This is a genomic window from Streptococcus mitis, from assembly GCF_001579045.1.
In the GTDB taxonomy this organism is placed as follows: Bacteria; Bacillota; Bacilli; order Lactobacillales; family Streptococcaceae; genus Streptococcus; species Streptococcus mitis_D.
The window spans coordinates 169,390-227,060 of the sequence record NZ_KQ970263.1 but is presented as its reverse complement, the minus strand read 5'-3'; the positions used below and the strand labels follow the sequence as shown (position 1 = coordinate 227,060).

Annotated in this window: 44 protein-coding genes and 4 pseudogenes (1 of these 48 running past the window's edge); 42 read left to right on the top strand and 6 right to left on the bottom strand. The window is 40.9% G+C overall.

From position 1 onward, the window contains the following. The 3 genes and pseudogenes from bglA to SMIDD28_RS07255 all read left to right on the top strand — a co-directional run. Positions 1 to 936 (top strand): annotated as a pseudogene (bglA, locus tag SMIDD28_RS07265) (6-phospho-beta-glucosidase); it begins 444 nt to the left of the window's first position. 191 nt (positions 937 to 1,127) lie between these two features. Continuing rightward, positions 1,128 to 2,936, top strand: coding sequence for a glutamine--fructose-6-phosphate transaminase (isomerizing) (gene glmS, locus SMIDD28_RS07260; protein ID WP_061425443.1), 1,809 nt, complete (start codon positions 1,128 to 1,130; stop codon positions 2,934 to 2,936). A gap of 116 nt (positions 2,937 to 3,052) precedes the next feature. Then, on the top strand, positions 3,053 to 4,102 hold the full coding sequence (locus tag SMIDD28_RS07255; protein ID WP_061425442.1) for an LLM class flavin-dependent oxidoreductase: 1,050 nt from the start codon (positions 3,053 to 3,055) through the stop codon (positions 4,100 to 4,102). 99 nt (positions 4,103 to 4,201) lie between these two features. On the opposite strand, the gene SMIDD28_RS12560 is transcribed toward SMIDD28_RS07255, so the two are convergent. The 3 genes from SMIDD28_RS12560 to SMIDD28_RS07245 all read right to left on the bottom strand — a co-directional run bounded on the left by SMIDD28_RS12560 (position 4,202) and on the right by SMIDD28_RS07245 (position 10,049). Then, entirely contained in the window at positions 4,202 to 4,300 is a 99-nt protein-coding gene (locus SMIDD28_RS12560; protein ID WP_416069025.1) for an LPXTG cell wall anchor domain-containing protein, read from the bottom strand. A gap of 33 nt (positions 4,301 to 4,333) precedes the next feature. Then, the gene (locus SMIDD28_RS07250; protein ID WP_061425441.1) at positions 4,334 to 8,458 is read right to left on the bottom strand and encodes a pullulanase; all 4,125 of its coding nucleotides are present in this window, start codon (positions 8,456 to 8,458) and stop codon (positions 4,334 to 4,336) included. Between the two features lie 106 nt (positions 8,459 to 8,564). After that, the gene (locus tag SMIDD28_RS07245; protein ID WP_061425440.1) at positions 8,565 to 10,049 is read right to left on the bottom strand and encodes an AcpB/EbpR/MafR family transcriptional regulator; all 1,485 of its coding nucleotides are present in this window, start codon (positions 10,047 to 10,049) and stop codon (positions 8,565 to 8,567) included. 509 nt (positions 10,050 to 10,558) lie between these two features. Here SMIDD28_RS07245 and rpoB point away from each other — a divergent pair. From rpoB to ndk, 3 genes are all read left to right on the top strand, one after another. Further along, the gene (gene rpoB, locus SMIDD28_RS07240; protein ID WP_061425439.1) at positions 10,559 to 14,161 is read left to right on the top strand and encodes a DNA-directed RNA polymerase subunit beta; all 3,603 of its coding nucleotides are present in this window, start codon (positions 10,559 to 10,561) and stop codon (positions 14,159 to 14,161) included. 32 nt (positions 14,162 to 14,193) lie between these two features. Beyond that, positions 14,194 to 17,871, top strand: coding sequence for a DNA-directed RNA polymerase subunit beta' (gene rpoC, locus SMIDD28_RS07235; RefSeq protein ID WP_000228746.1), 3,678 nt, complete (start codon positions 14,194 to 14,196; stop codon positions 17,869 to 17,871). Positions 17,872 to 18,178: 307 nt separating this feature from the next. Next, positions 18,179 to 18,592, top strand: a complete 414-nt coding sequence (gene ndk / locus SMIDD28_RS07225) for a nucleoside-diphosphate kinase (protein WP_061425590.1) — start codon at positions 18,179 to 18,181, stop codon at positions 18,590 to 18,592. A 446-nt stretch (positions 18,593 to 19,038) separates the two neighbouring features. Here the strand turns inward: ndk and SMIDD28_RS07220 are convergent, their stop codons facing one another. The 3 genes from SMIDD28_RS07220 to SMIDD28_RS07210 all read right to left on the bottom strand — a co-directional run bounded on the left by SMIDD28_RS07220 (position 19,039) and on the right by SMIDD28_RS07210 (position 22,303). Continuing rightward, complete coding sequence (locus SMIDD28_RS07220) at positions 19,039 to 19,671, bottom strand: ABC transporter ATP-binding protein (RefSeq protein ID WP_061425438.1); 633 nt, start codon at positions 19,669 to 19,671, stop codon at positions 19,039 to 19,041. 1 nt (position 19,672) lies between these two features. Next, positions 19,673 to 21,688, bottom strand: a complete 2,016-nt coding sequence (locus SMIDD28_RS07215) for a DUF1430 domain-containing protein (RefSeq protein WP_061425437.1) — start codon at positions 21,686 to 21,688, stop codon at positions 19,673 to 19,675. 444 nt (positions 21,689 to 22,132) lie between these two features. Continuing rightward, positions 22,133 to 22,303 (bottom strand): PhrA family quorum-sensing system peptide, encoded by a 171-nt coding sequence (locus tag SMIDD28_RS07210; protein ID WP_061425436.1) that lies wholly within the window; start codon positions 22,301 to 22,303, stop codon positions 22,133 to 22,135. 189 nt (positions 22,304 to 22,492) lie between these two features. Here SMIDD28_RS07210 and SMIDD28_RS07205 point away from each other — a divergent pair, with 189 nt between their 5' ends. From SMIDD28_RS07205 to SMIDD28_RS07030, 36 genes and pseudogenes are all read left to right on the top strand, one after another. Further along, positions 22,493 to 23,356 (top strand): helix-turn-helix domain-containing protein, encoded by an 864-nt coding sequence (locus tag SMIDD28_RS07205; RefSeq protein ID WP_061425435.1) that lies wholly within the window; start codon positions 22,493 to 22,495, stop codon positions 23,354 to 23,356. 305 nt (positions 23,357 to 23,661) lie between these two features. Then, entirely contained in the window at positions 23,662 to 24,282 is a 621-nt protein-coding gene (locus SMIDD28_RS07200; protein ID WP_061425434.1) for a hypothetical protein, read from the top strand. An 84-nt stretch (positions 24,283 to 24,366) separates the two neighbouring features. Next, on the top strand, positions 24,367 to 24,810 hold the full coding sequence (gene tsaE / locus SMIDD28_RS07195; RefSeq protein ID WP_061425433.1) for a tRNA (adenosine(37)-N6)-threonylcarbamoyltransferase complex ATPase subunit type 1 TsaE: 444 nt from the start codon (positions 24,367 to 24,369) through the stop codon (positions 24,808 to 24,810). Then, the gene (locus SMIDD28_RS07190; RefSeq protein WP_061425432.1) at positions 24,800 to 25,318 is read left to right on the top strand and encodes a GNAT family N-acetyltransferase; all 519 of its coding nucleotides are present in this window, start codon (positions 24,800 to 24,802) and stop codon (positions 25,316 to 25,318) included. The genes tsaE and SMIDD28_RS07190 overlap by 11 nt, the downstream gene beginning before the upstream one ends. Positions 25,319 to 25,325: 7 nt before the next feature. Next, a pseudogene (brpA, locus tag SMIDD28_RS07185) lies at positions 25,326 to 26,377 on the top strand (biofilm formation/cell division transcriptional regulator BrpA). A gap of 88 nt (positions 26,378 to 26,465) precedes the next feature. Next, positions 26,466 to 27,722: a competence/damage-inducible protein A gene (locus SMIDD28_RS07180; protein ID WP_061425431.1), complete on the top strand. Its 1,257-nt coding sequence runs from the start codon at positions 26,466 to 26,468 to the stop codon at positions 27,720 to 27,722. Between the two features lie 54 nt (positions 27,723 to 27,776). Beyond that, entirely contained in the window at positions 27,777 to 28,943 is a 1,167-nt protein-coding gene (gene recA / locus SMIDD28_RS07175) for a recombinase RecA (protein WP_061425430.1), read from the top strand. Positions 28,944 to 29,162: 219 nt separating this feature from the next. Next, positions 29,163 to 30,533, top strand: a complete 1,371-nt coding sequence (locus tag SMIDD28_RS07170) for an MATE family efflux transporter (RefSeq protein ID WP_061425429.1) — start codon at positions 29,163 to 29,165, stop codon at positions 30,531 to 30,533. Positions 30,534 to 30,908: 375 nt separating this feature from the next. After that, positions 30,909 to 31,859, top strand: coding sequence for an N-acetylmuramoyl-L-alanine amidase (locus SMIDD28_RS07165; RefSeq protein ID WP_061425428.1), 951 nt, complete (start codon positions 30,909 to 30,911; stop codon positions 31,857 to 31,859). A gap of 20 nt (positions 31,860 to 31,879) precedes the next feature. Beyond that, a pseudogene (locus SMIDD28_RS12505) lies at positions 31,880 to 32,065 on the top strand (hypothetical protein); the annotation flags it as partial. A gap of 400 nt (positions 32,066 to 32,465) precedes the next feature. Next, the gene (locus SMIDD28_RS07155; protein WP_061425427.1) at positions 32,466 to 33,461 is read left to right on the top strand and encodes a hypothetical protein; all 996 of its coding nucleotides are present in this window, start codon (positions 32,466 to 32,468) and stop codon (positions 33,459 to 33,461) included. After that, positions 33,451 to 33,915 (top strand): annotated as a pseudogene (locus SMIDD28_RS07150) (hypothetical protein); the annotation flags it as partial. The gene SMIDD28_RS07155 and the pseudogene SMIDD28_RS07150, both read left to right, overlap by 11 nt. 30 nt (positions 33,916 to 33,945) lie before the next feature. Next, a complete protein-coding gene (locus SMIDD28_RS07145) occupies positions 33,946 to 34,206 on the top strand; it encodes a hypothetical protein (RefSeq protein ID WP_004236774.1) in 261 nt (86 codons plus the stop codon). A gap of 801 nt (positions 34,207 to 35,007) precedes the next feature. Further along, on the top strand, positions 35,008 to 35,334 hold the full coding sequence (locus SMIDD28_RS12225) for a YSIRK-type signal peptide-containing protein (protein WP_155719322.1): 327 nt from the start codon (positions 35,008 to 35,010) through the stop codon (positions 35,332 to 35,334). A 150-nt stretch (positions 35,335 to 35,484) separates the two neighbouring features. Next, positions 35,485 to 37,410 carry a DUF1542 domain-containing protein gene (locus tag SMIDD28_RS07135; RefSeq protein ID WP_231075162.1) on the top strand — a complete coding sequence of 642 codons (1,926 nt, stop codon included), beginning with the start codon at positions 35,485 to 35,487 and terminating at the stop codon, positions 37,408 to 37,410. Positions 37,411 to 37,718: 308 nt separating this feature from the next. Then, positions 37,719 to 38,333, top strand: coding sequence for a hypothetical protein (locus SMIDD28_RS07130; protein WP_061425426.1), 615 nt, complete (start codon positions 37,719 to 37,721; stop codon positions 38,331 to 38,333). A 311-nt stretch (positions 38,334 to 38,644) separates the two neighbouring features. After that, positions 38,645 to 39,103 (top strand): DUF4231 domain-containing protein, encoded by a 459-nt coding sequence (locus SMIDD28_RS07125; protein WP_031233612.1) that lies wholly within the window; start codon positions 38,645 to 38,647, stop codon positions 39,101 to 39,103. A 12-nt stretch (positions 39,104 to 39,115) separates the two neighbouring features. Further along, complete coding sequence (locus tag SMIDD28_RS07120) at positions 39,116 to 39,724, top strand: hypothetical protein (protein ID WP_061425425.1); 609 nt, start codon at positions 39,116 to 39,118, stop codon at positions 39,722 to 39,724. Beyond that, a complete protein-coding gene (locus tag SMIDD28_RS07115; protein ID WP_079118520.1) occupies positions 39,717 to 40,127 on the top strand; it encodes a hypothetical protein in 411 nt (136 codons plus the stop codon). Before SMIDD28_RS07120 ends, SMIDD28_RS07115 begins: the two co-directional genes overlap by 8 nt. Before the next feature lie 10 nt (positions 40,128 to 40,137). Beyond that, positions 40,138 to 41,553 (top strand): cholesterol-dependent cytolysin pneumolysin, encoded by a 1,416-nt coding sequence (ply, locus tag SMIDD28_RS07110; RefSeq protein ID WP_061425424.1) that lies wholly within the window; start codon positions 40,138 to 40,140, stop codon positions 41,551 to 41,553. Between the two features lie 671 nt (positions 41,554 to 42,224). Next, complete coding sequence (locus tag SMIDD28_RS07105) at positions 42,225 to 42,941, top strand: YebC/PmpR family DNA-binding transcriptional regulator (protein ID WP_000532883.1); 717 nt, start codon at positions 42,225 to 42,227, stop codon at positions 42,939 to 42,941. 176 nt (positions 42,942 to 43,117) lie between these two features. Further along, on the top strand, positions 43,118 to 43,579 hold the full coding sequence (locus tag SMIDD28_RS07100) for a MarR family winged helix-turn-helix transcriptional regulator (RefSeq protein WP_061425423.1): 462 nt from the start codon (positions 43,118 to 43,120) through the stop codon (positions 43,577 to 43,579). Beyond that, a complete protein-coding gene (locus tag SMIDD28_RS07095) occupies positions 43,563 to 45,332 on the top strand; it encodes an ABC transporter ATP-binding protein (RefSeq protein ID WP_061425422.1) in 1,770 nt (589 codons plus the stop codon). Before SMIDD28_RS07100 ends, SMIDD28_RS07095 begins: the two co-directional genes overlap by 17 nt. After that, on the top strand, positions 45,322 to 47,082 hold the full coding sequence (locus tag SMIDD28_RS07090; protein ID WP_061425421.1) for an ABC transporter ATP-binding protein: 1,761 nt from the start codon (positions 45,322 to 45,324) through the stop codon (positions 47,080 to 47,082). Before SMIDD28_RS07095 ends, SMIDD28_RS07090 begins: the two co-directional genes overlap by 11 nt. 95 nt (positions 47,083 to 47,177) lie before the next feature. Continuing rightward, positions 47,178 to 47,681 carry a phosphatase PAP2 family protein gene (locus tag SMIDD28_RS07085; RefSeq protein ID WP_061425420.1) on the top strand — a complete coding sequence of 168 codons (504 nt, stop codon included), beginning with the start codon at positions 47,178 to 47,180 and terminating at the stop codon, positions 47,679 to 47,681. 113 nt (positions 47,682 to 47,794) lie between these two features. Then, positions 47,795 to 48,241, top strand: a complete 447-nt coding sequence (locus SMIDD28_RS07080) for a LytTR family DNA-binding domain-containing protein (RefSeq protein WP_061425419.1) — start codon at positions 47,795 to 47,797, stop codon at positions 48,239 to 48,241. A 4-nt stretch (positions 48,242 to 48,245) separates the two neighbouring features. Beyond that, a complete protein-coding gene (locus tag SMIDD28_RS07075; protein ID WP_061425418.1) occupies positions 48,246 to 48,920 on the top strand; it encodes a LiaF transmembrane domain-containing protein in 675 nt (224 codons plus the stop codon). A gap of 105 nt (positions 48,921 to 49,025) precedes the next feature. Then, the gene (gene rpmB / locus SMIDD28_RS07070) at positions 49,026 to 49,214 is read left to right on the top strand and encodes a 50S ribosomal protein L28 (protein WP_001140948.1); all 189 of its coding nucleotides are present in this window, start codon (positions 49,026 to 49,028) and stop codon (positions 49,212 to 49,214) included. Between the two features lie 155 nt (positions 49,215 to 49,369). After that, positions 49,370 to 49,735 carry an Asp23/Gls24 family envelope stress response protein gene (locus tag SMIDD28_RS07065; protein ID WP_000216442.1) on the top strand — a complete coding sequence of 122 codons (366 nt, stop codon included), beginning with the start codon at positions 49,370 to 49,372 and terminating at the stop codon, positions 49,733 to 49,735. A gap of 2 nt (positions 49,736 to 49,737) precedes the next feature. Next, positions 49,738 to 51,405, top strand: coding sequence for a DAK2 domain-containing protein (locus SMIDD28_RS07060; protein ID WP_061425417.1), 1,668 nt, complete (start codon positions 49,738 to 49,740; stop codon positions 51,403 to 51,405). Between the two features lie 200 nt (positions 51,406 to 51,605). Then, positions 51,606 to 53,306, top strand: coding sequence for an acetolactate synthase large subunit (locus SMIDD28_RS07055; RefSeq protein WP_000411736.1), 1,701 nt, complete (start codon positions 51,606 to 51,608; stop codon positions 53,304 to 53,306). Beyond that, a complete protein-coding gene (ilvN, locus tag SMIDD28_RS07050; RefSeq protein WP_001253803.1) occupies positions 53,299 to 53,775 on the top strand; it encodes an acetolactate synthase small subunit in 477 nt (158 codons plus the stop codon). Before SMIDD28_RS07055 ends, ilvN begins: the two co-directional genes overlap by 8 nt. Before the next feature lie 65 nt (positions 53,776 to 53,840). After that, on the top strand, positions 53,841 to 54,863 hold the full coding sequence (gene ilvC, locus SMIDD28_RS07045; RefSeq protein WP_061425416.1) for a ketol-acid reductoisomerase: 1,023 nt from the start codon (positions 53,841 to 53,843) through the stop codon (positions 54,861 to 54,863). A gap of 83 nt (positions 54,864 to 54,946) precedes the next feature. After that, on the top strand, positions 54,947 to 55,303 hold the full coding sequence (locus tag SMIDD28_RS07040; protein WP_001027897.1) for a hypothetical protein: 357 nt from the start codon (positions 54,947 to 54,949) through the stop codon (positions 55,301 to 55,303). Between the two features lie 50 nt (positions 55,304 to 55,353). Further along, the gene (gene ilvA / locus SMIDD28_RS07035) at positions 55,354 to 56,604 is read left to right on the top strand and encodes a threonine ammonia-lyase IlvA (protein ID WP_000952975.1); all 1,251 of its coding nucleotides are present in this window, start codon (positions 55,354 to 55,356) and stop codon (positions 56,602 to 56,604) included. A 757-nt stretch (positions 56,605 to 57,361) separates the two neighbouring features. After that, entirely contained in the window at positions 57,362 to 57,577 is a 216-nt protein-coding gene (locus SMIDD28_RS07030; protein WP_001130036.1) for a capsule biosynthesis transcriptional regulator, read from the top strand. The last annotated feature ends 94 nt before the right edge of the window (positions 57,578 to 57,671 follow it).

Genomic DNA, 57,671 nt, shown 5'->3' with positions numbered 1-57,671 from the left:
TTTTGTTTTGAGACTTATGGAGATTTAGTGGATCAATGGATTACCTTTAACGAGCCTATCGTTCCTGTAGAATTTGGCTATTTTTACGATGCCCATTATCCACATAAGGTTGATGCAGAGGCAGCCGTTAAAGTAGCCTACCACACACAATTAGCTAGCAGCCGGGCGGTCAAGGCCTGCCATGAACTCTTGCCTGATTCCAAGATTGGGATTGTCTTAAACTTGACACTGGCTTATCCACGTAGTCAGCATCCTGCTGATGTCAAAGCAGCTCGCATTGCGGATCTTTTTCAGGCTCAATCTTTCTTAGATCCGTCTGTTTTGGGGACTTATCCACAGGAGTTGGTAGAAATCTTGCATGAACACGGTCTCTTGCCTGATGCCACAGAGGAAGAGTTGGAAGTCATTCGTGATAATACGGTAGACTTCCTTGGTGTCAATTACTATCAACCTTTGCGCGTTATGGCACCTCGATTTGCGAAGCATCCAGAGAATCCACTCTTGCCAGAACATTTTTACGAGCCTTATGTAATGCCTGGACGTAAAATCAATCCTCATCGTGGCTGGGAAATTTATGAGCAAGGGATTTATGACATCGCCCAAAATATCAAGGAAAATTATGGCAATATCGAGTGGATGTTGACAGAGAATGGTATGGGTGTTGAAGGGGAAGAAAAATTCCGTCAAGATGGGATGATTCAAGATGATTACCGTATTGACTTTGTAAAAGGTCATCTGCGTGAACTTCACCGTGCCATTGAAGACGGAGCCAATTGTAAGGGATACTTGATTTGGACCTTTATCGATTGCTGGTCATGGCTCAATAGTTATAAAAATCGCTATGGTTTGGTTGAATTAGACTTGAAAACGCAAGAACGGCGTCTGAAGAAATCAGGGCACTGGTTCAAGGAACTAAGTGATAATAATGGATTTTAAAAAGGACTCTGACTGATTATCCTAATTGGTCAGAGTTTTTTGCTTACAGGAGCGTAATTTGAACTATACCAATTTTTACTCTTGACAAGTTAAAGAAACAAGTATATACTGTTTTTGCTGATTCTATAAAAGAGGAATTAGACTATACCAATTTTAAGGAGAAAGCACAGCTGGTCTGTGTCGTATATACTATGTGTGGAATTGTTGGTGTTGTTGGAAACACAAATGCAACTGATATTTTGATTCAAGGGCTTGAAAAGCTCGAATACCGTGGCTATGATTCTGCGGGGATTTTTGTCCTAGGTGGTGCTGAAAATCACCTAGTCAAGGCTGTCGGTCGTATCGCAGAATTATCTGCTAAGACAGCTGGTGTTGAGGGTACAACTGGTATCGGACATACTCGTTGGGCGACTCACGGGAAACCAACGGAAGACAATGCTCACCCACACCGCTCTGAGACAGAACGTTTTGTCTTGGTTCACAATGGGGTCATTGAGAACTACCTTGAAATCAAGGAAGAATACCTTGCAGGTCACCACTTTAAGGGGCAAACAGACACTGAAATTGCCGTTCACTTGATTGGAAAATTTGCGGAAGAAGAAGGTCTCTCAGTTCTTGAAGCCTTCAAAAAAGCTCTTCATATCATCCGTGGTTCTTATGCCTTTGCCTTGGTTGACTCACAAGACCCTGAAGTTATCTACGTAGCTAAGAATAAATCACCACTTTTGATTGGTCTTGGGGAAGGCTACAACATGGTCTGCTCAGACGCTATGGCTATGATTCGTGAAACCAACCAATACATGGAAATTCATGACCAAGAGTTGGTAATCGTCAAGGCGGATAGTGTGGAAGTTCAAGACTATGATGGCAACAGTCGTGAGCGTGCTAGTTACACTGCTGAACTTGACTTGTCAGATATCGGTAAGGGAACTTATCCTTACTACATGCTCAAGGAAATTGATGAGCAACCAACGGTTATGCGTAAACTCATCCAAGCCTACACAGATGAGGCTGGTCAAGTAGTAGTAGACCCAGCTATCATACAGGCTGTTCAAGACGCAGACCGTATCTACATCCTTGCAGCTGGAACATCTTACCATGCAGGATTTGCTTCTAAGAAGATGTTGGAAGAATTGACAGATACACCAGTTGAACTTGGAATCTCATCTGAGTGGGGCTACGGTATGCCACTTCTCAGCAAGAAACCACTCTTCATCTTTATCAGCCAGTCTGGTGAAACAGCGGATAGCCGTCAGGTTTTGGTCAAGGCTAATGAAATGGGAATTCCGAGCTTGACAGTGACAAACGTACCAGGTTCAACTCTTTCTCGTGAAGCTAACCATACCATGTTTCTTCATGCAGGACCTGAAATTGCGGTAGCATCAACTAAGGCTTATACAGCACAAATTGCAGCCCTTGCCTTCCTTGCAAAAGCAGTCGGTGAAGCAAACGGCAATGATAAAGCACAAGCCTTTGACCTGGTTCATGAGTTGTCAATCGTAGCTCAGTCTATCGAATCAACTCTTTCAGAGAAAGAAACCATTGAAGCCAAGGTTCGTGAGCTTCTCGAAACAACTCGCAATGCCTTTTATATTGGGCGTGGTCAAGATTACTACGTAGCTATGGAAGCAAGCCTTAAACTTAAAGAGATTTCTTACATCCAGTGTGAAGGTTTTGCGGCAGGAGAACTCAAGCATGGAACCATTGCCTTGATTGAAGAAGGGACACCTGTCTTGGCGCTCTTGTCAGATCCAGTCCTTGCCAACCATACTCGTGGAAATATCCAAGAGGTGGCAGCCCGTGGTGCCAAGGTTCTCACTATCGCAGAAGAAAATGTTGCTAAAGAGACAGATGATATCGTCCTTACGACCGTCCACCCTTACCTCTCACCAATCTCAATGGTTGTACCAACGCAATTAGTCGCTTACTTTGCAACACTCCACCGTGGGCTTGATGTGGACAAACCACGTAACCTTGCTAAGTCAGTAACGGTAGAATAAGCTAAAAAGTCTAGTTATCTAGGCTTTTTCTTGTGAGCAAATGGGTTGCTTGTACTCAAGATTCGTGTTAGAATAATTTTTCAAATTGAAGGACAGAGTAGATAGGGAGAATGGATATGGTAGAATTGGGAATTTCAACATTTGGGGAAACAACGGAGCTTGAAGGGACTGGGCAAACATACAGTCATGCTGAACGCATTCGTCAGTTGGTGGCAGAGATTGAGCTGGCTGACAAGGTTGGTTTGGATGTGTATGGGATTGGTGAGCACCATCGAGCGGATTTTGCGGTATCAGCCCCAGAGATTGTCCTGGCAGCTGGGGCAGTCAATACCAAGAAAATCCGTTTGACCAGTGCAGTCAGCATTCTCTCAAGTATGGATCCGATTCGTTTGTTCCAACAATATGCCACTATCGATGCTTTGTCAAATGGCCGAGCGGAGATTATGGCTGGAAGGGGATCTTTCACGGAATCTTTTCCCTTGTTTGGATATGATTTGAAAGACTACGAAGCCCTTTTTGATGAGAAATTAGACTTGCTTCAGTTAGTCAATGAAAAGACCAAGTTAGACTGGCAAGGTCGATTGAGCCAAACAATCTCTGGCAAAGAAGTCTATCCTCGTCCAGTTCAGGACAAATTACCCTTGTGGATAGCGACAGGTGGTCATGTCGAATCAACAGTGAAGATTGCTCATGCGGGGCTGCCGATTGTCTATGCTATTATTGGTGGCAACCCTCGTTATTTTAAAAAGTTGATTCAGGCTTATCGTGAGATTGGGAGCGAAGCGGGTCATGCCAGTCAGGAACTAAAGGTTGGAGCCCATTCTTGGGGTTGGATTGCTGAAGATGGCGAGCAGGCGGTGAAAGATTATTTCCATCCGACCAAGCAAGTGGTGGATGCTATTTCCAAAGACCGTCCACACTGGCAGGAATTGCGTTATGAACAATATTTGGAGCAAGTTGGACCCAATGGTGCCATGTTTGTGGGCAATCCAGATCAGGTGGCAGAAAAATTGATTCGCATGATTGAGGATTTAAGCTTGGACCGCTTTATGTTGCACCTACCTCTTGGTTCTATGCCTCATGAACAAGTACTGAGAGCTATTGAACTTTTCGGAACGCAAGTGGCTCCAAAAGTACGGGCTTATTTTGCCATGACAGAGGCTTAATAAAAAATCCTAATCAAGTTTATTAGGAAAACAAATATTGTACAAAAATCAATCCCCCGAGCATTGAGACTCAGGGGATTTTTCTATAGGAGGGCTAGTTTAGTTCTCTTTTTTGTTTTTTAGCAAGAACCCGAGACCTAGAAGGGCAAGGAGACTAATTCCTGCAAACAGGAGTTTGTAATCGTTGTGCTTAGTTATATCTAGCTATTCAAAGGTTATACAGTAGCAGTTTTAGCTAACCCATTCACCGTTTTCATTGACCAAATAGCCTTCAACTCTTGTATTAACTGCAAGTTTACCTGATGAATCAACATAGTACCATTTGCCAGAAACTTCAAACCATTGATTTTCTTTCATAGCTCCTGATGGCTCAAGATAGTACCAAGTATCTCCATCCTTAACCCAACCGGTTGACATAGAACCGTTACTATTTAGGAAGTACCAAACATTACCATCTTTCACCCAGCCAGTAACCATAGAGCCATCATCTTTTAGGTAATACCAAGTATCTCCATCTTTCACCCAACCAGTAGCTAGAGAACCGTCTGCTTTATGGAAATACCAGATGCCATTTTCTTGTTTCCAACTAGCTTTAGTTGTCTGATTTGGAGTTTCCGGTTTCTTATTTGTATAAGCTGGAGTATAGGAAGTGACAATGGTTTGAGTAGGCGTAGATGGAAGTGATTGAGTATTATTGTCCTTATGTGGTTGTTCAGCTTGTGAACCAGTTGTAGCTTGGCTAGGTTTATTTTCTGCATCAGCTACTGTTGCAGATGGTTTAGTAGAATCAGTTTTAGCTTCTGGAGCTGGATCTTGATGTTCAGGGTGAGAAGCTTCATTTTGATGTTCAGGCTTGGAAGGGGTTGAGTCTGGTTTGTCTTCTGCAGTTGACTCATGGCTAGTTCCATTTTGAGAGACTCGAAGAACAGTAGCTGTAAGGGCGTTTAATTTCAAGCCTTTTTCAGTCCATTCAAGTCCTTTCGGGTTGGCGATTCCGACTGGTCCTGCTTGGTTTTCATCTGCCAAAACTTCAGCATTTCTTAGATGTGCGAAGGCAGTTCCCAAGTTAAATTCACGAGCTTTTTCATCCGCATTGACAAAGACTGCGTAGATATCACCGTTTGGAGCAGTGATTTGGTAGCCAATCACTACATCCTCTTTTTCTACACCATTTTGGCCTGGGACAGTGATGAGATGAACACGGTCTTTGATATCTTGAAGACTCTTAAGTCGGAAAGCATCTGTCGATTGACGAAGGGCAATCAACCCTTTCATATAGTCACGGCTCTTGACATTTTCAGGATATGCTTTTCCATCTGTAGCCTTAGTCCAGTCAAACTTGTTAATAGCATCACTCGAATCGTAAGAGTCATGGATGAAGTAAGGATAGTCAAATGGATTGCCGTCCTTATCACGCAACAAGTGAGATTTGTTTGGAACCTTATCCTCTGCTACTGGAGTCTTGTAGGCTGGGTCACGGAATTGTTTGGTGCGACCATATTCCTGACCAGAGTGGATAAATGGAGTTCCTTGAGCTGTCAAGACCATGAGGTTTCCAAGTCGCAAACGACGATGGATTTCAGCATAGTTTTCACCCTTGCTTGGGTCTTTTTTAATAGATTGGGCGATGATGTCAAATAGAGTCAAGTTATCATGGGCCGCGATATACTGGATAACATCTCCAGGACTATCTGCTTCAAAGTTGGTTGGTTGAGCAATGAGATTTTTGAAGATAGTGTTGATATCACGCTTGCCACCTGTGATAAAGGCAGGTTGACCTTCGTTTGGATAACCAGACTTGAGGTTGTTACGGATGTCGTCTGAGAAGACTGCTACAGTATCGGTATGCTTCATCCAATCTTGGTCAGCAGCTTTAGTAGGCATATTTTCATCACCAGCATAGGTTCTCCAACCTTCACCCAGCATGATTAGATTTGGATTGAGGGCGCGTGCAGCCTTGTAGGCTTCTTCGATAGAAGCCGCATCGTGGTCTCCCATCATATCGAAACGGAAGCCATCCACTTTGTAGGTATCAACTAGGTATTTGATAGAGTCAACTAGGAGTCGTTTGGTCATATGGTGGGTTGTCCCCAAGCGTCCACCACCAAAGCTAGTTCGAGGTGTGCCATCTGCATCCATAAAGTGGTAGTAGTTTGGCTCTAGGTCTTCGAAGATATCGACCTTGGCTGTGTGGTTATAAACGACGTCCAGGATAGCTCCCATGCCACGTTTGTGGATTTCGTTGATGAGGTTTTTAAATTCTGCGATTCGTTTTTCTGGATTTTTAGGATCGCTTGAGTACATACCAGTCAATGAGAAGTAGTTTTGAGGGTCATATCCCCAGTTGTAGTTGCTGTTGCTTGAAGCATAGTCAGACAAGCGTTCATGGTTTTTCAATTCATTGACAAAGTAGTAAGACAAGACTGGAAGGAGCTGGATGTGGGTCACACCTAAGTCTTTGAGATAGTCTAGTTTTTCAATAAAGGCTTCAAAGGTACCAAATGGTTTGGTCAAGTCTTTTGCAATGGCAGGATCTGAAGTGAAGTCACGCACATGAGCTTCGTAGATAACGGCATCTTCACGAGTCTTAAAGTTGTGAATCTTACCATAAGTCAAGTCTTGAGGTCCTAGTTTGGTTGGATCTACAAAGGCGGCTTTAGCCACTTTATGGGCATCGTCGATTTTGGCATCGTCACTATTCCAAGCAGCGAGAGATTTAGCGTAAGGATCGAGTGCAAGAACAGTTTTCCCCTGACGCTCGATTTGGTATTGATAATAGTAGCCAGTGAAATTCGTGATTCCTAGTTTGTTTGTGCTATCTAGAGTTTGTTTCCAAGTTCCTCTTTCCCCTTTTTCAAGAGCGACAGTTCCAACCACTTTTTCAGGGTTATTCTTGTCGTAGACAACAACAGAAACCTTATCAGCACTTGGTGACCAAAGGGTTAAATCAACTTGTTTTCCTTCTTCTTTTAGGTCAGCTCCCAGTTTGCCATCATAACTATAAGTCTCATCTTTAAGGCGCCAGCTTGTTTTGGTAGTGAAGTGGTCAGCGTTGTAGCTCACGGTATAAGGATGTTTTGTGTCCGAGAAATCTCCACTGTAGATCACTTTCTTACCAGCTTCATCGATTGCAACATCGGTAATAGTTACCTTGTTTCCTAGGTGATTAGTGATGTTGGAGTGTTTGAGGATATCTTCTTTTTTGGCACCGACTAGTGTTGAAAAACTACTTTCAATGCTAGAAGTTCCTACGTGCTGAGCCCCTGTCATGCGGATATCGTGCACATAGTATGGATTTGTGTAAATCGTTTCGTCATCATCTTTTAGGAAAATTTGGCTATGATTTTTCAAATCTGTGAACTTATAATCTTCTTTACGGATTTTCACATCGTCTCCTTGTTTGTTTCTGTCTAGTAATAAAAATCCAAGGTCTTTAGCTGCATCTTTGAGTGGAATATCGATATAGCGACCATATTTGCCTGTGGCAGTAAAGTCTGTTCCATTAGGCCATTCACCACTACTTGGCTCTTTCACATCTCCCCAGTACCAAAGAGATTTCTTGTCATATTTGCCGTCGGTGCGGTAATAGTTGACGCGAATAGTTCCTGCAGGCTGTGGTTCGTAAGAGAAAACCTTGTGATCTTGGTCCAACCAAGCCTCATTCATCTTTGGTGCCAGTTTTTCTACCGATTTATCGCCGGTTAGATTTTTCCCAGCTGTATTATTGATGAGGAAGCTAATTTTCTTGGCTTGTTCTCCCTTTAATTTGACATCTAGGTAGTAGCCATAGTCATCTTTTTTGGCATCATTGAAGGACAAGGCTCCGTTCGGCCAATTTTCAGAAGGTTTTTCAACATCGTCCCAAGTCCATAGTCCTTGAGCATCCTTGTTTTCTTCAGGAAGTTTTTTGACGTGGATACGGAAGTAGTTGTCTTCGATTGGCTCTTCCGCTTTAGTTTCAGTCGTTACTGGACTAGTAGAAGTCGTTGGCTCACTTGAACGATCTTGTCCAGTTTGTGGTGCTGGATCAGTTGAGCTTGCAGCAGGAGTTGTTGGCTCTGTTGCAGGTTTTTCTTCTTTTTTCTCTAGGGAAGCGTTTGCATTGTCAGTTGAAGAAATATCGCTTTCGTTCTTGCCAGCGATGTTTGTTGCATCAGTAAGAGGTTGGGCAAGGGCAGTAGTAGTTTCACTATTACTTGCGTTAGTGGTTGTAGTATTTTCGTTAGCTGAGATAGTTGGTGTAGCCATGGCAAGTAGGATAAGGCTTGCGCCGATAAGGACAGAGCCAGTTCCATTCTTGAGGGAACGGATGCTGTAGACCATTTTTTTCTCAGTTTGAGAAGTTGTTTTTTTCATAATCATTCACCTATAAATAAATTTCTTTATCAGTATAGCACTTAGTAAAATAAGATGCAAGCGTTTTCCTTGAATTAAACTAAAAGAAAAATCGCAACAGGTTTTGTTACGATTCAGTCAGTCTTTCTTTATGAATTTGTGAACCCAAAAGGTGGAAGTGGTGAAATAGTTCTGCAGTAGAAAGATTCCGACTACAAATAATTGGTTTCGGACAGTTGGAAACAGGGAAGGTAGTGATCACAATATCGTGAGAAATTTGATTGAAAATTGAGAATGAAATAGTAGCTTCTTCCCAAGAATCAAAGAGATAGAGATTATTGCCGTAGTGAGTTAGGGTGTCAATTAGATTTTGTGCGTGATGGCTATCCAGATGACTAATGACTAAAACACGTATTTTGGGAAGTTTTTGAAGTAATTGGACTAAAATTCGATGCCCTTGAATCGAAAAGGTATAGACAAGTTCTTGTAGCTTAATTTGGTGATTTTCCAGTCCCATCTCAATCAGATAAGATTGGAATTTGTATTGACTTACTTCAAATAGTTTTGGAAATTCTACTTGATAACTGCTTAAAATCTGGGATTTCTGTCTGTCGAGAGACTGGTTACTGAGTAAATGGAAGAAATCAGATTGGGCAGTGTAGTGGAGGAGCCAAATCAATTCCTCGCGATTTTCAATCTGTAGGTGAAATTCTTTAGCCAGCTCTTCTAGAATTTGACTCAATAAACGGTAGGATTTTTGAATGTGATGGATATCACCCAGTGCTCCATTGTTAGGATTGTTTGTGCTTTGAGGAGATTTGATTGGGTTTGAAAATAGCTGTTCCAGTGTTTCCTTTTTCGGTTCGAAATGAAGCTTTTTAGCCAGCTTTTTGATATCTTGTTCAAACTGGGGAATCTGCATAAGGGAGCTGTAGTGACTGGTTAAAAGAGGAGTAGGATTTTCGATGAAACGTCCCCTATTTAACCGCTCTAGATTGATAGCCAGGGTATATTTGATTTGCCGTAAGCTACTGAGGTTGGGTGAAACTTGTTGGGCCTTTAAAAATAGCTGAATCAGGTGAGTGAGTGCCTCTTCAGAAATAGAAGGGAAGGGCCAATCAAGAAAACTGTAACTTTGGCTAAAGTAGTCTAGATAAAAGGTGCGGATGTCTTCTTCTGCTCCTCCCAAGACCAAAGGGGAAGGTTGGATACTGACGCCATAGTGTTGTGGAAGTTTAGTGTTGAGACAATGGATGATTTCCTCAATCTGCTCTGGATTAGTCGAAAGCGTCTGGCACATTTGGTCAAGTGATTGCCCCTCTTTGAAAAACAGACAGTTCAAAAAAGAGTAGGTTGCAGATTGTTCAAAGATTGCAATCTGAGGATCCAAGCTATTTTGGAGGTCAAACTGTAATTGGATGCCTTTTTTTCTTGAGCGAATAAGGAGGTTTGGAAATAATTGCTCAAGCTTAAAAAGGTGTTCTTGCAATTCTTCTGTTGAAAAATTTAGCTTTTCAGCCAAGACTGGGAGCTCTATCCAATCATGGTGTTTGGTTAATTCTTCCAGTAACACTAGCAGATTTTGTTCTGTTTTAGAAAGCAAAATATTCATAATGAACCTCCTTATATATTTATACATATATATTAAAATAAAAACCAAGTAAAGTCAAGAAAAACAACCTATGATAAAATAGCAAAAATAGAGATTTGTTATATTTTTTTATAAAATAGGTATAGGAAAAATGACATTCACAAAGAGCAAATGGAACTCATCACATTTTTAAAAGTGAAACTCAATTTTTTATAGGAAAAGATTTCGTCAAAAAATCGTCAATCCCCTTGAAAAATCTAGCTAAATAGGGTATAATATGAGTAATCATTTGTCGTAGGTTTTGTCTGAAATATTGTCCAGACAAGGCTCACAGCAGTTAAATCTTCTGAAAAAGTCAGATTTAGCTGCTCTTTTTGTGCTTTTTTTCAGGATTTCGAGCATTTGTAACAAAGACTTAAAGATTCTGAAAATTCGTCAAGAGGACACGGTGATAAGGGTTTTACAACCATATGACGATTAGAAAAGCCTGATTGACAAGGCTTGGAACTTATTTACAAAGGAGAATCATCTTGGCAGGACATGACGTTCAATACGGGAAACATCGTACCCGTCGTAGTTTTTCAAGAATCAAAGAAGTTCTTGACTTACCAAATTTGATTGAAATTCAAACTGACTCATTCAAAGCTTTCCTAGACCATGGTCTGAAGGAAGTGTTTGAAGATGTATTGCCAATTTCAAACTTCACAGACACAATGGAGTTGGAATTTGTTGGATATGAAATCAAGGAACCAAAATACACGCTAGAAGAAGCTCGTATCCACGATGCTAGCTACTCAGCACCAATTTTTGTAACCTTCCGCTTGATCAATAAAGAAACAGGCGAAATCAAGACCCAAGAAGTTTTCTTTGGTGATTTCCCAATCATGACAGAAATGGGTACCTTCATCATCAATGGTGGTGAACGTATCATTGTATCTCAGTTGGTCCGCTCACCAGGTGTTTACTTTAACGATAAAGTTGATAAAAACGGTAAAGTAGGCTACGGTTCAACTGTTATCCCTAACCGTGGAGCTTGGTTGGAACTTGAAAGCGACTCAAAAGATATCGCCTATACTCGTATCGACCGTACTCGTAAGATTCCATTTACGACCTTGGTTCGTGCCCTTGGTTTCTCAGGTGATGATGAAATCTTTGATATCTTTGGTGACAGCGAATTGGTTCGCAACACTGTTGAAAAAGATATTCACAAGAATCCAATGGACTCTCGTACAGACGAAGCCTTGAAAGAAATTTACGAACGCCTTCGTCCAGGTGAGCCTAAGACTGCTGAAAGCTCACGTAGCTTGCTTGTGGCTCGTTTCTTTGATCCACGTCGCTATGACTTGGCATCAGTTGGTCGTTATAAGATCAATAAAAAACTCAATGTTAAAACACGTTTGCTCAACCAAACCATTGCAGAGCCATTGGTAGATCCTGAAACAGGCGAAATCTTGGTAGAAGCTGGTACAATCATGACTCGTAGTGTGATTGAAAGCATTGAAAGCCATTTGGATGGCGACTTGAACAAGATTGTCTACATTCCAAATGATGCAGCGGTTGTGACTGAGCCAGTTGTTCTTCAAAAATTCAAGGTTGTTGCACCAACTGATCCAGACCGTGTCGTAACGATCATCGGTAATGCTAATCCAGATGACAAGGTTCGTATCGTCACTCCTGCAGATATTCTTGCTGAGATGAGCTACTTCCTCAACTTGGCTGAAGGACTTGGCCGTGTAGATGATATCGACCACCTTGGAAACCGTCGTATTCGTGCAGTTGGTGAGTTGCTTGCTAACCAAGTACGCCTTGGGCTTTCTCGTATGGAACGTAATGTCCGTGAACGTATGTCTGTTCAGGACAACGAAGTCTTGACACCACAACAAATCATCAATATCCGTCCTGTAACAGCTGCGGTGAAAGAATTCTTTGGTTCATCACAATTGTCACAGTTCATGGACCAACACAACCCGCTTTCTGAGTTGTCAAACAAACGTCGTTTCTCAGCCTTGGGACCTGGTGGTTTGACACGTGACCGTGCCGGATATGAAGTTCGTGACGTGCACTACACGCACTACGGTCGTATGTGTCCAATTGAAACACCTGAAGGACCTAACATCGGTTTGATCAATAACTTGTCTTCATACGGACACCTTAACAAGTATGGTTTTATTCAAACACCATATCGTAAGGTTGACCGTGCAACTGGTAAAGTAACCAACGAAATTGTTTGGTTGACTGCCGATGAAGAAGATGAATACACAGTAGCTCAGGCTAACTCTAAATTGAACGCAGATGGAACTTTTGCTGAAAAAGTTGTCATGGGACGTCACCAAGGGGTTAACCAAGAATATCCAGCATCAAGCGTTGACTACATGGACGTTTCTCCTAAACAGGTAGTTGCCGTTGCGACAGCATGTATTCCTTTCTTGGAAAACGATGACTCCAACCGTGCCCTCATGGGAGCTAACATGCAACGTCAGGCTGTGCCACTGATTGACCCGAAAGCGCCATTTGTTGGTACTGGTATGGAATATCAAGTAGCCCATGACTCTGGAGCAGCTGTTATCGCTCAATACGATGGTAAAGTTACCTATGCAGATGCAGATAAGGTAGAAGTTCGCCGCGAAGATGGTTCTCTTGATGTATACCACGTTCAAAAATTCCGCCGTTCAAACTCAGGTACTGCTTACAACCAACGTACTCTTGTTAAAGTTGGTGATGTCGTCGAAAAAGGTGACTTTATCGCAGACGGACCTTCAATGGAAAAAGGTGAAATGGCGCTTGGACAAAACCCAATCGTTGCCTACATGACATGGGAAGGTTACAACTTCGAGGATGCCGTTATCATGAGCGAACGCTTGGTGAAAGATGATGTTTATACTTCTGTTCACCTTGAAGAATACGAATCAGAAACACGCGATACAAAGCTTGGGCCTGAAGAAATCACTCGTGAAATTCCAAACGTTGGTGAAGATGCCCTTAAAGATCTTGACGAAATGGGTATTATCCGTATCGGTGCTGAAGTTAAAGAAGGGGACATCCTTGTAGGTAAAGTAACACCTAAGGGTGAAAAGGACCTTTCTGCTGAAGAACGTCTCTTGCACGCTATCTTCGGAGACAAATCTCGTGAAGTTCGTGACACTTCTCTTCGTGTACCACACGGTGCCGATGGTGTCGTACGTGATGTTAAAATCTTTACACGTGCAAATGGTGATGAATTGCAATCTGGCGTTAACATGCTAGTCCGCGTCTACATCGCACAAAAACGTAAGATTAAGGTCGGAGATAAGATGGCCGGACGTCACGGAAACAAAGGGGTTGTTTCTCGTATCGTTCCTGTAGAAGACATGCCTTATCTTCCAGATGGAACTCCAGTTGATATCATGTTGAACCCTCTTGGGGTGCCATCACGTATGAATATCGGACAAGTTATGGAACTTCACCTAGGTATGGCAGCTCGTACTCTTGGTATCCACATCGCAACACCAGTCTTTGACGGAGCAAGTTCTGAAGACCTTTGGGACACTGTCAAAGAAGCAGGTATGGATAGTGATGCTAAGACAATCCTTTACGATGGACGTACTGGGGAACCATTTGATAACCGTGTGTCAGTCGGTGTCATGTACATGATTAAACTCCACCACATGGTTGACGATAAATTGCACGCTCGTTCAGTTGGACCTTACTCAACCGTTACACAACAACCACTCGGAGGTAAAGCTCAGTTTGGTGGACAACGTTTCGGTGAGATGGAAGTTTGGGCGCTTGAAGCCTATGGTGCTTCAAATGTCCTCCAAGAAATCTTGACTTACAAGTCTGACGATATCAACGGACGTTTGAAAGCTTATGAAGCTATTACTAAAGGAAAACCAATTCCAAAACCAGGTGTTCCAGAATCATTCCGAGTTCTTGTAAAAGAATTACAATCTCTTGGTCTTGACATGCGTGTCCTTGACGAAGATGATCAAGAAGTGGAACTTCGTGACCTTGATGAAGGAATGGACGAAGATGTCATCCACGTAGATGACCTTGAAAAAGCCCGCGAAAGAGCAGCTCAGGAGGCTAAAGCAGCCTTTGATGCAGAAGAAAATGCAAAAGCGGAAACAACAGAAGAAGCTGCTGAACAAGAATAAGCAGCTCACTTAGAATAGAAAGGGAAGAAATAGTGGTTGACGTAAATCGTTTTAAAAGTATGCAAATCACACTAGCTTCTCCAAGCAAAGTCCGTTCATGGTCTTATGGAGAAGTCAAAAAACCTGAAACAATCAATTACCGTACCTTGAAACCAGAACGTGAAGGACTCTTTGATGAAGTTATCTTTGGTCCTACAAAAGACTGGGAATGTGCTTGTGGTAAGTACAAACGCATTCGTTACAGAGGGATTGTTTGTGACCGTTGTGGGGTTGAAGTAACGCGTACGAAAGTTCGTCGTGAGCGTATGGGGCACATCGAATTGAAAGCTCCTGTATCTCACATCTGGTACTTCAAGGGGATTCCAAGCCGTATGGGCTTGACCCTCGATATGAGCCCTCGTGCCCTCGAGGAAGTTATCTACTTTGCGGCTTATGTGGTGATTGATCCCAAGGATACACCGCTTGAGCACAAGTCTATCATGACAGAGCGCGAATACCGTGAGCGCTTGCGTGAGTATGGTTATGGATCATTCGTTGCCAAGATGGGTGCCGAAGCTATCCAAGACCTTTTAAAACAAGTAGATCTTGAAAAAGAAATTGCTGAACTCAAAGAAGAGTTGAAAACAGCTACTGGACAAAAACGTGTCAAAGCAATTCGTCGTTTGGATGTTTTGGATGCCTTTTACAAGTCTGGAAACAAACCTGAATGGATGATTCTCAACATCCTTCCAGTTATTCCACCAGATCTTCGTCCAATGTTGCAGTTGGATGGTGGCCGATTTGCCTCATCTGACTTGAATGACCTTTACCGCCGTGTTATCAACCGTAACAACCGTTTGGCTCGTTTGCTTGAGTTGAATGCACCAGGTATCATCGTTCAAAATGAGAAGCGTATGCTTCAAGAAGCGGTTGACGCTTTGATTGACAATGGTCGTCGTGGTCGTCCAATCACAGGACCAGGTAGCCGTCCACTGAAATCATTGAGCCACATGCTCAAAGGGAAACAAGGACGCTTCCGTCAAAACTTGCTCGGTAAACGTGTTGACTTCTCAGGACGTTCCGTTATCGCCGTTGGTCCAACTCTTAAGATGTACCAATGTGGTGTGCCACGTGAAATGGCAATCGAGCTCTTTAAACCATTCGTGATGCGTGAAATCGTCGCTCGTGATATCGTGCAAAACGTTAAAGCGGCTAAACGCTTGGTAGAACGCGGAGATGAGCGTATCTGGGATATTCTTGAAGAAGTGATTAAAGAACACCCAGTGCTTTTGAACCGCGCACCGACCCTTCACCGTTTGGGTATCCAAGCCTTCGAGCCAGTCTTGATTGATGGTAAGGCCCTTCGCTTGCACCCACTTGTCTGTGAAGCCTACAATGCTGACTTTGACGGGGACCAAATGGCCATCCACGTACCGCTTTCAGAAGAAGCTCAAGCAGAAGCTCGTATCCTCATGCTAGCTGCTGAGCACATCTTGAACCCGAAAGATGGTAAACCAGTTGTTACTCCATCTCAGGATATGGTTTTGGGTAACTACTACTTGACCATGGAAGAAGCTGGTCGTGAAGGTGAAGGAATGGTCTTCAAAGACCGTGATGAAGCTGTCATGGCTTACCGTAATGGTTATGTTCACCTCCACTCACGTGTTGGTATTGCAACAGACAGCCTCAACAAGCCTTGGACAGAAGAGCAAAAACACAAGGTCTTGCTTACAACAGTTGGTAAAATCCTCTTCAACGACATCATGCCAGAGGGTCTACCATACTTGCAAGAACCAAACAATGCCAACTTGACAGAAGGCGTTCCAGCTAAATATTTCTTGCCACTTGGTGGAGATATCAAGGAAGCTATCAGCAATCTTGAACTCAACCCTCCATTCAAGAAGAAAAACCTTGGAAATATCATCGCTGAAATCTTCAAACGTTTCCGTACGACAGAAACTTCTGCCCTACTTGACCGTATGAAGAACCTCGGTTACCACCACTCAACTCTTGCAGGATTGACAGTGGGTATTGCCGATATCCCAGTCGTTGATGACAAGGCTGAAATCATTGAAGAATCACACAAACGTGTAGAACAAATCACAAAACAATTCCGTCGTGGTATGATCACAGACGACGAGCGTTACAATGCCGTTACAGCTGAATGGCGTGCTGCCCGTGAAAAACTAGAGAAACGTTTGATTGCCAACCAAGATCCTAAGAACCCAATCGTTATGATGATGGACTCTGGAGCCCGTGGTAACATCTCAAACTTCTCACAGCTTGCAGGTATGCGTGGTTTGATGGCGGCTCCGAACGGACGTATCATGGAATTGCCAATCCTTTCAAACTTCCGTGAAGGTTTGTCAGTACTCGAAATGTTCTTCTCAACTCACGGTGCGCGTAAAGGTATGACCGATACGGCCCTTAAGACAGCCGACTCAGGTTACTTGACTCGTCGTTTGGTTGACGTTGCCCAAGACGTTATCATCCGTGAGGACGACTGTGGAACTGACCGTGGTCTCTTGATCCGTTCCATCGCAGAAGGAAAAGAGATGATCGAGTCTCTCGAAGAGCGTCTCAATGGTCGTTACACTAAGAAAACCGTTAAACATCCAGAAACTGGTGCAGTGATTATCGGTCCAAATGAGTTGATTACAGAAGACAAGGCGCGTGAAATTGTCAATGCTGGTGTGGAAGAAGTGACTATCCGCTCTGTATTTACATGTAACACTCGTCATGGTGTCTGCCGTCACTGTTATGGTATCAACTTGGCGACTGGTGATGCGGTTGAAGTTGGTGAAGCAGTTGGTACAATCGCTGCCCAATCTATCGGGGAACCTGGTACACAGCTTACAATGCGTACCTTCCACACGGGTGGGGTTGCCTCAAATACCGATATCACTCAGGGTCTTCCTCGTGTCCAAGAAATCTTTGAAGCTCGCAATCCTAAAGGGGAAGCGGTTATCACAGAGGTGAAAGGACAAGTTACCGCTATCGAAGAAGATGCATCAACTCGTACTAAGAAAGTCTTTGTTAAGGGTGAAACTGGCGAAGGTGAATATGTCGTTCCATTTACAGCTCGTATGCGTGTAGAAGTTGGGGACCAAGTAGCGCGTGGTGCTGCTCTTACAGAAGGTTCTATCCAACCAAAACGCCTCCTTGCAGTTCGTGATGTCTTGTCAGTTGAAACTTACCTCCTCGGTGAAGTACAAAAAGTTTACCGTAGCCAAGGGGTAGAAATCGGTGACAAACATATCGAGGTAATGGTTCGTCAAATGATCCGTAAAGTCCGTGTCATGGATCCAGGTGACACAGATCTTCTCATGGGTACCCTCATGGATATCAATGACTTTACAGATGCTAACAAAGATGTCCTTATCGCAGGTGGAGTCCCAGCGACTGGTCGCCCAGTTCTTATGGGAATTACCAAAGCCTCACTTGAAACAAATAGTTTCTTGTCAGCGGCTTCCTTCCAGGAAACAACTCGTGTCCTTACAGATGCAGCCATCCGTGGTAAGAAAGACCATCTCCTTGGACTTAAAGAAAATGTTATCATCGGTAAGATCATCCCAGCAGGTACTGGTATGGCTCGCTACCGTAACCTTGAACCACATGCTATCAACGAAGAAGAATACCTTAATCCTCCAGTAGAGGAAGAAGGAAATGAAGAAACAACAGAAGTAGTTGTGGATACTGCCGTTGAAACTGTGGAAGAAACAGTAGAATAAAAGAGAATGAGAGAGCCTTCGGGTTCTCTCATTCTCTTTTCTGAAAACTTTCTCCATTTTTCCATGAAATATGGTAAAATAATACTCAATGAAAATCAAAGAGCAAACTAGGGAACTAGCCGCAGGTTGCTCAAAGCACTGCTTTGAGGTTGTAGATAGAACTGACGAAGTCAGCTCAAAACACTGTTTTGAGGTTGTGGATAGAACTGACGAAGTCAGTAACCATACCTACGGCAAGGCGACGTTGACGTGGTTTGAAGAGATTTTCGAAGAGTATAAAAGAAAGAAGCTGACAAAGGAGACAGGGATGGAACAAACATTTTTTATCATTAAACCAGATGGTGTAAAAAGAGGACTAGTAGGTGAAGTGTTAAAACGCATCGAACAACGTGGATTTACAATCGAAAAATTGGAGTTGCGTTCACAGGTTTCAGAAGAGTTGATTGACCAGCACTATCAGGACTTGGTTGGTCAGAGTTTTTACCCACCGATTCGTGAATTTATGACTTCGGGACCGGTTCTTGTAGGTATCATTTCTGGTCCCAAAGTAATCGAAACTTGGCGGACCATGATGGGGGCAACTCGTCCAGAAGAAGCTTCACCAGGAACTATTCGAGGTGATTTTGCAAAAGCTGCTGGAGAAAACCAAGCTATCCAAAATGTTGTACATGGATCAGATTCAGAAGAGTCAGCTAAGCGAGAAATTGCTCTTTGGTTTTAAGAGTGGATTGGATCAATCAATTGGTTAAAAGCTCAGTTAAATAGAAAGTATAGTCAATTAGTTTAAGACATGACGCATGATATCAAACTTTTTAGTCTTTGATATGGTGCGTTTTTTGATTAAGTGACTATTAGTTCGTCTCGCTCCGTTAGGTGCGAGACAAAAAAACACCCGCTATGCGGGTGCGCGTCGAAGGTTATACCCAAAAAACTCCAAACGCGATACAATAAAGGTGTTTAAGCCAATTGTAAAGCGAAAGGAGAAAAATATGGCACAAAGGCTCTTTTGTCCTGTTCTTGTTTCAATTGACTATATTTCTATACTTTTTCTTCCTTTATCAAGAAAAAGTTACCTCAATATTGATAAAGTACAATTCTAAATTAACTCCAATTATTGATTCATGATAATATTTCAGTAACTCATAGTGCAATTAAAAACAAGTATTTTTATTTCAGACGATCCATCGTGAACACTTCATCAGCCATCTCCCAAATTGCCGGATTATGTGTTGCGATAATGATTAGCCTATTATCATCTCGAAGAGATAGCAAAATCTCCATAATCAACTGAGAGGTTGCTGGGTCTATTGAAGCTGTTGGCTCATCTGCCAGAATAAAGGGTGGATTCTTTAAGATAATTTTTGCCAAGGCAACCCGTTGCGATTCTCCGCCCGATAACTCAAAGATGCGCTTATCTAGGTCAAGATAATCCAGGCCGACCTGTTCTAAAGCCTGCTTCTGCCTCAACCGCCGTTCCGCCCGACTCAACTTTTGACCAATGAGACCTAGCTTAAGGTTTTCTTCAATACTTTGGTTTTCAATTAAGCCAAAGTTCTGGAAGAGGTAGCCCAATTCGTGACGGAAAAAATCACTCGATTTATAATTGGCCAAGTCTTTACCTCGGTAAAAAATCGTCCCATCATAAGATTCTAATTTCCCAATCATGTTCATCAAGGTTGTTTTTCCGCTACCACTTGAACCAATTAAGGCATAGACTTTTCCAGCCTCAAATGTCATTGAAAGATTCGAAAATAACTCTCGTTCTCCAAAAGATTTACTCACCTGTTTAAGTTCAATCATATTAACCTCCCTTCAAAACAAGCATGGACATCTTGTTTTCTTTCTGCATTTGGACATGTAACTGTAAAAGAGATAGACCAGTAAAGAGTAACGAGACTAAGAAAGCAACTACTATCTCTACCATAAGAAATACACTCGCAACAAATCCCAGTAAAAACACACCCAGTTGAGCAAAGAGATAAGTGCGATGGATTTCTAAGAACCTGAGACCTGCAATGCGTTTGATAAAAATGGCACGTCTAAATTCTTCAAAGTAGAGCCTATTCATAGTGTTAAACAACAAGATTGAAGTTGCAATCCCAAGCACAGCTCCTGCTAGCATTACCCAATGTTCCCTCTGGATATTATCCAATAATGTGATGTAGTTGTGGTAACCTGTTTGCATTTCTGAGACCCAATTTTCAATGCCTTGTCTCTGGATAAGCTCCTGGGCATCAGACAATTGATTAAAGAGAACGTAGTTCTGTACTGCGTCTACCCAAAACACAATGGACTGTGGACCAGTTGATTGGGGTGTTATAACAATGATGATTGGATCTTTCAAAAACTGCTGGTAAGAAATAGGGGTCGTATTATACACAAATCGATCCTGACCTGATTCCAAATAACCTACCGTAGCAGTCATTTGCTGTCGTTCATCTTGACTAGACATGCGACTGGTTAAGTCGTCTTCAAAAACAGATTTATAATGTTCTTCCTCTGAACGGAGGTGTTCAGGTAGCAATAAGACAAACTCCCCTACATCAAGGTGATTCATCTTTTGCTTAATAGTTGTATCTACAGGAATGTTTTGACGCTCCAAGTATTGCGGTGTGACGATAAGGACATTGCCATTCGGGTTGTAATCGTGCCATTCTGTAGAGGTTATAAAGTTTTTGGAGGAAGCCATGCCATTTTGCAAAGTACGGTCAATTAACTGGTGTCTAGATAAGAAAGCCTTTTGTTCTGAAACAGCCAGATCCATCAATTGATACCAAGTTCTGAGTTTCCTTTGAGCTTGTTCATCAAAACCAGGACTCGTTCCTTCACGGCTGATTGATAGGGTAATCAGTTGCCTTTCCTGGCTCCAAGCCTCTTGTCCAATCCGATGCTGTTGCCAGGCTTGGGAATACTTTAAGCTACTCCCTATTCCCAGCGTTACAATAATAATCGCTAATAGTTGACCGATTAAAATCAAACTAATGATTCCTCTGACAGGCACTTGCCCTTTTATAATCTGCATCAGGTGTATCTTTTTTATCCCAACTGCGAAGAGTTGAGCGAAAAACAGGGAGATCAACAACAAGATGAGATTATAACTGAGCAAGCCTTCTCCTATGGTCATTAGGGATTGCGTTGGAAGCGACAGAATTTTTTGCATAAGAATGGCGAGCACGCCAGCTAAACTGAAACCAACAGCTATCCCTTTCAAATCCTCACCAACTGGTCTAAGGAAAATGGACCACCGTTTCTCTCCTGAAATGAGGCGAATGCCCGACGACCGTAATTGGCTAATTTGACTAATTAAAGTCAGTGCTCCAAAGGTTAAGATGAAAATCAATAAACTGATTAACTGAAATCCGTTACTAAAGATAGCCATTAACGTAGATAGTTTAGATGGAATTGTCAGGTGCATGTTAGTCAAGCCAAGTTGACTTAGCTCCTCCCTTAGCAAGTGAATATCTAGGTTTCCATCGAATACAAAATAGTTTGTTTCAACACTACTACTTTGAGCATCTTCTAGATTTTTTTCCTGTAGCCCATCAGGCAACTTTCCGTCCCCAAAGGTCGTATAAGAAAACACTGGAGTACCTTCTGAGTTAGGATCTTGGTGTTGAATCGCAATAAAGCTATCCGTTTCTTCTGCTAGTTTTTCCAAGCGTGTAGCAACATGCTGAAAAGTTGTTTCAGGGGAAGAATCACGTACAACAACGTTGGGGTAATAATAGGAGACATATGTATCAGTCCAAATGGTAAATACCCAAACAAAGAACAAACTAGCAAGCAGGTTGGATATGAGTATAAATAATTTTTTCATAGTGCATTCCTTATTCTAAAACAGAGAGCAGAAATACCCCTGCTCTCTATAAAATAACAAGCTTACTAAACTATTGATAAAAGAATCTTCTTCAATTATTCTTTACTATCCCGCATCAAATTTTTAACATATTATTCCTCCTATGAATGAAATATTATGAAAATGAGCGAAATGCAACTACATATTTTAATTAGAAATCTCAGTCTGAATTATAGTATCCTATTTTTCCCTCCTTTCTAACTGCATGTTCCTTTCTACAGACAGAGACCTAATTTTATAAACCAATCTTAAATACTTTAGACTTTGTAACTCATAATTTTCAACAGTTGGTTAGCTATGAAAGCATTTTATCAAACATCTCCATTCTTATATCTATCTGGTATTGTTACAAGCTCTCATCAGAATACCTTTCTCTAAATAGTTGAATTTTAAAGTAATACGAAATCAATCAGTCTTCCCAACATCAAGACCATTGGACTTCTTTTGTGATTGGACTCGAATCTCCAATCGTTTATTCTTCTGAATAAAATGTTGGTAAGGAATTGTGTTACTAAACGTAAAAACATCTAGTAATGCTAATATAGCTAATTTTTGAATTCCACGATTTTTCTTCATTCGTGAAATCCTTTTCTTTTTTATTATCCTTATTTTAACAGATATATTTTATTTAGCCAAGCATTTTTATGTAATTTTTGACTTTTTTTTTATTTATTGCCATAAAGAATTTTTTATTTCTTTAACTTGCTATTTTGAACTAAAAATTTTATAATGAAATTAAGCAAATAGGAAGGTTTATTATCTTTAATGAATACACTCGCAGAGAAATTCAGATTGAAAAGAAAAGAGTTAGGTCTCTCCCAACAAACTCTTGCAGAAGGAATTTGTGAACAAAGCCAGATTAGTAAAATTGAGAGAGGGCATTTCATTCCCTCCGCAGACCTTTTGTTCAAACTCTCACAACGACTCGAAGTACCATTAGATTATTTTTTTAATGAACAAATTGAAATTAAATCTAACCTCTCTAATTTCAAGCAATTATCTGCTCTCCTATTAGATGACAGAAATTATGACAATTTGGAATATATTTATAGAATAGAGATTGAACGAAGTACTTTTCTAACACTAGAAGACCGAACTTACCTTGAGTGGATTAAAGCTATTATTGACTTCTATCAATATGACAGTAAGTGTGAGGCTATTTCTTCATTGGAAAATATATTATTAAAAGTCTCCTCAAATACTCTGATTTATTTAAAGGTATTGAATACTCTATCTAATTTCTATTCCTTAGTGGGTCGTGAACAAGAATATGAGGCAAACTACTCTCATTTAATGGAGTTATATCAGACAAAAAATTTTGAGCATCAAGAGTTTTTATTTGGCTACATCAGAGTTCGTTACAACTACGCTCACTACCTAGTATCAAAGGAAAAATATAATGAAGCTATCCAAGAAGCTCTTGAGACGATTGAACTCTGTAAACAAAGACAGACAAGCTACCAACTGGCTCCTCTACTTATTCTTGTAGGAAATGCTGGAGCCAAATTTCTAGACAAAGAACAAGTCAAAAATTATTATATAGAGGCAAAAGAGTTATGTAAGATTTATAACAATCCTTTAATGTTGATGAAGATAGAAAATTATTTGAAGGAATTAGATACTGTTTAGTTAATCTTGACATTATAGTTTTTCTGAAACGTTAAATAACCTGTAAGGCTGATAGTGAAATGAATACTATCAGCCTTATTTCAAGTTTATATTCTTCGAAAATCTCTTCAAACCACGTCAGCTCTATCTGCAACCTCAAAACAGTGTTTTGAGCAATCTGTGGCTAGCTTCCTAGTTTGCTCTTTGATTTTCATTGAGTAGTAGTCTCTCATGTTTGTTTAGCGTCTTAAAAAGACATTTGAGAAGATTAGAAACAGTTCTCTCTTTTCTCCTAGTATAATGATTGGTAGGAAGGGAGAGAAAAGATGAAATCAATGAGAATCTTATTTTTGTTAGCTTTAATTCAAATCAGTTTGAGTAGCTGTTTCCTATGGAAGGAATGCATCTTGTCCTTTAAACAAAGTACAGCTTTTTTCATCGGAAGTATGGTCTTCGTTTCAGGAATCTGTGCTGGAGTAAATTATCTTTATACCCGTAAGCAAGAAGTTCATAGTGTCCTAGCCAGTAAGAAGTCGGTGAAGCTTTTTTACAGTATGTTACTCTTAATTAATTTGTTAGGAGCTGTCCTTGTCTTGTCAGATAACTTGTTCATCAAAAATACGTTGCAGCAAGAATTAGTTGACTTTTTATTGCCATCCTTCTTTTTCCTATTTGGACTAGATTTGCTGATTTTTTTACCCTTGAAAAAATACATGCGCGATTTTCTTGCTATGCTAGACAGAAAAAAGACAGTGTTGTTGACTATTTTAGCAACACTTCTCTTCTTAAGAAATCCAATGACCATTGTCTCACTTCTGATTTATATTGGACTGGGTTTGTTTTTTGCAGCCTATCTTGTCCCGAATTCTGTTAAAAAGGAAGTTTCCTTTTATGGTCATATTTTCCGAGATCTTGTATTGGTCATTGCTACGCTCATTTTCTTTTAGAGAAAGCCTGTTTTTATGGATGTTATGATGGTAAGTTTAGCAGGAAAATAGACACAAAAGAAAAGTTTTTGGTATAATAAGAGTATGTACACAAAAAATGAAGAAGAGTTGCAAGCCTTAGGGGAGCGTTTGGGTCATCTATTAGAAAAGAATGATGTTTTAATCTTAACTGGAGAACTGGGTGCAGGTAAAACGACTTTTACTAAAGGACTTGCTAAAGGTTTACAGATTTCTCAAATGATTAAAAGTCCCACCTATACTATCGTAAGAGAGTATGAAGGGTGTCTTCCGCTTTTCCATTTAGATGTTTATCGTATTGAAGGAGATGCGGATTCTATCGATTTGGATGAGTTTCTCTTTGGTGGCGGAGTGACTGTTATTGAGTGGGGAAATCTCTTAGGAGATGCCTTGCCAGATACTTATTTAGAGTTGGAAATTCTAAAAGAAGAAGACGGTCGCCGTTTAAATTTTCAGGCAAAGGGTTTGCGTGCAGAAAAACTCTTGGAGGAGCTTCAACATGGAGTATGAATTGCTCATTAGAGAAGCAGAGCCTAAAGATGCAGCTGAATTAGTGGCCTTTTTAAATCGTGTGAGTTTGGAGACAGACTTTACCAGCTTAGACGGAGATGGTATTCTCTTGACCAGTGAGGAGATGGAAGTATTCCTCAACAAGCAAGCTAGTTCGGACAATCAGATAACCTTACTTGCATTCTTAAATGATAAAATTGCTGGTATTGTAAATATCACAGCTGACCAGCGTAAGAGAGTTCGTCATATTGGAGATCTCTTTATTGTGATTGGAAAAAGATATTGGAATAATGGCTTGGGAAGTTTGTTGCTAGAAGAAGCGATAGAGTGGGCACAAGCAAGTGGCATTCTGCGTCGTCTCCAACTGACTGTCCAAACTCGTAATCAGGCTGCAGTTCATCTTTATCAAAAGCATGGCTTTGTCATTGAAGGTCGCCAAGAGCGTGGGGCATATATAGAAGAAGGGAAATTTATCGATGTTTACTTGATGGGTAAACTGATCGATTAGTAGAAATATGGTTAAAAAAATTATTGGAATGGTGCTAGCTTTACTTTCTGTAACTGTAGTAGGAGCAGGTATTTTTGCTTATACTATTTATCAACAAGGGACAGAAACCTTAGCTAAAACCTATAAAAAAATCGGCGAAGAAACCAAGGTTATTGAAGCGACTGAACCTTTGACCATTCTGTTAATGGGGGTTGATACTGGAAATGCTGAACGAACTGAAACTTGGGTCGGTAGAAGTGATAGCATGATCTTGATGACAGTGAATCCTAAAACAAAAAAACAACGATGATGAGTTTAGAGCGGGATATTCTGACCCGCATTGAATCAGGGAATGGTCAGGCTCATGAAGCGAAACTGAATTCAGCATATGCAGATGGTGGAGCAGAGCTTGCTATAGAAACCATTCAAAAAATGATGAATATCCATATTGATCGCTATGTGATGGTCAATATGAAAGGGTTGCAAAAACTAGTGGATGCAGTAGGTGGTATTACAGTCAATAATACCCTAGGTTTCCCAATTTCTATCAGTGACCAAGAAGAATTTAATACCATTTCTATCGGTGTTGGGGAGCAACATATTGGGGGAGAAGAAGCCCTAGTCTATGCACGAATGCGTTACCAAGATCCTGAGGGGGATTATGGTCGTCAAAAACGTCAACGTGAAGTTATTCAAAAAGTCATGGAAAAAGCTCTCAGTTTAAATAGCGTTGGTCATTATCAAGAGATTCTAAAAGCTTTGAGTGACAATATGCAGACCAATATTGATTTGTCTGCAAAAAGTATCCCTAACTTGCTAGGCTATAAAGATTCATTTAAAACCATTGAAACTCAGCAGTTGCAGGGTGAAGGAGAGATGCTTCAAGGTGTTTCTTACCAGGTTGTTTCGAGAGCCCATATGTTGGAAATGCAAAATCTACTCCGACGTTCTTTGGGACAAGAAGAAGTTACCCAGGTCGAAACCAATGTTGTCTTATTTGAAGATTTGTTTGGACGGGTGCCTGTTGGTGATGGAGATAATCAAGAACAAGGTGTCTTTGTAACAAATGAAGTAGAATAGTTCATTTGTTGGTAAAAATAAAAAATCAATCGTAGGAAAATTCCTGCGATTTTTTCAAAAAAATACGAATAGATAGGTAGGAGGAAACATGAAAGCAGAAATCATTGCTGTTGGAACAGAGATTTTGACAGGACAGATTGTCAACACCAATGCACAGTTTTTATCGGAAAAACTAGCAGAGATTGGGGTAGATGTTTATTTTCAGACGGCTGTAGGAGACAATGAAGCTCGTCTCTTGTCTTTACTTGAGATTGCCAGTCAACGTAGCAGTCTGGTGATTTTGACAGGCGGTTTGGGGCCAACTGAGGACGATTTGACCAAACAAACTCTAGCTAAATTTTTAGGGAAAGAATTAGTCTTCGATCCTCAGGCTCAGGAAAAGTTGGATGTCTTTTTTGCCCAGAGACCAGACTATGCACGAACACCGAATAATGAAAGACAAGCTCAAATTGTAGAAGGGGCGATTCCACTCCCAAACGAAACAGGACTGGCTGTGGGAGGCATGTTAGAAGTCGATGGAGTGACCTACGTTGTCCTTCCAGGTCCACCAAGTGAATTAAAGCCTATGGTTTTAAACCAACTTCTACCTAAGTTGATGACGGGGAGCAAGCTGTATTCCCGAGTTCTTCGTTTCTTTGGAATTGGCGAGAGCCAGCTGGTGACGATTTTGGCTGATTTAATTGATAATCAGATCGATCCGACCTTGGCACCTTATGCCAAGACAGGAGAGGTAACCTTGCGTCTGTCAACAAAGGCTAGCAGTCAAGAAGAGGCGAATCAAGCGCTGGATATTTTGGAACATCAAATCTTGAATCGCCAGACCTTTGAAGGACTTTCTTTACGAGACCTTTGTTATGGTTATGGGGAAGAGACTAGTTTAGCCAGCATTGTGGTAGAGGAACTGAAAAAACAAGGGAAAACCATCACGGCTGCAGAGAGTTTGACGGCTGGTCTTTTCCAAGCTAGGGTAGCGGATTTTTCGGGTGCTTCAAGTATATTTAAGGGGGGTTTTGTAACCTATAGCTTGGAGGAAAAATCAAAGATGTTGGATATTCCTGTCAAGGATTTGGAAGAACATGGTGTGGTGTCTGAATTTACAGCTCAGAAGATGGCTGAGCAGGCACGAAGCAAGACCCAATCTGATTTTGGAATTAGTTTGACTGGAGTAGCAGGACCAGATAGCCTAGAAGGGCACCCAGCTGGGACAGTCTTTATAGGCTTGGCTCAAGAGCAAGGAACTGAGGTTATCAAGGTGAATATTGGAGGCAGAAGTCGAGCAGATGTACGACATATTGCGGTTATGCATGCTTTTAACCTAGTTCGCAAGGCTTTATTAAGTGACTAACTTTTGATATAATAGTAGATAGGTCTGAGGACTATTAGAATGTAGGAGAATAGAATGGCGAAAAAACCAAAAAAATTAGAAGAAATTTCAAAAAAATTCGGGGCTGAACGTGAAAAAGCCTTGAATGACGCTCTTAAACTGATTGAGAAGGACTTTGGTAAAGGATCCATCATGCGTTTGGGTGAACGTGCCGAGCAAAAGGTGCAAGTGATGAGCTCAGGTTCTTTGGCTCTTGACATCGCCCTTGGTTCAGGTGGTTATCCTAAGGGACGTATCATCGAAATCTATGGACCAGAGTCATCTGGTAAGACAACGGTTGCTCTTCATGCAGTTGCGCAAGCGCAAAAAGAAGGTGGGATTGCAGCCTTTATCGATGCGGAGCATGCTCTTGATCCAGCTTATGCTGCGGCCCTTGGTGTCAACATTGACGAATTGCTCTTGTCGCAACCAGACTCAGGAGAGCAAGGTCTTGAAATTGCAGGAAAATTGATTGATTCAGGTGCAGTTGATCTTGTCGTAGTCGACTCAGTTGCAGCCCTTGTACCTCGTGCGGAAATTGATGGAGATATCGGAGATAGCCACGTTGGTTTGCAGGCTCGTATGATGAGCCAGGCCATGCGTAAACTTGGTGCTTCTATCAATAAAACCAAAACAATTGCCATCTTTATCAACCAATTGCGTGAAAAAGTTGGGGTCATGTTTGGAAATCCAGAAACAACACCTGGCGGACGTGCTTTGAAATTCTATGCTTCAGTCCGCTTAGATGTTCGTGGTAATACACAAATTAAGGGAACTGGTGACCAAAAAGAAACCAATGTCGGTAAAGAAACTAAGATTAAGGTTGTAAAAAATAAGGTAGCTCCACCGTTTAAGGAAGCCGTAGTTGAAATTATGTACGGGGAAGGAATTTCTAAGACTGGTGAACTCTTGAAGATTGCAAGCGACTTGGATATTATCAAAAAAGCAGGGGCTTGGTATTCTTACAAAGATGAAAAAATTGGGCAAGGTTCTGAGAATGCTAAGAAATACTTGGCAGAGCACCCAGAAATCTTTGATGAAATTGATAAGCAAGTCCGTTCTAAATTTGGCTTGATTGATGGAGAAGAAGCTTCTGTAGAAGGTGTTAAAACTAAAAAAGATGAAGCAGTTCAAGCAGATTCTGTGAATGAAGAAGTCACCCTTGACCTAGGTGATGAACTTGAAATCGAAATTGAAGAATAATACTCTTCGAAAATCTCTTCAAACCACGTCAGCTTCACCTTGCCGTACTCAAGTACAGCCTGCTGCTAGCTTCCTAGTTTGCTCTTTGATTTTCATTGAGTATAAGCTGTTAAAGTAGTGGAGAAATCCACTGCTTTTTCGATTCTTTGTTCAAGATTTCAGATTGCCTATAGTTTGCTGTTTCTTGTCGCTCCTCTAGAAAGCTGATATAATAGCCTTATGAATAAAAAACGAACAGTGGACCTGCTACATGGTCCGATTCTTCCCTCGCTCTTAAGCTTCGCCTTCCCAATCTTGCTATCAAATATTTTTCAACAGCTCTATAATACTGCTGATGTCTTGATTGTTGGCCGTTTTCTTGGACAAGACTCCTTGGCTGCAGTAGGGGCGACAACAGCGATTTTTGACTTGATTGTAGGTTTTACTCTTGGTGTTGGCAATGGCATGGGAATTGTCATTGCCCGCTATTATGGGGCTCGAAATTTCACTAAAATAAAGGAAGCAGTAGCCGCCACCTGGATTTTAGGAGCTCTGTTGAGTATTGTAGTGATGCTGCTGGGCTTTCTTGGTTTGTATCCACTCTTGCAATACCTAGATACCCCTGCTGAAATCCTCCCTCAGTCCTATCAATATATTTCTATGATTGTGACCTGTGTCGGTGTTAGTTTTGCCTATAATCTCTTTGCAGGTTTGTTGCGATCTATTGGTGACAGTCTGGCAGCTCTGGGATTTCTGATTTTTTCTGCCTTGGTTAATGTGGTTCTGGATCTCTATTTTATTACGCAACTGCAACTGGGAGTTCAGTCCGCAGGACTTGCTACCATCATTTCGCAAGGTTTATCAGCGGTTCTCTGTTTTTACTATATTCGCAAGAGTGTTCCAGAACTTCTACCTCAGCTGAAACATTTTAAATGGGACAAGGCCTTATACGCCGATCTCTTGGAGCAAGGTTTGGCTATGGGCTTGATGAGTTCAATTGTATCTATCGGTAGTGTGATTTTACAGTCTTCTGTTAATACCTTTGGTGTAGTGATTATTAGTGCCCAGACGGCAGCTCGACGCATTATGGCCTTCGCCCTTCTTCCCATGACCGCTATTTCTGCATCAATGACGACCTTTGCCTCTCAGAATCTTGGGGCTAAGCGACCAGACCGCATTGTTCAAGGTCTTCGAATCGGTAGTCGTTTAAGTATATCCTGGGCAGTTTTTGTTTGTATCTTCCTCTTTTTTGCCAGTCCAGCCCTGGTTTCTTTCTTGGCCAGTTCGACTGATGGATACCTGGTAGAAAATGGCAGTCTCTATCTGCAAATCAGCTCAGCCTTTTATCCTATTTTGAGTCTCTTGTTGATTTATCGCAATTGTTTGCAGGGTTTGGGGCAAAAAGTCCTTCCGCTGGTTTCTAGCTTTATCGAACTAATCGGGAAAATCGCTTTTGTGGTCTTGATTATTCCTTGGGCAGGATATAAGGGTGTTATCCTTTGTGAACCTCTTATCTGGGTTGCCATGACTATCCAACTGTATTTCTCACTGTTTCGTCACCCCTTGATAAAAGAAGGTAAGGCCATCTTGGCAACCAAAGCGCTCTCCTAGCTGTATTTGCTAAATAAAATCTATTTCCTCTAGTGAAAATCGAAAAAACTTGTGCTGTCATCTTTAGTTTGGTCTTGAAAATAGTTTAACATACTTTTGACTTCTTTTATATGATATAATAAAGTATAGTATTTATGAAAAGGACATATAGAGACTGTAAAAATATACTTTTGAAAAGCTTTTTAGTTTTGGGGGTTGTTGTAGATAGAATGCAGACCTCATCAGTCCTATTTACAGTGTCAAAATAGTGCGTTTTGAAGTTCTATCTACAAGCCTAATCGTGACTAGGATTGTCTTCTTTGTAAGGTATAAATAAAGGAGTTTCTAGCTCTGGATTGTAAAAAATAAGTTATTTTAATTGATAAGGAGTAGAATATGGAAATTGATGTGAGTAAATTAAGAACAGATTTGCCTCAAGTCGGCGTGCAACCATATAGGCAAGTCCATGCCCATTCCACAGGCAACCGTAACTCAACGGTGCAAAATGAGGCTGACTACCATTACAGAAAAGATCCTGAATTGGGCTTCTTTTCTCACGTAGTCGGTAATGGTCGTGTTATGCAGGTAGGACCTGTTGATAATGGTGCCTGGGACGTTGGGGGCGGTTGGAATGCAGAAGGTTATGCACAAGTTGAACTGATTGAAAGCCATGAATCAAAAGAAGAGTTTCTGATTGACTATCGTCTCTATATCGAACTCTTGCGCAATCTAGCGGTTGAAGCTGGTATACCGAAAACACTTGATACAGACGACTTGGCAGGTATCAAGACACACGAATATTGCACCAATAACCAACCTGACAACAACTCAGATCACATTGACCCCTATCCTTATCTTGCCAAATGGGGTATTAGCCGTGAGCAGTTTAAGCAGGATATTGAAAACGGCTTGACGATTGAAGCAGGATGGCAACAGAACGATACTGGCACCTGGTATGTACACTCAGACGGTTCTTATCCAAAAGATAAGTTTGAGAAAGTCAATGGTACCTGGTATTACTTCGACGGCTCAGGCTATATGCTTGCAGACCGCTGGAAGAAGCACACAGACGGAAATTGGTATTGGTTTGACCAGTCAGGCGAAATGGCGACAGGCTGGAAGAAAATCGCTGAGAAGTGGTACTATTTCGATGGAGAAGGTGCTATGAAAACAGGCTGGGTCAAATATAAGGAGACTTGGTACTATCTTGATAGTCAAAATGGGGATATGGTTTCTAATGCTTTTGTCAAATCAAATGATGGCTGGTATTACCTCAAAGAAGATGGCACGATAGCAGACAGACCAGAATTTAGTATAGAACCTGACGGTTTGATTACGATGAAGTAGTTTTTTGGTGAAGGGTAGCAAATTTAACAAGAAATCATGATAGTAACAAGGTTATTGGTAAGGGAGAAGCGGCTTCTATTTCCTTAGCGAAAAAGCATAATGGGATATTAGGAAGTAATAACCTAAGAGATGTTGAACCATATGTAGAAGAATTTTCTTTAGAACATATGACGACAGGAGATATACTGGTTGAAGCGTTTAAAGCGCAATTTATTACTGAACAAGAGGGCAATCATATCTGGAATAATATGCTTAAAAAGAGAAGGAAAATTGGGGCGGATTCTTTTTCAGACTATCTTCGTGGAAGTGTTCATCAAAATAGACAAAAATAAATTTGGATAAATCGAACTCACTATTCAGTAGGCATATGAGCACTTCGAAGAAGAAAAGTGTCAAATTGAGCCTATAAGAGTAGAAATGACCTACATAGGGGATGAGAGAAAAGTTGTCCTTGAAGTTTCCCTGAACTATCAGTCGCATATCAAACGATATGTAGGGTGATGTGAGAGGGGATAGCGAGTAGTTTTTAGTTGTTTTATCAAAAAGCTTGTATTTTATCATACAGAATGATAAAATGTAATAAAAATGATAGAATAAGGGAACGCCATGAATGTCAAAAAGATAATGTCGATTTTTCAATCCTTTTATGTTGATGTCAGTATTGAGGAACTGACTTTGACTTTACCAATCAGTTTTGTAAAAAGGTTTGAGTACACTCAAATGACTTTTCATAAGGAATCATTTTTATTGATTAAAGAAAAGAGAAAGGGCAGTTTGAGTTCATTTGTTACTCAGGCTCGTACTATGGGTGAAAAAGCCAATATGGCTGTTGTTTTGGTGTTTTCAAAGTTATCAGACAGTGAAAAAAAGCAATTACTTCAAGCTAGAATTCCTTTTGTCGACTTCAAGGGAAACCTCTTCTTCCCTCCATTGGGACTAGTACTGAATGCGAATGATACTGAAGTCCCTAAGGAATTAACACCTAGCGAACAATTAACATGGATTGCCTTTTTATTGACAAAAGATCAAAAAGTAGTAGATGTTGATTTGCTTTCACAAGTCACTGGACTTCCAAACTCAACAATTTATAGGTGTTTGAGGACTTTTAAAGCTTTAGATTGGTTAAACAAGCAAAATAAGCTTTACACATATACGGTGTCAAAGAAAGAATTATTCTTAAAATCCGTGTCATGTTTATTTAATCCCATCAAAAAACGGATTTTATTGCCAGATGACGATATAAAGCAGATAAAATCTGTTTCTAACCTTCTATATGGTGGTACTTATGCTTTGTCGCATTCAACTTTTTTAGCTGAAACGGATGAAAATACTAGCTATGTCATATGGCAGAGAAAATTCAATCAGTTATCCTTGCCACTTTCTCAGCATGTTTTAAAAGGAAAGATGCTAGAGATATGGAAATATCGTCCTTTTGTATCTGAGTTTTGGAATGATTTTAAAAATAATCATGATAAACAATTTGTAGATCCGATTTCTCTTTATTTGACCTTAAAAGATGATGGTGATCCACGTATAGAGGAAGAGAGTGAAGTACTAGAAAATATGATATTACAGTATCTGGGAGAAGATGATGCCAGCTAATACGAAAGCTATTTTTCAAGAAATGTTTGCGGATTTTAAGGACTATTATGTTCTGATTGGGGGAACTGCTACCTCTATCGTATTGGATTCGCAAGGATTTAAAAGTCGCACAACAAAAGATTATGATATGGTCATCATTGATGAACTAAAAAATAAGGAATTTTATAATACCTTGAATCATTTTTTAGAATTGGGAGAGTATCAAGGAAGTCAGAAAGATGAGAAAGCACAGCTTTTTCGATTTACAACAACTAAACCTGAGTTTCCTTCTATGATTGAACTATTTAGTATCTTACCACAATATCCATTAAAGAAGGACGGCCGAGAAATTCCCTTACATTTTGACCAAGATGCTAGTTTATCAGCCTTATTATTGGATGAGGATTATTATAATATATTGGTGCATGAAAAAGGAACCGTTCAGGGGTATTCGGTATTGAGTAATTGTGGCCTAATTATTTTTAAGGCTAAAGCTTGGCTGGATATGAGGGAACGCTCTGCTACAGGTGCTCAAGGTTTGAGTAAGTCCATTAAAAAACATTTGAATGACATTACCCGTTTGACAGCTTCCTTGCTAGGAGATGAAAAGTTATCGGCTATAACATCAAGTAGTGCGGTAAAAGCAGACATGCACCGTTTTGTGATAGAATTAGAGCCTGTGAAGTCAACTATTCCTCAAAATGATGATATTTCATTGGATCAAAATGAAATTTTTGAAATCCTGAAAAATTTTCTCGATGGTTAAAATAATTGTAGTGAGATGGCTATATTGAATTTGTCTATCTCTGGAAACTAGGCAAAACTTCAATTTCAGGAGAAAATGAAGGCAATCTTCCCACAATCAAACGTATAGTATCAAGGTTTTTCAAGACCTGATATTATGCGTTTTTTGCTTTTCAAAACTTTTTGCCCAGTCTTTGTTTTTATCCTCTAGTCACTTGATTGTTTCAGGTGGTTTTTTAGTAGTTAAATCTGCGGTCAAGTCCTCTGTAGGCATTAGCTACTGGTGAATCTATGATGTAATACTCTTCCAAAATCTCATCAAACCCGTCAGCGTCGCCTTGTCGTAGGTATCTTACTGACCAAGCTAGTGATGGACTTAGAATAGGTGATTTGGAGCGTCCTAGTGGCTAGGAAATGCTGATCATAGTCCTTTGCTGGGGATAGGGTGTAATGCTCAACTGTTGACCTAATTGATAGGAAGAGAATTACTATAAAATACTCAGGCTTCTATTATATATTTCGAAATGTTTTTGTAATCAAAATGTAACAATGTTGTAACATTGGCACAGAGGATGTTGTACATATATAAATGTAGTACAATTCTTATATATTTGTTAAAAAATAGGCTGTATTAAAAGGTTTTACACATCTTTATATATATATAATGTCGCTTTTTTCTTGCCTTTCCTGACTCTATCTTGTCAGCGAGGGGGTTGATTTGTATGTCAGAAGTGTTACCATATAGTTGATATATTATCGTCTGTCGGCTTTTTGCGCGCTTTCTAAGCTTGGGGAAGCTCTCAGATGAGGAAAGGATTCACTTATGTTCAAGAAAAAGAATGATGGTAATGGAGAGAAAATTTTCCGTTATTCCATTCGTAAATACCATTTTGGGGTTGCTAGCGTTGCGGTTGCGGCTCTGATGTTCTTTGCAAATGGGGTGCAAGCGCAGGCACCTGCAGTATCTTCGGCAATAGCCAGTGATGTAGTTGCTGAATCTGCTGGAACACCAGATAAGGATAAGGATAAGCAGGAGTCAGATGGGGAAGAGCCAGAGAAGGTCTCTCAGACTGAACCGTCGGCTGAGCTCAAGTCTACAGGGGAGTCAAACTCTCCAGAGACTAAAGCCGAGGACGCTAGTAAGAGATAGGAAACAGCTGGCCTTGCTCCTACCAAACCAGAGGCAAAACCAGCTGTTCAAGAAACTTCTCAATCAGAGAGAGAAAAAGAGCAAGACCAGCCCACATCTGCCACTAAAACGACAGAAGCTAAATCACTCCAAGGCAATCTGCAAGCTTTGTTGGAAAAACTAACTCTTAGCTCCATGAAAGCGCTCCACGATGAAGTGGAAGCAGGTCTAGCAGCAGCTAAGGCAGTTTTGGACGACCCAAATGCGACGCAAGCGCAGGTTGATGAGCAAGTAAGACTGATGGAAGAACTGACGAGCCGTGTCAATCAAGCCTTGAAGCCATCGCTACCAAAATTGACAGACTTGGGTGAAGCAAGTTCGACAAATAATAAGCTTGTCGAACCAAACGGAACTGCAACTGAGCAAGCAACTGGTGGAAAGCGTCGTAAAAGAGGTAGTTTGAGCCAAGCCACACCAGCTGTGGATCAGGTGAGCCCAGAAACTGTAGGTAACTCAGAAAAAACTGAATCTAGTGAAAAGCCTAGTCGACAAGAACTCCCAACCTACACCAATACGACAGAAGGTGAGAACGGCGTCTATGGACTAAAAAAGGAATTGGAGGATATCACAAAGGAACTCCGACGGTACGGAGCGTCGGAAGATAAAATCCAAGCAGCAAAAGTAGCAGCTGATAAGTTTAATGAAGCCTTTTCTAAAGGTGATACCATCAGCCAAGAAGATTTTGCGGCTGCCCTAGTCGACCTGAAAAAATCCCGAGACCTCATCGAAGGAGTGCTGGAAGAAAAATATGGTGAGGAAACTACAGCTGAAGGAGTAACTCCTCAACCACGTGATGGTGGCTACTCTGACTTTCGTAGTTCGAGAGCCACAAGAGTTACAAGAGCTGGCGAAAACTACTCTGAGGAATTTAAAAACGCAAGAGAAAGCTACTTTGAAAGGTCAGGTAACAAGGGAAATTCTCCTTATGATAAGTACACCTATGTATTCTTCTCAGACAGACGTCCGAGAGATAATTCTACTGCATTTATTAAGGATGGATATAAGTATCTAAACGTCACAGTAAAACCTACTAATAACGGTTTTAGATGGACAATTGAAATCAATAAAGATAATCATAGGACATTGCCAGGTCGTACAGAAGTGTGGTTCACTGTCCCAAGCGGGCAGACTGTTAAAACAAATACTGTAGGAATCAGTTATCATGACCGTGGCGGGGGAACGCATGCTCCGGCTCAAGATGGTCGAGATTTGGTAGACAAATTAAAGAATGCAAATATAGGACTCGGAGAAGTAACAAAAGGGACTGTTTTAAATAGTGGCTTACGTAGAACATTTGGGCCTACGGCTTTTCCGCGTAATAATTTAGAAGATTTAGCCCGAGGAGGACGCTATAATGCTCATCCTTATGAAAAACAAGCTGAAAGTCGGGAAGCTCAAGCTATATCCGATGAAAAGATAGGCAATATTAAAAAAGATGCTAGTGCATCGTTGTATTACTTCCAACTTCCTAACTCAGACCGTTCTTACAAGCTAACCTTTGACACTGAGGGAAATACTGATATTGCTAAACTAGATTATGCAGCTGGACTTCGTGGACAAGATGGGAATGAAGTTTTCCTTGTGAACCAATGGCATTCAAGAACCACTACGGAGTTCAAAGAGGATGCTCTTAAACAAATAGAACAAGCACGCAGAGATAAAAATAGCAGCATTACTGGCAATAGGAACTTGTCCGAAGTGGAACAAAATGGTGCCACTGCTACAGTTAATACCTATGCAAGGCGAGCTACAGATAAAATCAATAAAGCTCAGAATATCGGCCAAGTTGAGAACGCCCTAGACCAAGGATTGAGTGATATTAGGCGTGTGAACCCAGTAGGGAAAGAGAAAGCGATAGCAGAGCTAGAGAAGAAAGCTCGCGAGAAGAAAGCAACGATAAATGGTCTTGAACACGTAACAACAGAAGAAAAAGCAACCGCCACAAACCAAGTAGATCAAGCCTTAGAGAAAGCCAAAATGAATGTTGGTAAGGCAACTGACCAAGCTTCTGTAGAGAATACTAAAACGACGGCTTAAGCACCCTCGATAAAATTCTTGACGATATCATTGCTCGTAGTAACCAAGGAAGCTCATCCACACCAGGTAATGGTGGCAACCAAGCAGGTTTAGATAGTAGAGGGGATACGGCTAGCCAAGGAGATAGACCAGCTCCATCTGATGACGGCAGTCAAGGCGATGCAAATAACCAAGCTCAGCCTACTACTCCAAGCACTCCAGCTCATTCAGGTGATTCGACGGATCAAGCTACTGGTTTATCTAGTCAACAGAGGGGAACAGGAAATGCGACAGAAGCAGAGTCTCCACAAGGGCTATCTGAAAGTTCTGTGACGGTTCCAACTCGTAGCCGTAGAAGTGTAGCTTTCGCTAGAGGCGCTCAATCGAGTCAAGAGAAACAGGTTGATAAATCAGTCTTAAGAGATTTGATTCAAGACTTGGAAACTCGTTTGAAAGACTTGGATGGTATTGATCAATCTGTCATCGACGCTGCGAAGATCATTCTCGGAGAGGGTCAAGCAGCCCTTAGAAATGCTGACTTGACAGAGGCAGGCTTGAAAGAGATGACTGCTAAGGTCAAAGAAGCTCTCGAATCCTTGAAAGGCAAGCAAGCGACTAAGGATGAAGAAGAAACGAAAGAAACAAGCAAAGAGCAAGGTCATCTTCCATACGGTACCATGATTGGCAGCCTGCTCGCCCTTCTTGGTCTCCTTCTCTTCCTCATCGCTCGTCGCAAGAAAGAGTCAGAACTCAAGAAATTGACCAAGGAATTGACTAAGGTTCTGCAAGAAAGCGACCTTACAAATGTAGATGCGAAAGTCCTCGACCAAGCACGAGAAGCTCTCGCTCAAGCAGTTGCCTTCCTAGCCAATGAGAAAGAGTCTGACCACACAGAAGATGAGTTGATTGAGAAACTCAAAGCTATTCTTGCTCAGTTAAGATAAGCAAAGTTTAGACGAGTCGGAAACTAGCTAGAATAGTGACTGAAAGAATGTTGGAAAAACTCAATTTGAGGTGAACATTCAGAAAATCTTTCTCTGATAAAACGCATAATATCAAGCTTTTTAAGGCAAGGTATTATGCGTTTTTATCATTTTGAACCTTTTTGTTCCATCCTTTTTGTGATATTTTTCCCTCATTTCACAAATATTTCATATTTAGATTTTATAATAAGCTATAGTCCAGTTTTTACTATACTTTGATATTCAAATATGTTATACTATGATTATCAAAGTAAATGAAAGGGGTTACGAACATGACGCCAGAAGAAATGTACCTGACAGAGCGATTGGATGTACAGATAGCTCATTTTTTAAAGAAAAGCGTTCAACATCGTAGACGCTATAAGGTATTAAAAATAACAGAAATCGTGGCAGGTTTTCTCATAGCTGTTTTTTGTGCTATTCCTATGCCAGGTGATCGCTACCGTTTGATTTCGGTTGCCTTGTCCAGTCTAGGCTTGCTGTGTGAGGGGATTCTCAATTTGTATAATGCCAAGGAACACTGGATTTCTTACCAAAAGACTGCGCAACTCCTGGAGAGAGAAAAATTCCTCTATCAATGTCAAACGGAGAAATATGCAGGAAAAACCAAGGCTTTTGCTCTATTTGTCAAGACATGCGAAGGTCTTATCTCAGAGGAAATCAACCAGTGGGAAAGTATCCAGTCAAAAGAAGTGGCAGCTAGTGCAGATGCTCCAGAGAAAAAAGAATAGGAGGTGGAGGAAATGTCTCAATCCAGCTACCTTTTGCCCTTGCTCTGGTTGAAAAAAGAAGCCGATAAGGAAAAGATGAGCGCGACTCAGTGCCAGATATTTTTCTTTTACTATCAACTGTTTGAACTCTTATTTGCTAGAGAAAGCGACTTGAGAGACTTATGTCTGGGAAGGCAAGGTTTTTATTTCTCGCAGTTAGAGAAAGATTTGCTTTCTGGAGTTTCCCACTTTCTAAAAAACTTGGAGGGAAAAGGGACTCTCAAGGCTAATCAAGAAGTATCAGCTCGCAAAGCCCTTTTTCTAGCCTTGACAACTAGCCAGTCAGATTGGCAGGAGTTAGCTCCTGTTTTTGATTTTTATCAGACTATCGGGAGACTTGAACATCCTTCTCTCTTGAGTTCTCAGGACAGACAAGATCTGATATGGATTTACCAGTCAGCTTTGGAGAAAGATTATAGTGTCAAGGTAATTGGCGACAAGCATTTTGTATTGAAGAGACAAGATGCTACTAAATTGACAGGGCGCCAAACTCAAACTTTGGAAATTCTGAGTCAATCAGAAGACTTGGTCAATCCTGTCTATGTTACATTAGGAGAAAAGGGGGTGCTCTTGCTTGATTAAGAGAGGAGATGTTGTAGCTCTTTATTTGCCTTTTCCGACTATTAGTAGCGATTTGGCTGTGAAGAATCATATGTATATTTGTATTGACAACAGCATGACTAAAAACAAAGAGTTAGTTAAAAATCAGACCTTCAAACCAGCTCTCTTGACTAGACGTTTGGTCAAGAACTTTATGATAGAAGAGCCGGATTTAGCTCGTAATCCTTTTACAAGACCAACCTTGATTGACTTAGATAAGGTATTTATGTTGGATAATACGGTCATTCCGACTTCTTATCTAGCCAGACGGCGACGCAATGTCTCAGAAGAATTATACGAGGAAATTTTGGATCACTTAGTCCAACCACAGCTGATTTCGCTGAACAAGTCTGAGTTTATGCAACTCAATCCAGGAACTTATTAGGAGGTAGAAGATGACAAATAAAGTAGTAAATGACTTTATACTAGCTATGGATTACGATAAAAAGAAACTCTTGACCCATCAGGGAGAGAGTATTGAAAATCGTTTCATCAAAGAGGGGAATCAGCTACCCGATGAGTTTGTTGTTATCGAAAGAAAGAAGCGGAGCTTGTCGACAAACACAAGTGATATTTCCGTGACGGCTACCAACGATAGTCGCCTCTATCCTGGAGCGCTTCTCGTAGTGGATGAGACCTTGTTAGAGAATAATCCCACTCTTCTTGCGGTCGATCGTGCCCCGATGACTTATAGTATTGATTTGCCTGGTTTGGCAAGTAGTGATAGCTTTCTCCAAGTAGAAGATCCCAGCAATTCAAGTGTTCGCGGAGCGGTAAACGATTTGTTGGCTAAGTGGCATCAAGATTATGGTCAGGTCAATAATGTCCCAGCTAGAATGCAGTATGAAAAAATCACGGCTCACAGCATGGAACAACTCAAGGTCAAGTTTGGTTCTGACTTTGAAAAGACAGGGAATTCTCTTGATATTGATTTTAATTCTGTCCATTCGGGCGAAAAGCAGATTCAGATTGTTAATTTTAAGCAGATTTATTATACAGTCAGCGTAGATGCTGTTAAAAATCCAGGAGATGTATTTCAAGATACTGTAACGGTAGAGGATTTGAGGCAGAGAGGAATTTCTGCCGATCGTCCTTTGGTCTATATTTCGAGTGTTGCTTACGGGCGTCAGGTCTATCTCAAGTTGGAAACTACGAGTAAGAGTGATGAAGTAGAGGCTGCTTTTGAAGCTTTGATAAAAGGAGTCAAGGTAGCTCCTCAGACAGAGTGGAAGCAGATTTTGGACAATACAGAAGTGAAGGCAGTTATTTTAGGGGGCGACCCAAGTTCGGGTGCCCGAGTTGTAACGGGCAAGGTGGATATGGTAGAGGACTTGATTCAAGAAGGCAGTCGCTTTACAGCCGATCACCCAGGCTTGCCGATTTCCTATACAACTTCTTTTTTACGTGACAATGTAGTTGCGACCTTTCAAAACAGTACAGACTATGTTGAGACTAAGGTGACAGCCTACAGAAACGGTGATTTACTGCTGGATCATAGTGGTGCCTATGTTGCCCAATATTACATTACTTGGGATGAATTATCCTATGATAATCAAGGTAAGGAAGTCTTGACTCCTAAGGCTTGGGACAGAAATGGGCAGGATTTGACGGCTCACTTTACTACTAGTATTCCTTTAAAAGGGAATGTTCGCAATCTCTCTGTCAAAATTAGAGAGTGTACCGGACTTGCCTGGGAATGGTGGCGTACGGTTTATGAAAAAACCGATTTGCCACTAGTGCGTAAGCGGACGATTTCTATTTGGGGAACGACTCTTTATCCTCAGGTAGAGGATAAGGTAGAAAATGATTAGGAGAGAAGAATGTTTGCGACAAAAAGAGGCAATGATCTCTCTGCGAATATCTGAAAGTTTATCTCTTGCCTAGCGATTTCCATTGGAGTATGCTCGTGATGTTAAAATGAGTCTATCAAACAGGGGCTGTAAGAAAAAGTAAAAAGGGTAGTGAAACTCCTTGCTATACAGGGAATTAGCTACCTTTTGCTTGTTTTAGAAGTGCCGTTGTACTAGTCTAACTTCAGTATTTTGTAAAATCAAAAAGAACATAAATTTCTGTTTCAGGAACATATAAATTATGGTTTTGTTTAGAAACTCTTCTATTGATTTCTTAGAATACAATAGTGCATATAAGAATTGTTAAATTTCAAAGTATTTACTTGAACTATGATATGTCTGGAGTAGACTGTCAACAAAAGGTGCAGTATGATTGTTTTTGTCGCTTATATCTACAAACTTCAAACAGTAATTTGAGCGGACTTTGTCAAACTTGTCCGAAACTTTCTATTTGCAGATAATGGTCTAGTTTGTTTTTTGAATGTTGATAAGGATGGAAAGGCAAGGAAATATTAGCAACCAAAGTGCTATCCTAGTTGGATTTACTGAATAAAATCCATTTCCTTTAGTGAAAATCGAAAAAACTTGTGTTATAATAAGAAAGATTAAAATGTGAAAAAAGGAGATTCCTAATGGGACGTAAATGGGCCAATATCGTAGCCAAGAAAACGGCTAAAGATGGAGCTAACTCTAAAGTATATGCAAAATTTGGTGTGGAAATCTATGTAGCAGCTAAAAAAGGTGATCCAGATCCAGAATCAAACTCAGCCTTGAAATTCGTTATCGACCGTGCTAAACAAGCCCAAGTGCCAAAACACGTTATCGATAAGGCTTTGGACAAGGCTAAAGGAAACACAGACGAAACCTTTACAGAAGGACGTTACGAAGGTTTTGGACCAAATGGTTCTATGCTGATTGTTGATACCTTGACTTCAAATGTCAACCGTACAGCGGCCAATGTCCGTGCAGCCTTTGGTAAAAACGGCGGGAACATGGGCGCTTCAGGTTCGGTTTCATACCTCTTTGACAACAAGGGAGTTATCGTATTTGCAGGTGAAGATGCTGATGCAGTCTTTGAGCAATTGCTTGAAGCAGATGTTGATGTGGACGATGTAGAAGCAGAAGAAGGTACAATCACAGTTTACACAGCTCCAACAGACCTTCACAAGGCTATTGTTGCCCTTCGTGAGTCAGGTGTCGAAGAATTCCAAGTGACTGAATTGGAAATGATTCCTCAGTCAGAAGTGGAATTGTCAGGCGATGACCTTGAAACCTTTGAAAAACTTTACAGCGTTCTTGAAGACGACGAAGACGTACAAAAAATCTACACAAACGTAGACGGGTTCTAATTTAACCTAGAGAACATAATCCTAAGTGAAAAAATCACTTGGGATTTTTTGAATCAAGAAAATAGTTCTCTAGGAAACTTTTTCTTGACATCTTTTCTGAAAATGATAAAATAGTTCCCATAGAAACTTATTTGGTTCCTAGGAGAACTAAATGTGATAGTTAGAAAGGAGTTAGTATGGATAAACCGATGTTAGTCTTTAAGCGTTTTGGTCATCAGATTCACCTGATGGTGCAAAAGGAAGCCAAACGTTGTGGTATTGAATTTATGGGTGGGCCTCAAGGTCAGGTTGTGCGTTTTTTGGATAATCGTGAGAAAAACCAAGACTTGGTCTTGATTAAAGATATAGAGCAGGAACTCAATATTACCAAGTCTGTTGCTAGTAATTTGGTCAAGCGTATGGTGCAAAATGGTTTGGTGGAATTGGAAGCGAGTCCTAGCGATAAGCGGGCTAAATTTGTTCGTCTGACGGACAAAGCACGTTCTCAGATGCAAGAGGTTAAGGCCTTTTTTGAACGAATTGACAAGCAGTTGATGGAAGACATTGATGAAGATGAATTACTGATTTTTGAGAAAGTCCTTGCTCAATTACAAGCCAATGTAGAAAGAATGGGAGGGGAAGATGAAGAAACTCGCTAAGCGTATCACAGGAAAAGAATGGGGTATGATTTTACTAGCCATTCTCTTTACCTGCTTTTCGGTCTATCTAGAGTTGGAAGTGCCGACCTATATCTCTAAAATCACGGATTTACTGGGAACTCAGGCTACCAACTTGGATGAGTTATGGCAACCAGCAGGTATGATGGTGGGAATGTCCTTTCTAGCCTTCTTATCCGCAGTTGCAGTTGGATTTTTTGCATCCAGAGTAGCCGCTTCTTATACTAGTAGGCTGAGAAGTGATATTTTTAACCGAGTTTTGGATTACTCGCAGACAGAGATTAAGAAATTCTCTATTCCCAGTCTCCTAACTCGTACCACCAATGACATTACTCAGGTTCAGATGTTGATTACCATGGGCTTGCAAGTGGTTACGCGTGGTCCGATTATGGCTATCTGGGCTATCGGGAAGATTTTAGGTCATTCAGAATACTGGCTCTGGGCCGTACTTGTGGCAGTGATTGTCAACGTTTTAATGACGACTGTTTTGATGACGTTAGCCTTTCCAAAACAGTCCTTGATTCAAAGTCTGACTGATAAATTGAACAGTATTACTCGTGAGAGTTTAACAGGTATTCGTGTCGTTCGCGCTTACAATGCTGAAGAATACCAAAATGAAAAATTTGCAGCAGCAAATGATGAATTGACACGCTTGAATTTGTTTGTCAACTGTCTTATGGCTATTTTGAACCCTATCATGATGGGGATTTCAAGTGGTTTGAGTGTGGCGATTTACTGGATTGGGGCCTATGTAATCAACGATGCTGCTGCGACAGCGCGTTTGCCTCTCTTTAGTGACATGGTTGTTTTCATGTCTTATGCCATGCAGGTTGTCATGGGCTTCCTTCTCATGGGAGCACTCTTCATCGTTCTTCCCCGAACTATGGTCTCTGCCAAGCGGATCAACCAGGTTTTAGATTTACATTCTTCTATCCAAAACCCTGCTCAAGTGCAGCTGGATGATGAAAACCTCAAAGGTCAGGTCGAGTTTAAGGATGTGACCTTCCGCTATGCGGCAAATTCGGAGGCGGTTATTGAGCATGTTAGCTTTAGAGCAGAAGCTGGTCAAACAGTGGCCTTTATTGGGTCAACAGGTTCTGGTAAATCAACTCTAGTTAATCTGATTCCACGATTCTACGACGTATCAGCAGGAGAAATTCTGGTGGACGGTGTCAATGTTCAAGACTATGCCTTAGAAGATTTGCGCAACAAGGTTGGTTATATTCCTCAGAAAGCAGTTCTCTTTTCAGGGGATGTCAAGGGCAATCTAGACTTTGGAAAGAGTCAAGAAACACCGCTGAATGAACAAGCTATGTGGCAAGCCTTGGAATTGGCCCAGTCTAAGAACTTTATCGAAGACAAGGAAGCGGGCTTAGCGTCAGAAGTAGCCCAAGGAGGAACCAACTTCTCAGGTGGTCAAAGACAGCGTCTAGCAATTGCGCGTGCCTTAGCTCGGAAGCCAGAAATCCTCATCTTTGATGCCTCCTTCTCAGCCTTGGACTACAAGACAGACCGTGTCCTACGCCAAGAGTTAGCAGAGAAAACCAAGTCTATGACCAAGCTTATCGTCGCACAGCGTATTTCAACGATTATGGACGCAGATTTGATTTTGGTCTTGGATCAAGGGAAAGTCGTGGGACAAGGCACCCACAGGGAACTTCTAGCTAATAACGAAGTTTACCAAGAAATTGCCTATTCACAACTATCGAAGGAGGAATTGGAACATGGAAAATAAGAAAATGTCTCTTTGGAAACAGAGTAAACCCTATCTTGCAGGTCTCCAGTTTGCCCTTCTGATAGCCTTTCTAGCAACAATCTTATCCAATATCATTACTGTATATGGTCCAACTCGTATCAAGGAAATGACCAATATTATTGCAAGTGGTCTAGAAACAAGTGTGGATGTTGCTGCGGTTGCAGCTATTGGTGCTTTTTTGGCCGTGATTTATGTGATCGGACTTCTATCAAATTATTTGCAGGCATTTCTGTTTACAACAACTATTCAACGTTTTTCAGAGCGTTTGAGAAGAGCTATTGCAGAGAAAATCAATAGCCTACCATTGGGATATTTTGATGGACACTCTCAGGGGGATACTTTGTCTCGTGTAACCAATGACGTTGACACTGCAGCCCAGTCCCTGAATCAAAGTCTGGGAACAGTTCTTTCATCTAGTTTACTGGTCTTAGCAGTCTTGGTAACCATGTTTGGGATGAACTGGATTTTAGCCTTGGTGACGGTTGTTTCAACCCTTATTGGTTTTGTTTTCGTGTCCGTCTTTATGGGCAAATCACAGGGATTTTTTAAGAGTCAGCAACAAGATTTGGCAGCTGTCAATGGCTATGTGGAGGAAATGTACTCTGGCCATAATGTGGTGACCAGTTACAATGCTATCGAGAGCACGAAAGAAGAATTTGCAACATTAAACCATCGTCTGTATGACAGTATCTGGAAGTCTCAGTTTATTTCAGGGATTATGATGCCGATTATGATGTTTATTGGGAACTTTAGCTATGCCTTGGTGATTATCGTTGGTGCAGCCTTGGCTCTGAATGGGCAGATTAGTATCGGGATTATCGTTGCCTTTATGGCCTACGTTCGTATCTTTTCTCAGCCCCTTTCACAAATTGCCCAAGGGATTACTAGTTTGCAACAGGCTAGTGCAGCCATGGGACGTGTCTTCGAATTCCTAGCTGAAGAGGAGATGGAAGATGAATCCCATAAAGCAAGACAATTGAGCGATATGAAAGGTCAAGTGGTCTTTGATCGAGTTTCCTTTGGCTACACACCAGATCGAACTATTATCCATGACTTTTCTGCGACAGCTCATGCAGGTCAAAAGGTTGCCATTGTCGGACCGACCGGGGCTGGTAAGACAACCATTGTCAATCTTTTGATGAAGTTCTATGAGATTGATAAGGGAAGTATCCGCATCGATGGCGTGGATACCAAGGAGATGAAGCGTTCGGAAGTACATGATGCCTTTTCAATGGTCTTGCAGGATACTTGGCTTTTTGAAGGAACCATTCGCGACAATCTTATCTATAACCAAGAGGGTATTAGTGATGAGCGCGTGATTGAAGCCAGCAAGGCTGTAGGGATTCACCACTTTATTATGACCCTACCAGATGGTTACGATACAGTATTGGACGACACAGTGACCTTGTCTGTCGGACAAAAACAACTCTTGACCATTGCTCGTGCTTTGCTGAAAGATGCGCCACTCCTAATCCTAGATGAGGCGACTTCTTCTGTTGATACTCGGACGGAAGAGTTAATTCAGAAAGCTATGGATCGTTTGATGGAGGGCAGAACTTCCTTTGTCATCGCCCACCGCTTGTCAACCATCCGTAATGCTGATCTTATTCTGGTTATGAAAGATGGAAATATCATAGAGCAAGGAAATCATGATGAGCTGATGGCGCAAGCTGGTTTCTATGCAGATCTCTATAACAGTCAGTTTACAGAAGACGAAGCAGAAGAATAAACCAAAAGAAGGCTTGACGGCCTCCTTTTTCTGCACTATACTAGAAGACAAGTGCTTCCCTGCAAGTAAAATTTGAGTAAGTGATGAGAAAATATATGAAAAATTATCAAGAATGGTATGGTCACGTTGCTGCTAATATTAAAAATAAGCCCTTTCTTCTGAGCTTGTTAAGAACTTTCAATCGGTTCATGACGGTAGTTGTGCCTATAGTTTATCTGACCTTGTTAGCCACTACCTATTTCCAAAAAGGACTTGGGAGACAAATCTTGATTTATATTTTTATCCCAGCGTCAGGTTTTGTAATTTTATCCCTTCTTCGTAAGAAAATCAATGCCCCTAGGCCTTATGAAGTTTGGGAAATTGTACCGCTACTTGATAGAGATAGCCCTGGTCAGTCTATGCCCAGTCGTCATGTCTTTTCAGCAAGCATTATCTCCATGGCTTGCTTGCATGCTAGTCTAACTATGGGGATGATTTGTTTGATATTATCAGCCTTCCTAGGTCTAGTGAGAGTCTTGGGTGGCGTTCATTATCCAAAGGATGTAGTGGTTGGCTATATGTGTGCTCTTGTGTGGGGTGTGATTTTCTTTCTATGTTGACCTGTAAGTTAGGGTAGCCTTACAACCACTTACGGGTCTAAAGTAACCACTTACTTTTTTGCTCTTGTTTTCTTATTTTAGCTTTGATATAGTAGAGTCAGAAAGGAGATGGAATGAAGTTACGAATCGAAATTGACTGCAATTTAGAGGAAACTGAAATTGTCATCAAGGCAGCGGCTTTGACAGATGAGATTGCGGATTTACAGCGGCTCTTGCAAGAGTCCAAGTCTCCTCGGTTGATTTTTTACAAGGGAACAGGTGAATATTATCTGGACTTATCGGAAATTCTCTTCTTTGAGACAGAAGGAAGCAAGATTTATGCCCATACCCAGAAAGATGCCTACGAAGTTCGGCTCAAACTCTATGAGTTAGAGGCTATCCTTCCTCGCTATTTTAGTCGGGTATCCAAGTCAACTATCACTAATATTCGGCAAGTTTATTCGGTGGACAAGTCCTTTTCAGGAACGGGCACCATTTCCTTTTATCAGACCCACAAGGAGGTTCATGTGTCACGGCATTACCAATCCCTCCTAAAAGAAAATCTAAGAAACATGAGGTAAGAACATGAAAAAGAAAGCATTTGGTATTGTGTTGTTAGTATTGGCAGCTTTAGTATTATTACAGGGGAATTTTGGAATCCCTTCTCTGGGAGGGCAAATTTGGCCCTTGTTCGGTATTGCTTTTTTTGCCTATCAATCAGTTGGAGCTTTGTTGCGTCGCCACTTAACTTCAGCCTCTTTTACAGCCCTAGTGGCCCTCATGATTGCTAATCATTTTTATGACATTTTACCGATTCCCAATCAGTCATTGTTCTGGGCAAGTATTTTAATCGTAATGGGTGTCAGCGCACTCACTCATTCTAACAGAACTTGGAACGGGAAAAAATGGTGGTATGATGGTAAAAAGACCATTCTTACAGATAAGGAAGTTGCTTTTGGGACTGGGACTTTCTACAAGCAAAACCAAGAATTGGTAGAAGACCAAGTAGAAGTTGGTTTTGGCAATGCCAAGATATATTATGATAATGCAGAGATTTTAGGAGATACCGCAACCCTGAAGGTGGAAGTTGGTTTCGGAAGTGCAGTTATTTATGTTCCTCAACATTGGGAAGTTGATTTAAAGGTAGAAACTTTCTGTGGTGTAGCCAAGGCAGATGCCCCTCTAGCCCCAACCAGCAAAACTTTGATTATCCGTGGGGATGTGGCTTTTGGGAAATTGGGAGTTGTCTACGTTAAATAAAAAAATCTTCCAATCCCCTTGCCAAAACAGAGAAAGTGTGATAACATAGTACAGTATGTGGTGCTAGCACATCCGCTATATTAGATCTAATAGGAGGAAAACACAATGGCTAAAGTATGTTACTTTACAGGTCGTAAGACTGTATCAGGAAACAACCGTTCACACGCGATGAACCAAACAAAACGTGCCGTAAAACCAAACCTTCAAAAAGTTACTGTTCTTATCGATGGTAAACCTAAAAAAGTTTGGGCTTCAGCTCGTGCTTTGAAGTCAGGTAAAGTTGAACGCGTTTAATAATAAAAGTAAGGAGACCTTAGGGTCTTTTTTCTTTTACTGTAGATATAAAATCATTTGAAAAACGGAGTAAATATCCGCTGATACAGTATTCTGCTTTTACACTTGGGCTGAAATATGATAAAATAGAGTATCAACTAGTTGAGGTAAAAAGGATGACTGTAAAAATTAATACAAAAGATGGTCAAATCGAACTAACAGATGAAGTGATTGCAACTGTCGTAGGCGGTGCAACAACTGAGATTTTTGGTGTGGTCGGTATGGCTAGTAAAAATGCCCTCAAAGATAATTTCCAAGCCCTTCTAGGTAAGGAAAATTATTCCAAAGGTGTCGTCGTAAAGGCGGCCGAAGATGGCAGTATTGCAGTTGATGTATATACCGTGTTGAGCTACGGAACAAAGATTAGCGAAGTGTCAAAAAACATTCAAGAGCGTGTCCGTTTTAGTTTGGAAAACCAACTTGGAATTACTGCTCAGACTGTAAATGTCTACATTCAAAATATCAAAGTTGTAGGAGAATAACCGTGTCAAAAATTACTACTAGCTTATTTCAAGAAATGGTGCAGGCTGCATCAACTCGCTTGAATAAGCAAGCTGAATATGTCAATTCATTAAACGTCTTCCCCGTTCCAGATGGAGATACCGGGACAAATATGGGAATGACCATTGAAAATGGAGCTAAAGAAGTTGCAGACAAGCCAGCTTCTACAGTTGGAGAGGTAGCGAGCATTCTTGCCAAAGGGCTTTTGATGGGTGCGCGGGGGAACTCAGGAGTTATTACGTCTCAGCTTTTCCGTGGATTTTCACAAGCTATCAAGGATAAAGATGAGTTAACAGGTCAAGACTTGGCCCTCGCCTTCCAATCAGGTGTGGAAGTTGCCTATAAGGCAGTGATGAAACCAGTTGAAGGAACGATTTTGACGGTTTCTCGTGGTGCTGCTATCGGTGCTAAGAAAAAAGCTGAGCAGACAGATGATGCTGTTGAAGTGATGCGCGCAGCCTTGGAAGGTGCTAAAACAGCTCTAGCTAAAACGCCAGACATGCTTCCAGTATTGAAAGAAGTTGGCGTTGTGGATTCAGGTGGTCAAGGACTGGTCTTCATCTACGAAGGTTTCCTTTCAGCCCTTACTGGTGAATATATCGCATCTGAGGACTTTGTAGCGACTCCTGCCAATATGAGTGAAATGATTAATGCAGAGCACCACAAGTCTGTAGCTGGTCATGTAGCGACTGAGGACATCACCTTTGGTTACTGTACTGAAATCATGGTAGCTCTTAAGCAAGGCCCAACCTATGCCAAAGATTTTGACTACGACGAATTCCGTAACTACTTGAATGAACTTGGGGATTCTCTCCTCGTTGTTAACGATGATGAAATTGTCAAAGTCCATGTCCATACAGAAGATCCAGGACTTGTTATGCAAGAAGGTCTTAAATATGGTAGCTTGGTCAAGGTAAAAGTTGACAATATGCGTAACCAACACGAAGCACAGGTTGAGAAAGAAGCTGCTCAAGTTAGCAAACCATCTGAAGAAAAAGAGTATGCTTTGATTGCTGTAGTGGCTGGTAAAGGTCTAGCAGATATCTTCCGTTCTCAAGGTGTGGATTATGTTATCGAGGGCGGTCAAACTATGAACCCTTCAACAGAAGACTTTATTAAGGCTGTTGAACAGGTCAATGCTCGTAACATTATCTTCCTACCAAACAACAAAAATATCTTCATGGCAGCTCAATCTGCAGCAGAAGTTTTGGAGCAACCAGCAGTAGTGGTAGAGGCTCGTACTCTTCCTCAAGGTTTGACAAGTCTTCTTGCCTTTGATCCAAGCAAGTCCATTGAAGAAAACCAAGAGCGTATGGCTGCTGCTCTTAGCGATGTCGTTAGCGGAAGCGTCACAACAGCTGTTCGTGATACAACCATTGATGGTTTAGAAATCCATGAAAACGATAATCTTGGTATGGTTGATGGGAAAATCCTCGTGTCAAATCCTGACATGCACCAAACCTTGACAGAAACCTTGAAACATATGTTGGATGAAGATAGTGAAATCGTAACCTTCTATGTCGGTGAAGACGGAAGCGAAGAACTTGCCAATGAAATTGCTCAAGAAATCGCAGAAGAATTCGAAGACATTGAAGTCGAGATTCACCAAGGTCAACAACCTGTTTACCCATACCTATTTAGTGTGGAATAAGATTAATGAAGAACTGAGAAATCAGTTCTTTTTTTCTTTTTAAATAATGAAATCGGTATCTTTTAAATAAAAACCAAAATAACATTCATAAATAAACGTTAAAATAGAAAATTCAGAAAATTTCTTCTTTTGTCTTGAAAAATTTTGAAAAAGTGGTATGATAGTAACAAGTTATTTTTAAGAGGAAAGAAAGGGGAACAATGGAGAAAATCAGTTTAGAATCTCCTAAGACGGGGTCTGACCTAGTTTTGGAAACACTTCGTGATTTAGGAATTGATACCATCTTTGGTTATCCTGGTGGTGCAGTCTTGCCTTTTTATGATGCGATATATAATTTTAAAGGCATTCGCCACATTCTAGGACGCCATGAGCAAGGTTGTCTGCATGAAGCTGAAGGTTATGCCAAATCAACTGGAAAGTTGGGAGTTGCCGTCGTCACTAGCGGACCGGGAGCAACCAATGCCATTACAGGGATTGCAGATGCCATGAGCGATAGCGTTCCCCTTTTGGTCTTTACAGGTCAGGTGGCGCGAGCAGGGATTGGGAAGGATGCCTTTCAGGAGGCAGACATTGTGGGAATTACCATGCCAATCACTAAGTACAATTACCAAGTTCGTGAGACAGCTGATATTCCTCGTATCATTACGGAAGCTGTTCATATCGCAACTACAGGACGACCAGGGCCAGTTGTCATTGACCTACCTAAAGACGTATCTGCTTTAGAAACCGACTTCATCTATTCACCAGAAGTGAACCTACCAAGTTATCAACCGACTCTTGAGCCAAATGATATGCAAATCAAGAAAATCTTGAAGCAATTATCCAAGGCTAAAAAGCCAGTCTTGCTAGCTGGTGGTGGGATTAGTTATGCTGAAGCTGCTGCGGAACTAAATGAATTTGCAGAGCGCTATCAAATTCCAGTGGTAACCAGTCTTTTGGGACAAGGAACGATTGCAACGAGTCACCCACTCTTCCTTGGAATGGGAGGCATGCACGGGTCATTCGCAGCTAATATTGCCATGACAGAAGCTGATTTTATGATTAGTATTGGTTGTCGTTTCGATGACCGCTTGACAGGGAATCCTAAGACTTTCGCTAAGAATGCTAAGGTTGCCCACATTGATATTGACCCAGCCGAGATTGGCAAGATTATCAGTGCGGATATTCCTGTAGTTGGAGATGCTAAGAAAGCTTTGCAAATGTTGCTGGCTGAACCGACAGTTCATAACAATACTGAAAAATGGATTGAAAAAGTTACTAAAGACAAGAACCGCGTTCGTTCTTATGATAAGAAAGAGCGTGTGGTTCAGCCGCAAGCTGTTATTGAACGAATTGGTGAATTGACGAATGGAGATGCCATTGTGGTAACAGACGTTGGTCAACACCAAATGTGGACAGCCCAGTATTATCCCTACCAAAATGAACGTCAGTTAGTGACTTCAGGTGGTTTAGGAACCATGGGATTTGGAATCCCAGCAGCAATCGGTGCTAAAATTGCCAACCCAGATAAGGAAGTAGTCTTGTTTGTTGGGGATGGTGGTTTCCAAATGACTAATCAGGAATTGGCGATTTTGAACATTTACAAGGTGCCAATCAAGGTGGTTATGCTGAACAACCACTCACTTGGAATGGTTCGTCAGTGGCAGGAATCCTTCTATGAAGGTAGAACATCAGAGTCAGTCTTTGATACCCTTCCAGATTTTCAACTGATGGCACAAGCTTACGGTATTAAAAACTATAAGTTTGACAATCCTGAGACCTTGGATCAAGATCTTGAAGTGATCACTGAGGATGTTCCTATGCTAATCGAGGTAGATATTTCTCGTAAGGAACAGGTGCTACCAATGGTACCAGCTGGTAAGAGTAATCATGAGATGTTGGGGGTGAAGTTCCATGCGTAGAATGTTAACAGCAAAACTACAAAATCGTTCGGGAGTCCTCAATCGCTTTACAGGTGTCCTATCTCGTCGTCAGGTTAATATCGAAAGCATCTCTGTTGGAGCAACAGAAGATCCGAATGTATCGCGCATCACCATTATTATTGATGTAGCTTCACATGATGAAGTGGAGCAAATTATCAAGCAACTCAATCGTCAGATTGATGTGATTCGCATTCGAGATATTACAGATAAACCACACTTGGAACGCGAAGTGATTTTGGTTAAGATGTCAGCACCAGCTGAGAAACGAGCTGAGATTCTAGCCATTATTCAACCTTTCCGTGCAACGGTGGTAGACGTAGCACCAAGCTCGATTACCATTCAGATGACAGGAAATGCTGAAAAGAGTGAAGCTCTATTGCGAGTCATTCGACCATACGGTATTCGCAATATTGCTCGTACGGGTGCAACTGGATTTACCCGCGATTAAAAATCCAACTTAAATTTGTTAAACCAGCCTAAAAGGCAATAAATAATAGAAAAGAGAGAAAAACTATGTCAGTTCAAATGGAATACGAAAAAGATGTTAAAGTAGCAGCACTTGACGGTAAAAAAATCGCCGTTATCGGTTATGGTTCACAAGGACATGCGCATGCTCAAAACTTGCGTGACTCAGGTCGCGATGTCATCATCGGTGTACGTCCGGGTAAATCTTTTGACAAAGCAAAAGAAGACGGATTTGACACTTATACAGTAGCAGAAGCTACTAAATTGGCTGATGTTATCATGATTTTGGCACCAGACGAAATCCAACAAGAATTGTACGAAGCAGAAATCGCTCCAAACTTGGAAGCTGGAAATGCAGTTGGATTTGCCCATGGTTTCAACATTCACTTTGAATTTATCAAAGTTCCTGCAGATGTAGATGTCTTCATGTGTGCTCCTAAAGGACCAGGGCACTTGGTACGTCGTACTTATGAAGAAGGATTTGGTGTTCCAGCTCTTTATGCAGTTTACCAAGATGCAACAGGAAATGCGAAAAACATTGCTATGGACTGGTGTAAAGGTGTTGGAGCAGCTCGTGTAGGTCTTCTTGAAACAACTTACAAAGAAGAAACTGAAGAAGATTTGTTTGGTGAACAAGCTGTACTTTGTGGTGGTTTGACTGCCCTTATCGAAGCAGGTTTCGAAGTCTTGACAGAAGCAGGTTACGCTCCAGAATTGGCATATTTTGAAGTTCTTCACGAAATGAAATTGATCGTTGACTTGATCTACGAAGGTGGATTTAAGAAAATGCGTCAATCTATTTCAAACACTGCTGAGTACGGTGACTATGTATCAGGTCCACGTGTAATCACTGAACAAGTTAAAGAAAATATGAAGGCTGTCTTGGCAGACATCCAAAATGGTAAATTTGCAAATGACTTTGTAAATGACTATAAAGCTGGACGTCCAAAATTGACTGCTTATCGTGAACAAGCAGCGAACCTTGAAATTGAAAAAGTTGGTGCAGAATTGCGTAAAGCAATGCCTTTCGTTGGTAAAAACGACGATGATGCATTCAAAATCTATAACTAATTAGAAAGCAAAGAATTTTGCTAAAATAGTAGCTTCAGCTATTCGTGGGATATTAGATATACTTATTTAGGGGTTGAAATCATATGAATATTACCAATTTGTTTTCTATCAAGACAGGATGTGATGAAACTGATAGGCAACTGCAAAAATTATTTTTTCAGTTGGATTTACAATTGGGAGAATTGACAGATCAACTAAGAAAATTAGATTCTAATTTTGTTCCTCGTAGTCAATTTGTAGACACGCTGGATTTGAATGATGTAGAATATAAAGAAATTTTAAACTATTTTATCTTCCATCGTAATGATAGTGAAGAAAGTTTGGCAGAATGGTTATATGATTGGATTTCCACAAATCGTTATGAACTTCCTAAAGAGTTTTCAATTCGTATGGCTCATAAATATCATGAAAGTGTTGCTGAAGTTTTTGGAGATGAATAACTAAAAAAACAGTCATTAGTGACTGTTTTTTATAGAAAAAGAGGTTTTATATGTTAAGTTCAAAAGATATCATCAAGGCTCACAAGGTCTTGAATGGTGTGGTTGTGAATACCCCACTGGATTACGACCATTATTTATCGGAGAAGTATGGTGCTAAGATTTATTTGAAAAAGGAAAATGCCCAACGTGTTCGTTCTTTTAAAATTCGTGGTGCTTATTATGCCATTTCCCAACTCAGCAAGGAAGAGCGTGAACGTGGGGTAGTCTGTGCTTCTGCGGGGAATCATGCGCAGGGAGTTGCCTATACTTGTAATGAAATGAAAATTCCTGCTACTATCTTTATGCCCATTACCACTCCGCAACAAAAGATTGGTCAGGTTCGCTTTTTTGGTGGGGATTTTGTAACCATTAAATTAGTTGGAGATACCTTTGATGCCTCGGCCAAAGCAGCTCAAGAATTTACAGTCTCTGAAAATCGTACCTTTATTGATCCCTTTGATGATGCCCATGTTCAAGCTGGTCAAGGGACCGTTGCTTATGAGATTTTAGAAGAGGCTCGAAAAGAATCGATTGATTTTGATGCTGTTTTGGTCCCTGTTGGCGGCGGTGGTCTCATTGCTGGGGTTTCTACCTATATCAAGGAAACAAGTCCAGAGATCGAGGTTATCGGGGTAGAGGCTAATGGAGCGCGTTCCATGAAGGCTGCTTTTGAAGCTGGTGGTCCAGTCAAACTCAAGGAAATTGATAAATTTGCAGACGGGATTGCTGTACAAAAGGTGGGACAGTTGACCTATGAGGCAACTCGCCAACATGTTCAAACCTTAGTAGGTGTCGATGAGGGATTGATTTCTGAAACCTTGATTGACCTCTACTCTAAGCAAGGGATTGTTGCAGAACCTGCTGGAGCGGCTAGTATTGCTTCTTTAGAAGTTTTAGCTGAATATATCAAGGGGAAAACTATTTGTTGTATCATTTCTGGAGGAAATAATGATATCAACCGTATGCCAGAAATGGAAGAACGTGCCTTGATTTATGATGGTATCAAGCATTACTTTGTGGTCAATTTTCCACAGCGTCCAGGGGCTTTACGTGAGTTTGTAAATGATATCCTGGGGCCAAATGATGATATCACACGTTTTGAGTATATCAAACGAGCTAGCAAGGGAACAGGCCCAGTATTAATTGGGATTGCCTTGGCAGATAAGCATGATTATGCAGGATTGATTCGTCGCATGGAAGGTTTTGATCCAGCTTATATTAACTTAAATGGGAATGAAACGCTTTATAATATGCTTGTCTGAGGACTAATAAAAAAATATCATATTATTTGCACAATTGATGTATAGGTGCTATAATGAAAATGAAGAAAGGGGGCGATTCCTATGGTTTTAGGAAGCTTATCGTGCAATTCTTACTTCTGTTCATTATAGCACTTATGATGTTTGGCTCAGATTTCCATCCTTCATTTTGATTTCCCATCTATTTTGAAAAGTAAACTCACACGGTCTTTAAGATGTGATTTGCTTTCTTTTTATCGACAAATATACCATATTAAAAGGATATATAAGTAATTGACTGAGCTTATCTGTCTTGTTATCTTTATTAAGGATGGTTTCGATAATCGGGTGTCTGCTTCTAGGCTAGCACCTCAATATCCAAATGAGTGATGAATTTGAAGAATATAAGGAATAGCTATCTATCAGATGATTTCTTGAGGAAGAAAGATAGGAGTTTTTGAGCTAGTGAATGCTTGGATTTCTAAAGGTTAGGACTGTCATCTTCAGTTCTTAAATCGAAGAAATAAGCTATCTTACGGAAATGGAGAAGCATTTTTTAAAAGCTTGAATAATTTTGCACCTTAAGAGGGTAATAATACAATATTTTTATTAGCAAATATTTATGGTGTAGAGGCTAGCAAAATCTATATATTATAGGCTTTAAAAAGGAAGTAAGAAAATTCTGAACTAATTATTTTCGTTGAATATATGTTTTTTTATTGACAAAAGTAGTAAAAACGTATACAATTAAATATTGTAAAGAAGAAAATAGGAGAAAAACATGGCTAAGTCAAACTTTGAAAAAGTAGAATCAGTTGTTGGCTGGGTTCGTGATAAGAAAATCACAGGCTACCGTATCTCTAAAGAAACGAATGCGCGTGAAATGTCTATCATTGCTCTGGCGCAGGGTCGTGCAAAAGTAAAAAATATTTCATTTGAAACAGCCCTAGGCCTAATTGATTTCTATGAAAAAAATCATGAAAAATTTGAAGATTAATCTTTGGATAACGGCGGATTCTTGACCCTCAAGTAGTAGAGATAGAGAATCTGCCTTTTCATTTTGAACAGTAAAAAGACTGCATGGTTGATGC

Coding starts and splice junctions, on each gene's coding strand:
- SMIDD28_RS07080 (WP_061425419.1), top strand. CDS start 47,795: ATGAAGTTACGAATCGAAATTGACTGCAATTTAGAGGAAACTGAAATT.
- SMIDD28_RS07165 (WP_061425428.1), top strand. CDS start 30,909: ATGGAAATTGATGTGAGTAAATTAAGAACAGATTTGCCTCAAGTCGGC.
- ilvC (WP_061425416.1), top strand. CDS start 53,841: ATGTCAGTTCAAATGGAATACGAAAAAGATGTTAAAGTAGCAGCACTT.
- ilvA (WP_000952975.1), top strand. CDS start 55,354: ATGTTAAGTTCAAAAGATATCATCAAGGCTCACAAGGTCTTGAATGGT.
- recA (WP_061425430.1), top strand. CDS start 27,777: ATGGCGAAAAAACCAAAAAAATTAGAAGAAATTTCAAAAAAATTCGGG.
- SMIDD28_RS07190 (WP_061425432.1), top strand. CDS start 24,800: ATGGAGTATGAATTGCTCATTAGAGAAGCAGAGCCTAAAGATGCAGCT.
- SMIDD28_RS07250 (WP_061425441.1), bottom strand. CDS start 8,458: ATGAAAAAAACAACTTCTCAAACTGAGAAAAAAATGGTCTACAGCATC.
- SMIDD28_RS07085 (WP_061425420.1), top strand. CDS start 47,178: ATGAAAAATTATCAAGAATGGTATGGTCACGTTGCTGCTAATATTAAA.
- SMIDD28_RS07245 (WP_061425440.1), bottom strand. CDS start 10,049: ATGAATATTTTGCTTTCTAAAACAGAACAAAATCTGCTAGTGTTACTG.
- SMIDD28_RS07205 (WP_061425435.1), top strand. CDS start 22,493: ATGAATACACTCGCAGAGAAATTCAGATTGAAAAGAAAAGAGTTAGGT.
- SMIDD28_RS07180 (WP_061425431.1), top strand. CDS start 26,466: ATGAAAGCAGAAATCATTGCTGTTGGAACAGAGATTTTGACAGGACAG.
- SMIDD28_RS07065 (WP_000216442.1), top strand. CDS start 49,370: ATGACTGTAAAAATTAATACAAAAGATGGTCAAATCGAACTAACAGAT.
- ply (WP_061425424.1), top strand. CDS start 40,138: ATGACAAATAAAGTAGTAAATGACTTTATACTAGCTATGGATTACGAT.
- rpmB (WP_001140948.1), top strand. CDS start 49,026: ATGGCTAAAGTATGTTACTTTACAGGTCGTAAGACTGTATCAGGAAAC.
- SMIDD28_RS07100 (WP_061425423.1), top strand. CDS start 43,118: ATGGATAAACCGATGTTAGTCTTTAAGCGTTTTGGTCATCAGATTCAC.
- SMIDD28_RS07075 (WP_061425418.1), top strand. CDS start 48,246: ATGAAAAAGAAAGCATTTGGTATTGTGTTGTTAGTATTGGCAGCTTTA.
- SMIDD28_RS07040 (WP_001027897.1), top strand. CDS start 54,947: ATGAATATTACCAATTTGTTTTCTATCAAGACAGGATGTGATGAAACT.
- tsaE (WP_061425433.1), top strand. CDS start 24,367: ATGTACACAAAAAATGAAGAAGAGTTGCAAGCCTTAGGGGAGCGTTTG.
- SMIDD28_RS07170 (WP_061425429.1), top strand. CDS start 29,163: ATGAATAAAAAACGAACAGTGGACCTGCTACATGGTCCGATTCTTCCC.
- glmS (WP_061425443.1), top strand. CDS start 1,128: ATGTGTGGAATTGTTGGTGTTGTTGGAAACACAAATGCAACTGATATT.
- SMIDD28_RS07090 (WP_061425421.1), top strand. CDS start 45,322: ATGGAAAATAAGAAAATGTCTCTTTGGAAACAGAGTAAACCCTATCTT.
- SMIDD28_RS07145 (WP_004236774.1), top strand. CDS start 33,946: ATGAGGGAACGCTCTGCTACAGGTGCTCAAGGTTTGAGTAAGTCCATT.
- SMIDD28_RS07030 (WP_001130036.1), top strand. CDS start 57,362: ATGGCTAAGTCAAACTTTGAAAAAGTAGAATCAGTTGTTGGCTGGGTT.
- SMIDD28_RS07105 (WP_000532883.1), top strand. CDS start 42,225: ATGGGACGTAAATGGGCCAATATCGTAGCCAAGAAAACGGCTAAAGAT.
- SMIDD28_RS12225 (WP_155719322.1), top strand. CDS start 35,008: ATGTTCAAGAAAAAGAATGATGGTAATGGAGAGAAAATTTTCCGTTAT.
- SMIDD28_RS07120 (WP_061425425.1), top strand. CDS start 39,116: ATGTCTCAATCCAGCTACCTTTTGCCCTTGCTCTGGTTGAAAAAAGAA.
- SMIDD28_RS07215 (WP_061425437.1), bottom strand. CDS start 21,688: ATGAAAAAATTATTTATACTCATATCCAACCTGCTTGCTAGTTTGTTC.
- SMIDD28_RS07210 (WP_061425436.1), bottom strand. CDS start 22,303: ATGAAGAAAAATCGTGGAATTCAAAAATTAGCTATATTAGCATTACTA.
- SMIDD28_RS07255 (WP_061425442.1), top strand. CDS start 3,053: ATGGTAGAATTGGGAATTTCAACATTTGGGGAAACAACGGAGCTTGAA.
- ndk (WP_061425590.1), top strand. CDS start 18,179: ATGGAACAAACATTTTTTATCATTAAACCAGATGGTGTAAAAAGAGGA.
- ilvN (WP_001253803.1), top strand. CDS start 53,299: ATGCGTAGAATGTTAACAGCAAAACTACAAAATCGTTCGGGAGTCCTC.
- SMIDD28_RS07125 (WP_031233612.1), top strand. CDS start 38,645: ATGACGCCAGAAGAAATGTACCTGACAGAGCGATTGGATGTACAGATA.
- SMIDD28_RS07155 (WP_061425427.1), top strand. CDS start 32,466: ATGAATGTCAAAAAGATAATGTCGATTTTTCAATCCTTTTATGTTGAT.
- SMIDD28_RS07200 (WP_061425434.1), top strand. CDS start 23,662: ATGAAATCAATGAGAATCTTATTTTTGTTAGCTTTAATTCAAATCAGT.
- SMIDD28_RS07220 (WP_061425438.1), bottom strand. CDS start 19,671: ATGATTGAACTTAAACAGGTGAGTAAATCTTTTGGAGAACGAGAGTTA.
- SMIDD28_RS07095 (WP_061425422.1), top strand. CDS start 43,563: ATGAAGAAACTCGCTAAGCGTATCACAGGAAAAGAATGGGGTATGATT.
- SMIDD28_RS07055 (WP_000411736.1), top strand. CDS start 51,606: ATGGAGAAAATCAGTTTAGAATCTCCTAAGACGGGGTCTGACCTAGTT.